Source organism: Neorickettsia sp. 179522, from assembly GCF_001593535.1.
Taxonomy (GTDB): domain Bacteria; phylum Pseudomonadota; class Alphaproteobacteria; order Rickettsiales; family Anaplasmataceae; genus Neorickettsia; species Neorickettsia findlayensis.
In genome coordinates this window covers 813,897-859,205 of sequence record NZ_LNGI01000001.1, presented here as the reverse complement: position 1 = coordinate 859,205, position 45,309 = coordinate 813,897, and the positions used below count along the sequence as shown (strand labels likewise).

47 protein-coding genes (1 of these 47 cut by a window edge) are annotated in these 45,309 nt (G+C 39.6%); 26 read left to right on the top strand and 21 right to left on the bottom strand.

Annotated elements, in window-relative coordinates; genetic code table 11:
* Window positions 1–153: 153 nt before the first annotated feature.
* On the top strand, window positions 154–978 hold the full coding sequence (locus AS219_RS03965; protein WP_067980367.1) for a hypothetical protein: 825 nt from the start codon (window positions 154–156) through the stop codon (window positions 976–978).
* Window positions 979–981: 3 nt separating this feature from the next.
* The gene (coaD, locus tag AS219_RS03960; protein WP_067980364.1) at window positions 982–1,464 is read left to right on the top strand and encodes a pantetheine-phosphate adenylyltransferase; all 483 of its coding nucleotides are present in this window, start codon (window positions 982–984) and stop codon (window positions 1,462–1,464) included.
* A gap of 30 nt (window positions 1,465–1,494) precedes the next feature.
* Here the strand turns inward: coaD and nadA are convergent, their stop codons facing one another.
* The 3 genes from nadA to terL form a co-directional block, all read right to left on the bottom strand.
* Window positions 1,495–2,442, bottom strand: a complete 948-nt coding sequence (gene nadA / locus AS219_RS03955; RefSeq protein WP_067980361.1) for a quinolinate synthase NadA — start codon at window positions 2,440–2,442, stop codon at window positions 1,495–1,497.
* A 49-nt stretch (window positions 2,443–2,491) separates the two neighbouring features.
* Window positions 2,492–3,466, bottom strand: a complete 975-nt coding sequence (hemE, locus tag AS219_RS03950; RefSeq protein WP_067980358.1) for a uroporphyrinogen decarboxylase — start codon at window positions 3,464–3,466, stop codon at window positions 2,492–2,494.
* A gap of 406 nt (window positions 3,467–3,872) precedes the next feature.
* The gene (terL, locus tag AS219_RS03945) at window positions 3,873–5,270 is read right to left on the bottom strand and encodes a phage terminase large subunit (RefSeq protein WP_067980356.1); all 1,398 of its coding nucleotides are present in this window, start codon (window positions 5,268–5,270) and stop codon (window positions 3,873–3,875) included.
* 78 nt (window positions 5,271–5,348) lie between these two features.
* On the opposite strand from terL, the gene AS219_RS03940 reads away from it, so the two are divergent.
* Complete coding sequence (locus AS219_RS03940; protein WP_067980353.1) at window positions 5,349–5,984, top strand: SDR family NAD(P)-dependent oxidoreductase; 636 nt, start codon at window positions 5,349–5,351, stop codon at window positions 5,982–5,984.
* Between the two features lie 77 nt (window positions 5,985–6,061).
* Here AS219_RS03940 and AS219_RS03935 read toward each other — a convergent pair whose 3' ends face one another.
* Window positions 6,062–7,090 carry a 5-(carboxyamino)imidazole ribonucleotide synthase gene (locus AS219_RS03935; protein ID WP_067980350.1) on the bottom strand — a complete coding sequence of 343 codons (1,029 nt, stop codon included), beginning with the start codon at window positions 7,088–7,090 and terminating at the stop codon, window positions 6,062–6,064.
* A 459-nt stretch (window positions 7,091–7,549) separates the two neighbouring features.
* On the opposite strand from AS219_RS03935, the gene dcd reads away from it, so the two are divergent.
* Window positions 7,550–8,107, top strand: coding sequence for a dCTP deaminase (gene dcd / locus AS219_RS03930; protein WP_067980348.1), 558 nt, complete (start codon window positions 7,550–7,552; stop codon window positions 8,105–8,107).
* A 528-nt stretch (window positions 8,108–8,635) separates the two neighbouring features.
* On the opposite strand, the gene AS219_RS03925 is transcribed toward dcd, so the two are convergent.
* Window positions 8,636–9,808 carry a hypothetical protein gene (locus tag AS219_RS03925; protein WP_067980345.1) on the bottom strand — a complete coding sequence of 391 codons (1,173 nt, stop codon included), beginning with the start codon at window positions 9,806–9,808 and terminating at the stop codon, window positions 8,636–8,638.
* Between the two features lie 163 nt (window positions 9,809–9,971).
* On the opposite strand from AS219_RS03925, the gene acpS reads away from it, so the two are divergent.
* The 4 genes from acpS (at window position 9,972) to era (ending at window position 14,124) form a co-directional block, all read left to right on the top strand.
* Window positions 9,972–10,337: a holo-ACP synthase gene (gene acpS / locus AS219_RS03920; protein WP_067980343.1), complete on the top strand. Its 366-nt coding sequence runs from the start codon at window positions 9,972–9,974 to the stop codon at window positions 10,335–10,337.
* 41 nt (window positions 10,338–10,378) lie between these two features.
* Window positions 10,379–12,118, top strand: coding sequence for a DNA primase (dnaG, locus tag AS219_RS03915; protein ID WP_067980340.1), 1,740 nt, complete (start codon window positions 10,379–10,381; stop codon window positions 12,116–12,118).
* A 77-nt stretch (window positions 12,119–12,195) separates the two neighbouring features.
* On the top strand, window positions 12,196–13,131 hold the full coding sequence (gene fabD, locus AS219_RS03910) for an ACP S-malonyltransferase (protein WP_067980335.1): 936 nt from the start codon (window positions 12,196–12,198) through the stop codon (window positions 13,129–13,131).
* A 66-nt stretch (window positions 13,132–13,197) separates the two neighbouring features.
* Complete coding sequence (era, locus tag AS219_RS03905) at window positions 13,198–14,124, top strand: GTPase Era (RefSeq protein WP_067980332.1); 927 nt, start codon at window positions 13,198–13,200, stop codon at window positions 14,122–14,124.
* Between the two features lie 177 nt (window positions 14,125–14,301).
* Here the strand turns inward: era and gyrA are convergent, their stop codons facing one another.
* Window positions 14,302–16,911, bottom strand: coding sequence for a DNA gyrase subunit A (gene gyrA, locus AS219_RS03900; protein ID WP_067980329.1), 2,610 nt, complete (start codon window positions 16,909–16,911; stop codon window positions 14,302–14,304).
* Between the two features lie 293 nt (window positions 16,912–17,204).
* A complete protein-coding gene (dut, locus tag AS219_RS03895) occupies window positions 17,205–17,654 on the bottom strand; it encodes a dUTP diphosphatase (RefSeq protein ID WP_067980327.1) in 450 nt (149 codons plus the stop codon).
* Window positions 17,655–17,911: 257 nt separating this feature from the next.
* Here dut and AS219_RS03890 point away from each other — a divergent pair, with 257 nt between their 5' ends.
* Window positions 17,912–18,859 (top strand): malate dehydrogenase, encoded by a 948-nt coding sequence (locus AS219_RS03890; RefSeq protein ID WP_067980326.1) that lies wholly within the window; start codon window positions 17,912–17,914, stop codon window positions 18,857–18,859.
* Window positions 18,860–18,949: 90 nt separating this feature from the next.
* Window positions 18,950–19,468, top strand: a complete 519-nt coding sequence (locus AS219_RS03885) for a crossover junction endodeoxyribonuclease RuvC (protein WP_067980323.1) — start codon at window positions 18,950–18,952, stop codon at window positions 19,466–19,468.
* On the opposite strand, the gene thiD is transcribed toward AS219_RS03885, so the two are convergent.
* The 3 genes from thiD to ubiE all read right to left on the bottom strand — a co-directional run bounded on the left by thiD (window position 19,465) and on the right by ubiE (window position 22,911).
* Complete coding sequence (thiD, locus tag AS219_RS03880) at window positions 19,465–20,229, bottom strand: bifunctional hydroxymethylpyrimidine kinase/phosphomethylpyrimidine kinase (protein WP_067980320.1); 765 nt, start codon at window positions 20,227–20,229, stop codon at window positions 19,465–19,467. The two genes, AS219_RS03885 and thiD, sit on opposite strands and share 4 nt — an antisense overlap.
* A 204-nt stretch (window positions 20,230–20,433) precedes the next feature.
* Window positions 20,434–21,645 (bottom strand): pyruvate dehydrogenase complex dihydrolipoamide acetyltransferase, encoded by a 1,212-nt coding sequence (locus tag AS219_RS03875; RefSeq protein WP_067980318.1) that lies wholly within the window; start codon window positions 21,643–21,645, stop codon window positions 20,434–20,436.
* Window positions 21,646–22,218: 573 nt separating this feature from the next.
* Window positions 22,219–22,911, bottom strand: a complete 693-nt coding sequence (gene ubiE / locus AS219_RS03870) for a bifunctional demethylmenaquinone methyltransferase/2-methoxy-6-polyprenyl-1,4-benzoquinol methylase UbiE (protein ID WP_067980314.1) — start codon at window positions 22,909–22,911, stop codon at window positions 22,219–22,221.
* Window positions 22,912–23,098: 187 nt separating this feature from the next.
* On the opposite strand from ubiE, the gene rpsB reads away from it, so the two are divergent.
* From rpsB to AS219_RS03840, 6 genes are all read left to right on the top strand, one after another.
* Complete coding sequence (rpsB, locus tag AS219_RS03865) at window positions 23,099–23,995, top strand: 30S ribosomal protein S2 (RefSeq protein ID WP_067980311.1); 897 nt, start codon at window positions 23,099–23,101, stop codon at window positions 23,993–23,995.
* Between the two features lie 23 nt (window positions 23,996–24,018).
* Window positions 24,019–24,891, top strand: a complete 873-nt coding sequence (tsf, locus tag AS219_RS03860) for a translation elongation factor Ts (protein ID WP_067980308.1) — start codon at window positions 24,019–24,021, stop codon at window positions 24,889–24,891.
* A gap of 6 nt (window positions 24,892–24,897) precedes the next feature.
* A complete protein-coding gene (pyrH, locus tag AS219_RS03855; protein ID WP_067980304.1) occupies window positions 24,898–25,599 on the top strand; it encodes a UMP kinase in 702 nt (233 codons plus the stop codon).
* 23 nt (window positions 25,600–25,622) lie between these two features.
* Complete coding sequence (gene frr / locus AS219_RS03850) at window positions 25,623–26,177, top strand: ribosome recycling factor (protein WP_067980301.1); 555 nt, start codon at window positions 25,623–25,625, stop codon at window positions 26,175–26,177.
* A complete protein-coding gene (uppS, locus tag AS219_RS03845; RefSeq protein WP_067980298.1) occupies window positions 26,174–26,866 on the top strand; it encodes a polyprenyl diphosphate synthase in 693 nt (230 codons plus the stop codon). The genes frr and uppS overlap by 4 nt, the downstream gene beginning before the upstream one ends.
* Before the next feature lie 196 nt (window positions 26,867–27,062).
* The gene (locus AS219_RS03840) at window positions 27,063–27,680 is read left to right on the top strand and encodes a phosphatidate cytidylyltransferase (RefSeq protein ID WP_067980295.1); all 618 of its coding nucleotides are present in this window, start codon (window positions 27,063–27,065) and stop codon (window positions 27,678–27,680) included.
* Window positions 27,681–27,756: 76 nt separating this feature from the next.
* Here AS219_RS03840 and AS219_RS03835 read toward each other — a convergent pair whose 3' ends face one another.
* The 3 genes from AS219_RS03835 to AS219_RS03825 all read right to left on the bottom strand — a co-directional run bounded on the left by AS219_RS03835 (window position 27,757) and on the right by AS219_RS03825 (window position 30,767).
* Window positions 27,757–28,005, bottom strand: coding sequence for a succinate dehydrogenase assembly factor 2 (locus AS219_RS03835; protein ID WP_067980292.1), 249 nt, complete (start codon window positions 28,003–28,005; stop codon window positions 27,757–27,759).
* 4 nt (window positions 28,006–28,009) lie between these two features.
* The gene (locus AS219_RS03830) at window positions 28,010–29,140 is read right to left on the bottom strand and encodes an iron-containing alcohol dehydrogenase (protein ID WP_082784610.1); all 1,131 of its coding nucleotides are present in this window, start codon (window positions 29,138–29,140) and stop codon (window positions 28,010–28,012) included.
* 142 nt (window positions 29,141–29,282) lie between these two features.
* On the bottom strand, window positions 29,283–30,767 hold the full coding sequence (locus AS219_RS03825) for an HlyD family type I secretion periplasmic adaptor subunit (RefSeq protein WP_067980288.1): 1,485 nt from the start codon (window positions 30,765–30,767) through the stop codon (window positions 29,283–29,285).
* Window positions 30,768–31,089: 322 nt separating this feature from the next.
* On the opposite strand from AS219_RS03825, the gene AS219_RS03820 reads away from it, so the two are divergent.
* Window positions 31,090–31,392: a DUF2610 domain-containing protein gene (locus AS219_RS03820; RefSeq protein WP_067980285.1), complete on the top strand. Its 303-nt coding sequence runs from the start codon at window positions 31,090–31,092 to the stop codon at window positions 31,390–31,392.
* Window positions 31,393–31,458: 66 nt separating this feature from the next.
* On the opposite strand, the gene AS219_RS03815 is transcribed toward AS219_RS03820, so the two are convergent.
* The 6 genes from AS219_RS03815 to dapA all read right to left on the bottom strand — a co-directional run bounded on the left by AS219_RS03815 (window position 31,459) and on the right by dapA (window position 36,713).
* A complete protein-coding gene (locus AS219_RS03815; RefSeq protein WP_067980283.1) occupies window positions 31,459–32,058 on the bottom strand; it encodes an ABC transporter substrate-binding protein in 600 nt (199 codons plus the stop codon).
* Complete coding sequence (locus AS219_RS03810) at window positions 32,042–32,788, bottom strand: VacJ family lipoprotein (protein WP_231861872.1); 747 nt, start codon at window positions 32,786–32,788, stop codon at window positions 32,042–32,044. Before AS219_RS03810 ends, AS219_RS03815 begins: the two co-directional genes overlap by 17 nt.
* A gap of 10 nt (window positions 32,789–32,798) precedes the next feature.
* Complete coding sequence (locus AS219_RS03805; RefSeq protein WP_231861871.1) at window positions 32,799–33,542, bottom strand: uracil-DNA glycosylase family protein; 744 nt, start codon at window positions 33,540–33,542, stop codon at window positions 32,799–32,801.
* Window positions 33,543–33,636: 94 nt separating this feature from the next.
* Window positions 33,637–34,254, bottom strand: coding sequence for an HAD family hydrolase (locus AS219_RS03800; protein ID WP_231861870.1), 618 nt, complete (start codon window positions 34,252–34,254; stop codon window positions 33,637–33,639).
* Between the two features lie 318 nt (window positions 34,255–34,572).
* Window positions 34,573–35,094 (bottom strand): cytochrome b, encoded by a 522-nt coding sequence (locus AS219_RS03795; protein WP_082784598.1) that lies wholly within the window; start codon window positions 35,092–35,094, stop codon window positions 34,573–34,575.
* 692 nt (window positions 35,095–35,786) lie between these two features.
* On the bottom strand, window positions 35,787–36,713 hold the full coding sequence (dapA, locus tag AS219_RS03790) for a 4-hydroxy-tetrahydrodipicolinate synthase (protein ID WP_067980275.1): 927 nt from the start codon (window positions 36,711–36,713) through the stop codon (window positions 35,787–35,789).
* Between the two features lie 240 nt (window positions 36,714–36,953).
* Here dapA and AS219_RS04010 point away from each other — a divergent pair, with 240 nt between their 5' ends.
* From AS219_RS04010 to AS219_RS03780, 3 genes are read left to right on the top strand one after another with little or no spacing between them, the layout of a single operon-like run.
* The gene (locus AS219_RS04010) at window positions 36,954–37,088 is read left to right on the top strand and encodes a ribosomal protein bL36 (RefSeq protein ID WP_011452297.1); all 135 of its coding nucleotides are present in this window, start codon (window positions 36,954–36,956) and stop codon (window positions 37,086–37,088) included.
* A gap of 48 nt (window positions 37,089–37,136) precedes the next feature.
* On the top strand, window positions 37,137–37,883 hold the full coding sequence (locus tag AS219_RS03785) for a hypothetical protein (RefSeq protein ID WP_067980273.1): 747 nt from the start codon (window positions 37,137–37,139) through the stop codon (window positions 37,881–37,883).
* Between the two features lie 23 nt (window positions 37,884–37,906).
* Entirely contained in the window at window positions 37,907–38,671 is a 765-nt protein-coding gene (locus tag AS219_RS03780) for a hypothetical protein (protein WP_067980271.1), read from the top strand.
* 151 nt (window positions 38,672–38,822) lie between these two features.
* Here the strand turns inward: AS219_RS03780 and purD are convergent, their stop codons facing one another.
* Window positions 38,823–40,112, bottom strand: coding sequence for a phosphoribosylamine--glycine ligase (gene purD / locus AS219_RS03775; RefSeq protein WP_067980268.1), 1,290 nt, complete (start codon window positions 40,110–40,112; stop codon window positions 38,823–38,825).
* A 22-nt stretch (window positions 40,113–40,134) separates the two neighbouring features.
* Here purD and AS219_RS03770 point away from each other — a divergent pair, with 22 nt between their 5' ends.
* The 5 genes from AS219_RS03770 to rnc all read left to right on the top strand — a co-directional run bounded on the left by AS219_RS03770 (window position 40,135) and on the right by rnc (window position 43,954).
* Window positions 40,135–40,818, top strand: a complete 684-nt coding sequence (locus tag AS219_RS03770) for an outer membrane protein assembly factor BamD (protein ID WP_067980265.1) — start codon at window positions 40,135–40,137, stop codon at window positions 40,816–40,818.
* A 92-nt stretch (window positions 40,819–40,910) separates the two neighbouring features.
* Window positions 40,911–41,564 (top strand): tRNA (guanosine(46)-N7)-methyltransferase TrmB, encoded by a 654-nt coding sequence (gene trmB / locus AS219_RS03765; protein WP_067980262.1) that lies wholly within the window; start codon window positions 40,911–40,913, stop codon window positions 41,562–41,564.
* Between the two features lie 130 nt (window positions 41,565–41,694).
* Entirely contained in the window at window positions 41,695–42,585 is an 891-nt protein-coding gene (gene rsmH / locus AS219_RS03760) for a 16S rRNA (cytosine(1402)-N(4))-methyltransferase RsmH (RefSeq protein WP_067980260.1), read from the top strand.
* A gap of 407 nt (window positions 42,586–42,992) precedes the next feature.
* The gene (rsfS, locus tag AS219_RS03755; RefSeq protein WP_160095957.1) at window positions 42,993–43,295 is read left to right on the top strand and encodes a ribosome silencing factor; all 303 of its coding nucleotides are present in this window, start codon (window positions 42,993–42,995) and stop codon (window positions 43,293–43,295) included.
* Entirely contained in the window at window positions 43,286–43,954 is a 669-nt protein-coding gene (gene rnc / locus AS219_RS03750; protein WP_067980254.1) for a ribonuclease III, read from the top strand. The genes rsfS and rnc overlap by 10 nt, the downstream gene beginning before the upstream one ends.
* Before the next feature lie 36 nt (window positions 43,955–43,990).
* Here rnc and AS219_RS03745 read toward each other — a convergent pair whose 3' ends face one another.
* Window positions 43,991–44,680: a hypothetical protein gene (locus AS219_RS03745; RefSeq protein WP_067980252.1), complete on the bottom strand. Its 690-nt coding sequence runs from the start codon at window positions 44,678–44,680 to the stop codon at window positions 43,991–43,993.
* Between the two features lie 283 nt (window positions 44,681–44,963).
* Here AS219_RS03745 and AS219_RS03740 point away from each other — a divergent pair, with 283 nt between their 5' ends.
* Window positions 44,964–45,309, top strand: partial view of a carboxypeptidase gene (locus AS219_RS03740; protein WP_067980248.1) — the beginning only. The gene runs 1,010 nt beyond the window's last position; the window shows 346 of its 1,356 coding nt (coding positions 1–346); its start codon is at window positions 44,964–44,966; the stop codon falls past the right edge of the window.

The following is a 45,309-nucleotide window of genomic DNA, read 5'->3' as shown; positions in this document are numbered from 1 at the left end:
GTTCTATTTATAGAAAAACCTACCCGAGTCATATACAATTATACACGTAGCTCATGCAGATTCTAAAGATATGAACAGTAGTTCTTCTAAATTCGAAGTGGTGTTCTACGTGGAACATAGTAACATCTTCCCCTGTAATCATATGTCAAACAAATGAAAAGATTACTAAAAGTTATACTTTTTTTTCTCTTACTATTCATATCATCGCTTTCTCTGGCTATTTATCTAAAAAACTCAGATAAAGAAAATAAATACGAACTACAGTTAGACAACCGAAATAGTATACTTGTCTCCATTGGTTATTATATTGTTAAACCAATAATAGAACTGTACATAGACTCGAGACTAGATAATTACGGATTGTTCGATGGTATAAGGAGTAGGCTTTTCTATGATCGATTAATTACAAAATCGTTGCTAAAGGCAGGAGAGGGAAATGAAATAAAATGCGGTGATAAAGTCGTAATAAATGCCTATGGAGATACAATAGGAAAGTTAGAAAAACTTGAATATGTTGTAGGAAAAAATCAACTTCCTATATTAAACATGATTCCAATAGGTATGAAAAAAGGAGAGGAAGCACACGTCAGTGTGCCGGGTTTGATAGCAAGTGAAGTTTTCTTAGATAAAAGAAACAAAAGTTTTACCTCATTCAAAGTTGAAATTATAGACGCAGAAAATAAAAATGCCCCAAACTCTGAAATGAATCCCATAATACTAAATGGAAGGATAACAAATAAAAAACCAAAGTTTTGTGGTGATGACGCACACATAAATTATGAAATATACGATATCCGGGGAAATAAAATTATCTCAGAACAGATTGAAATAAAGATTGGTAGTGGATTGTCACCAATTGAGAATTTTGTAATAGATATGCAGCCACTTACCAAAAAAATAGTTATAACAAAGGGTAGTTTTCTAGATAAGAAACTGGACGATGAATTAAAAATCTTAGTAATAGGATTAATTAAATAATATATGAGGATCGGAATATATGCTGGAACATTTGATCCAGTAACACTAGGTCACTTAGATATAATAAAAAAAGCACTACTAGTGGTAGACAAGCTGATAATAGCTATTGCGGAGTGCACATCAAAAACTCCAACGTTCTCAAGTGAAAAAAGAAAAAAATTCATTCAAAATTCTGTAGAAGAAATCCCAGGAGAACTCGAGATAAAAACTTTCAGAGGTCTTTTAGTTGATTTTGTCAGGCAGGAAAAAAGCAATATTATACTACGTGGATTACGTGCCGTATCAGATTTTGAATATGAGTTTCAAATGAGTTGGGTAAATCATAAACTGGACGATAAGATAATAACGATATTTCTTCCCGCGTCACACGAAACACAATTTCTCTCATCGACTTTTGTCAAACAAGTAGCAATCCTTGGTGGAGATCTTTCACAATTTTTACCACGTCAAATAATAGATGATGTAAAATCGCATCTACTCAAGTAACAAGTACGAATCATTTGATTTTTGTATCTTCTATTTATTCAGGTAAAAAAACATATTCTCAACAGCGGACCTTGCATCATGGAAAATTGACTGATCTATTTCTATTGATGGTTCTTCCTTGTCTAAGCAGTGATACAATTTCTCCATTGTGTTCAGTCTCATATAAGGACACTTGCTACACATACTACACGTACCAGATGAATTAACTGATTCCACTGGGAAAAAAATACCAGATGGAAGAATTTTTCTTGCCTGGTGTATTATTCCCGGTTCAGTAAGAACTATGAACTTGAAAAAGCCTGATTTTTTTATATATGAAAGTATTTGCGATGTTGAACCAACAAAGTCTGCATATTTGAGAAGCACACCAGGACATTCCGGGTGGGCAACAACTTTTGCATCTGGATTTTCTAATTTAAGGGAAATAACATGTCTTTCAGAGAAATTTTCGTGCACTACACAAGTTCCTGGCCAAATTTTCATTTCTCTACCGGTCTTTTTTTGTAAATAGTCACCCAAAAACTTGTCCGGAACAAAAACTATATTCTTATCTTTTGGTATATTGTTGACTATTTTCTCAGCGCTAGACGATGTACATATCGAATCTGACATTGCCTTAACATGAACTGAGGAATTTATGTATGCCAAAACAAACGGATTCTCAACAGAACTTACAAATTTTTCTAAATGTTCAGCTTTACAGGAATCCTCCAAAGAACATCCAGCTTTAATATCTGGGACAATAACTTTTTTTCCTGGACTTAGAAGTTTTGCAACTTCACCCATGAACGTAACACCACAGAAAACGATGATCTCAGCATCTGTACTTGAAGCCTTTGTAGACAAATCAAGAGAATCACCAACAAAATCAGCTATATCCTGTAACTCATCATCTTGGTAATAGTGAGCAAGTATTATAGCATTTTTCCTTTTCTTTAGCTCCACAATCTTTCTTTCAAGATTTTCAAGGAACCCCACTTTAAAGACATCATAAAGGACACAGGTATAGTTGTAACAAATTTACTTATTAGTTCCTAGATCTTATAAAATCTAAGACTGCCTCCACTGAAGAAATCGGAGTTTCTTTGTACATACCATGGCCCAAATTGAAGATAAAATTCTTTCCTGAAAAAGCATCTATTATTCTCTCTGTTTGAAGAAGTGCCTCTTTTTTATTAAATGCTAGAAGATAAGGATCCAGATTTCCCTGTATAAAAGCATGAGTTTGAAGATTATCCACTATCCAGTCAAGTGGAAGAGAGTGATCAGTGCTTATTACATCTACTGAAGTTTCTTTTACATATTGAAAATAGGAAACTCCAGCTCCCTTAGGAAATCCTATAACTGGAACATCAAGTGATGAAACTATTCTTCTAGTTGGTTCTATAATGAACTCTTTGAATTCGTTTGATGATGCTGCCCAAGCAAAACTTTCAAAAACTTGTACAAATTCTGCGCCGTGTTTGACTTGTTTTTTCAGGTATTGGATTGTTGCATCAGTCAACATTGATATTATTTCTTTGAATTCATCGTACCTTTCATTAATGAATTTTTTTGTCCTTAAAAAGGTCTTATCCCACCCACCTTCAATTATATAGAGTGCTACTGTCCATGGTCCTCCAGCGAAACCTATTAGGCTCTTATTCTGTGGAAGATATTTTCTTGTGAGAGAAATTGCATCTAGTGTTGGAGAAATTTTCTTCTCAAACACATCATATCTTAATTCACTTGGGTTATTGATTCTTTCTATTATAGGACCGACATCTTTTTTTATATCTATGTTACAACCAAGAGCTCTTGGTAAAACAAGAATATCAGAAAAAATTACTGCGGCGTCAAGATCGAACCTTTTGATTGGCTGTAAAGTTATCTCTGATGCTATTTCAGGTGATTCGCACATCTGAAAGAAGGTCATTTTTTTGGATATTTCGAGATATTCAGGAAGGTATCTTCCTGCTTGTCTCATAAACCATGTGGATATTTTCTTATCTAGCAATGACATAACTACTCAAAAACTTACAGACAACTTACTGCAACGCGAATCCTAATTCTACTACATACTTACTTTATGAATATATGTTTTATTGTTAATGTGGTTTTAGGAAAAAGTGTTTATCAAATCTTTTGCACACTCTTTTGAACAAAATCAAATTTTATTAATTATAGAAAAAACATAAGCTCTAATATTGGGTAGAGTGACATATCTTAGGTATAACAATATGTTAACGGTTCTTGTTAATAGAGGAGATTTCAACTAAAAAAAGACTGAAGCCTTCGGTTACATAGATTTGTTAAAATTATCTTTAAAGTCGTGTGTGATTTTTGAGAAAATCAAATCTATCAAAGATTTCAATAAATAATAAACCTCGTATAAACAGATTTTACACATACTTGTTAACATTACGGTTCTAGAGGAATTTTATATTCAGTTGGGGATAACTCTTCGTAATTTCGTAGTTCAAATACTGCGTAAGGCTGTCTATTTGGTCATCATAAACTGATCCTGGAAAGCTAAAAAGTTCCATCTCAAAATTTTCTAGCCATTCACCGGAATACGGTAAATAGAACTTTCCTGATTCAAATATTGAAACGACACTGTAGAGTCTTTCTATTTTTTTTCTAACTGGAGTAATAGAAATTATTGGTAGAGCTGTTGATCTTCTAAGCTCTTGTACTAGAGCTTGTCCGCTTGATTTGTTCTCAATAAGAATGTAATTTGCTTTCCATTTCTCTGCGTTTTCAACAATTGCTTTTTTTATTTCAGGGTAATCTAATTTTTTTCTGTATACATCTAAAACATAAAATGCCGTTCTGGACCTTGCAAATGTAATACAGACTGTATAATCACTTTGCTGCATACTAAAAGCTGCTGTATCCCAGCTTTGTGATATATATAATATTTCGCTTATTTCTTCTTTTTCTAAGTAACGCTTTATCCACTCTCTCCTGATAATTGAGTTTATATTTGAAAGAGGGTTTTGTTGGTACTGCGAAGCAAAAACATACGTGCCAATCTCTGCTTTCAGTTTTGATATATTTTCGTGTTTGAAATAGTTTCTATTTAAAATTTCACCTTCTTTCCTTTTTAGAAGAGTCTTTTTTGAATTTATGGAAGTAATTTTTTCTTTCCTCTCTGCAATAAGTGGAAGCGATATAATGTGCCACTTGCCGGAAGTTCTTGTTAAATAACCACATATATCATCGTAATGAAGTCTCTGCATAACAATGATTGCTATGCTTTTTTTACTATGATTGAGGCGTGTCATAAATGTATTTAGAAACCAATTCTTTGTTCTTTCTCTAAATGCATTACTATTCGCCTGTAGTGCATTTATTGGATCATCAGCTACTATTATGTCTGCTCCTTCTCCAGTGAGTGTTCCTGAAATTGAGGTCGCAAGTCGGAATCCCAACTTAGTAGTTAAAAATTTATTTTTTGTATTGTGATGCTTTGATATGACTGTGTCCCTGAACTTGTTCCTGTACCACTCAGAAGACATAATGAGTTTTGTTTTGAGTGAATGTTTAGTGCTTAGTAGGCTTGAATAGCTTGCTACTATTATTCCTTTTGAAGGTTCTCTTGAAAGAACAAAAGCTGGAAATGCAACACTGACTAAGGTGGATTTCATGTGTCTAGGAGGAATATTGATTATTAATCTGTTTATTTTTCCATTTAAACAGGCAATCAGTCTGTCTGATATGACATTTATGTATCCACACTTTACGAACTTTTTTGCAGGAAAAAGAGTTTTAAATGAGTCTTTAAAGAACGCTAAAAACTCCTCTGTGGAATATTGTCTTTTCACCTACACGTTTTGTAGAGTATTAGAAAGTAGAAAATTCTATTTGTATTTCGTCTTTTAAAGAAGCAAAATTTACTCGTCTTGAAAGAAAAAGCAGCTTTAATAACAGGTTCAGCAAGAAGATTAGGAGCATTTATTTCTGAAATTCTTGCAAATTATGGATATGATCTGATCCTACACTACAACAGGTCGTATGATGACGTAGTTTTATTAAAAGATAGATTAGAAAAAACATATAAGATACGAACCTATGTGTATCAAAAAGATCTAATCCTTTTAGATCATGTCGAAAAGATAATAGATAAATCATTTGCCATATTTCCGCATCTTAAACTACTTGTAAATAATGCATCGTTTTTCATGCAAGACAGTATAGAGACATCTAGTCGAGCTATTTTTGATAGCTATTATCGGATACATGTTCTTGCACCATTTATTTTGATGCAAAGATTCATTTCTCATAATCCTAAAGGTGGAAAAGTCATCAACATTGTCGATGCACTAGTAAAGAACCGCGGAAGCAAAAAGTATTTTTCCTATTTATTTTCGAAAAAGTGTCTATATGAACTTACACTTATGATCGAGAATTCAATTAAAGATTGTGAGATCAGTTTCCACTCAGTGAACCCAGAAGTCGTAATAAAGGACGATGGAAATTTCGAAAAGGAAAATCTAGCAAAATTTAAAGCCGACATTGAAAATATCTTACAGATGTAGAATGTTTTTATGGGCTATTTTTGCGATTCTTGTTTATTCTACTCCATTTAGGTTAGAACCAATGCCCTGAGGATGTCTTATGGATGCAGAATGTTTACATGACCCATCTTCCTTAGAGGTTTAGGTTGTCTTTTTCCATAGTTATAGAGTTTGACGTTTTTTTGTAGGAATAAATCCTTCCAAGTGTTTATTTCATTACCAAGGATATTCTTCATCGTGCACGGAACTACGAGATTGGGCTTTTTAAGTTTATTGCCTGTAATTGAAAGAACTAATTCTTCAAATTGATCAATATCGCAGCAATCCATGCTCCAGTGACCAGAATTGTGTGGTCTAGGAGCGATTTCGTTTACAACTAACTTGTTATCTTCATCGAGAAAAAATTCTACACACAAGAGACCCTTTATTTCTAATAGATCTGCTATTTGAAATCCTATATTTTCTATTTCAAGTGCGACATGATGAGGAAGTGCAGCTGGAACGCTTGATGTTCTGAGTATTCCATTGACATGAACATTCTCTGCTATCGGAAAACATACATTTCCAGTTTCATTTCTTGAAATTATTATGGAAAATTCCTTATTTATCCTAAATAACTTTTCTCCTATTAGAGGGAATTCGAGGTTTTCAACTTCTCTTTTTAAATGATCATGACTCTCTAGTAAGAATTGCCCTTTTCCGTCATAGCCACCCTCAATTGTTTTTAATACTACTGGAAAATCCAGACTATCAAGATCCTCTTCATTTTGAATGTACCAATACTTGGTTGTTGGTATTCCATTTTTTCTTAAGAATTCTTTTTCCAAGAATCTATTTTGTGCCACCTTAATCGCTTTAGTATTTGGAACATTGAATTTATCGTGAAGTAGATCAAGTGTATCTACCGGTATGTTTTCGGTCTCAAACGTTATAGAGTCTACGTGTTCTGCAAAATGAAGGATCGCTGACTTATCGAGGAAAGGTGCAACAACATAATCCCTTGCCACATCTATAGCTGGGGAGCTCTCTTCTTCCGCTAATACGCAAACTTTAAAACCCAGATTATATGCAGCTATAGCTATCATTTTTCCTAGCTGTCCGCCTCCGACTATTCCAATGCGTTGCATTTTTTTCTACTACAAAGGTACGTCTTTATAGTTACACCAAAACTGACCTAAAAATGAACTACCTTAACGCTAAAGAATGGATACTTGTTTTCAGGTTATTAAAACTTACTAATTCAGAATTTTGATAAACATGTGTGGCAAGGATACTGTTTTTTCGAATACTTGGGTTTCATAAGGTATGTAGGGTGATTTTTTTTGCTGGCATAGCGGAAACATTTTTTGAAAAAAGTCGCAGTCCTAATCTTTTAAAACTGTAAGTTCAACGTTCTGAAGTTATAGGTTCAGTATTTTGTTGTTGAACACGATTTTCCTGCTAGTGCTTGGAGTTGATCTTTATAAAAAGAGAGCTGCCATTGCGTGTGGAATTTGTGTGAGCTACATAAATCCAGTTTTATATAGAGGTTTTACTTATATTGATGTATAAGTGTTAAGTTAGTTCTGGGAGCTTCAAGCCTTAAAATGCCCGTAATGCCTGATCGATGGATAAAGTCCAAGGCCTTAGAATCTAGGATGATAGAACCGTTTGTATCGTCTAAAATCTCCAGCGGTGTAATTTCCTATGGGCTTTCTTCGTATGGATATGACGCAAGAGTATCGAATAAATTCAAGATTTTTACGAATCTTTCAGTTTCGCAAGTTGATCCAAAAAACTTTGATGAATCGGCACTTATAGAAAAAACAGGAGATTTCTGTATCATCCCACCGAACAGTTTTGCACTTGGGTGCACGGTCGAATATTTTAGAATTCCACGTGATGTTATAGTAATCTGTTTGGGGAAGTCTACGTATGCTAGATGCGGAATAATAGTAAATGTAACACCACTTGAACCTGAATGGGAAGGTCATGTTACACTTGAGTTCTCCAATACAACACCATTACCGGCAAAAATTTACTCAAACGAAGGTGTGTGTCAGATGATTTTTCTAAAGGGTAGCGCCGATTGTGACATTTCATATAAAGATGCGAAAGGTAAATATATGGGTCAAGCTGGTATTACTCTTCCAATCGTAAAGTAGTACTCATTCTTTTTGATTCATGTATGTGTTTCTTTTCGAGAGCTAAGAAAGTTCTATAATCTAAGGTCTATAGTTAGATATTCCTCTTATAGAGAGGCGTCAGAATTGGTATTTGCATTGCCTACATGTGTGGGGATGTGATTTCTGTAATCGACTAAGCCTGGAAAGCTGCATTTATACGTTCTCCTATTTGAGGACAGATTTTAAAGTCAACTTTATCTCGATGTAGAAAGATAGTCCCGTTTCTATGCTTGTTTTGGAGTGATTAGGGGTGTAGATAACTCAGCATTGATGCCTTTTATCTTGCTTATGTGTCATAGGGGAAAGTTAAAAGAGATATTTCTGTCCTCGCTATGTTGTCATGATGCTGGTGTAAACCATTCACTGATCACAGTGGGATTTAAAATCTGAGACCGCTAAACCTAGAACAAAAGCATCTAGGATGTTTTTTGATAGTACCACCGGCGCTTTATCTCCAAGTACGAAAGATTTAGTAGACCTATACTCATGTATTTGCTTGAAAAATTGCTAGATATGTATCTGTGCACCTGCTCCCGTAGCCAGGTTGCACTGCGCTGAAGAGAGAATCTCAGCTGGTCCCCCTAGCCTCACAGCAGACGCTGAGTAAGAGAATCGTAATGATTGAGACGTCTCGAGTACAGAACTGCAACAAGGGCATCCACTTCCATGACTGTGGGACTGTTGCTCAAAAATGTGCCTGTGTTTAATGCTATGGTCTTGGTTTAAAAAATTGTCTTGTCTTACGCTACCAGGAGCTGCAGTTGTTTGCATCTGCATGCCAACCACGGTCGTGCCAACAACCTCCGTGCGAAAAATTGCAACTACTCTGTTCTTGACTTCGGATAGGAGATTCCTTAAGGTGGCCGATATATTTATACCTTTTACAAGATCTAGGCTATCTATAAATTGATCAGAGTAAGTACTATTAAATACGTAATACGCAGGAAATAAACTAGGAGGACACTCATTTCTTAGGTCATACGATCTGACTTGGCTTTGAGTAACCGAATGCGAAACTTGTATATCTTTGACAACTTGCGCAGCAAGGAACCTGGCTTGTGAGAAAGCCTGGTTCTGATAGCCCAAAAGTGATTGTATATCCGCTTTTCCAGAACTTTCTCTAACTGCTGCACTGAGGTTTGAAATCAGGCTACTTTGGATAGCCAAAATTCTACTCAGTGGTTCTCTACCTACGCTTCTACTAAGCCTGATTTCTCTTAACAGAGCTGCTATCCTAATCTGCAAAGAAAGTTTTTCCTTGTGTTTCAGAAGAGCAAGAAGAGACTTAATCGTTTTGTTTCCAGTCTTTATTTCTAAAAGGATTTCGTCGACGGATTTTCCACCGAACAAACTCCTCAGACCTGATATGATTTTCGCCCAAGCGGATGGACGAACAGCAAGAGAGAACTTATCAGCAAATATTCTGAAAATTCTCCTCTTTCTAGATACTTCTACTTTTTCTTCAGTCTTTAATTCGTCTTCTTCGCTTACACCAGAGACGGAGTCTTCGTGATATTTGAAGCTATTTACGGACTCAGTCTTCTCTTTGAAACTTTCCTGTAACTTCTTTAACTCTTCTAAATGACTCTGTTGCTGTTCTGTCATCCTTGCCCTATAACGGGCATCAGAAGAACTTCCACCAGTTTCGTCTTCTAGTTTGTCATTTATCAACTTTTTCATGCGTGTTAGTATTTTGGCTAAGTCTAACAGAGAGTACTAAATCTGCAAAATGCCAGAACATTTGTCCTTTTTTTACCAACTATCGGGTTTTTCATTTCCATGTCTTAAGCACAACAGTATGGTTGAAACAAAAAATATTATGGATTCGGGCAATTCTCAATAGATGAAGAAAAAAACTAGCATAGGAGTCGATATTGTAAAACTATCTCGCATCGAGAAAGTGCTAGAACTTTATCAACAAAAATTTCTCTCGAGATTTTTCGACATGAACGAAATAAAAGAAGCCAAAGCCCACTGTGGGAAGGGTATGGTCTCGTATTTGGCAAAACGTTTTGCTGCAAAAGAAGCAATAATAAAAGCCCGGGGGCACGGTATAGGCCTAGCAATTAAACAGATCTCGATAAGGAACAATTGTAAAGGAAAACCGTTCATTTACTTTAAAGACAGGATGCTTCGGAATTCCCAAATTTCTCTTAGTGATGATGGTGACTATGCAATAGCCTTTGTTGTTCTTGGTGATAGAATATGAGGAACTTTCCATTTGTTTCTTAGGTTGCGTGTTTTGTCTCTGTGTTAAAAAAATACATAGAACTAATTAAAGAAAGGATTTCTGTTTCCGAGGTTGTAGGTAGGACAGTTAAGCTCAAAAGGGTTGGATCTAGACTGATTGGAAAATGTCCATTTCATCAGGAAAAGACGCCTTCGTTCTCGGTGAATGATAAAGGTAGATTCTTTTATTGTTTTGGTTGTGGTAAAAGTGGCGACGTTATAGATTTTGTTTCCCTAACAAAGCGATTAGATCTGAATGAAGCTGTTGAAGAGTTGGCTTCCAGCATAGGAATAAAAATAGACAAGAAAAATTCTGGGACGGAAAAATTTATCCAAGTATTTCAATTTCTAGAAGAGTTAAGAGATTGGTTTTGTAATAATTTGAACTCTAAAGTCGGTCAAGAAGCGAGTTATTATATAAGGAACCGTCTAGATGATGGTGTGATTTCTGAATTTAAGTTGGGTTATTGTCCTTCTAATTTGACCTCCTTCATCAACAAAACCAAGAATTTTCCTAGTACTGTGATTAAAAGTTCTGGAGTCCTTGATAAACTGGGTAGATGTTACTTCAGAGATAGACTGGTTTTTCCAATAAACAATGTACAGGGAAAAGTAATTGGATTTGGAAGTAGGGTTATAAAAGAGGGTATTTTACCGAAGTACATAAACTCTTGTGAAACGGACTTTTTCAAAAAGAGTGAAGTGCTTTATAACATTGATAAGATCCCGAAGAATTCTGAAGAACCCATTATACTAGTAGAGGGATATATGGATGTTATATCTCTCTATCAATTTGGGTATAAGAGTGTTTTGGGTATTTTAGGGACGTCTATAACATCACATCATCTTAAACTACTCAACCGATTCAAGAGAAACCTAATATTTTGTTTTGATGGTGACAATGCTGGAATAAAAGCTGCTGGTAGGGTAGTAGAGCTCATTATGGATGAGTTCATAAATTCTCTAGAGATAAAAACTACTTTCTCTTTCTTACCCGTAGGGAAAGACCCAGATGATCTTGTGAGAAGTGATAGAGCTGCATTTCAGCGTGTTTTAGATGGTGCCAGAAGTCTATCTGATACAATATTCTTTTTGGCTAAATATGGGAGGCAATGCAGTTCGCCAGAGGACTTTATAGAGTTGGAAAAAATCTTGGAAAAATATCTGATAAACGTAAAGGACTATAAAATTAGAAAACATTTTCAAGATTTTTTTCAGCAGCAGATCTTTTTACTTAAAAGGAGTCTTCGTCAGCGTAATTTTATTTCCCCATATAGGGATAGCGAAGACGCAACGCGTTTTGTAGATGTTAAAAAACTTTCTTCCTCGGCTAGTACACACGTAGATAAGAAAGTCTTATTGCTGAAGATAGTTATAAAATTTCCAGAAGTTCTCCAGAGCGGTGATCGTGAAGAATATTTTTCTTTGTTAAAACTAAGCGATCCGCAACATGTGAAACTCCAATCTTTCATAGTGCAATTGATCAACACCTCAGGTGATATTAGTGGTGCATCTCTTAAAAGTGCGTTGCTTGCGGACAAAGAGACAGAAGCGTCTTATAAGCTTCTGAGTGATTTAGCTTCACTTCCGGATAACATAGAAAAAGCAATCTTTTTATGGGACAAACTGCAGAAACAATTATGGCGCGACGAGCTCCGAGAAGAGTATCGACGAGTGATTCATTCTCCTGATCTAGATGAAAACAAAATGGAAGAAGCTCAAAGAATCTTGGTAAAGATTCGGGAGGCAGAAAAAGAATGAAGTTCATCTAAATTTGACTGCCATTTCTGGAGGGTATAAGTTTTGGTATTGCAAATCAGATCCTATTTAAAGTCTCTATGAAGATGTTTTTGTTTCCCGGACAAGGTTCTCAGCGTGTCGGTATGGGCAAAAGTTTATATGAGAATTTCTCAGTTGCCCGTGAGGTTTTTTCCGAAGTCGATGAATCTCTGGGTATGAAGTTATCAAAAGTAATGTTTGAGGGACCGGAACATATACTTTCTAATACTGAGAACGCTCAACCCGCTCTTATGGCAACTTCTATTGCGGCACTTAAGGTTCTTCTGTCGGAGTCTGGAAAAAGTGTTTCGGAGTTGTCCAAGTACTTAGCTGGACATTCACTTGGCGAATATACTGCACTGTGTGCGTCTGGTGCCATTACGGTTTCTCAAGTTGCCAAAGTTTTAAAAATTAGAGGAAAGTCGATGCAAGAAGCTGTGCCCATGGGTGAAGGTGGTATGCTTGCTCTGATTAAGGTAACTTTTGAGGAAGCACAGAATCTCATAGTGGAATCAAAAGTAAACTGTGAGATTTCGAATGACAACAGTAATGAGCAGGTTGTTGTTAGCGGTTTGACTACTGAAATAGAAAAGATCGAAGAGTATGCAAAACAAAAAGGTATAAAGCGTGTGGTGCGGTTGAAGGTGAGTGCACCGTTTCACTGTAAGTTGATGCAGTATGCCGTTATGCCAGTAAGAGATGCCCTAGATAATGTAGAAATTGTCACACCTTCTGTTCCAATCGTGTCGAATGTTACAGCGAGTCCAGTAACGGAAGTTCAAAAAATAAAGGAGCTTCTAGTGCAGCAAATCACAAGCTGCGTACGATGGAGGGAGAGCATGCTTTTTTCAATAGAAACAGGTGTAAAAACTTTCATAGAAGTAGGATCAGGCAATGTCTTGAGCAAAATGCTCTCTCGAATGAACCCACATGTGACAACATTGAATCTCGAAGGGGTAGATGATCTAGACAGAATTATTGCTACAATTGGGTGAGGTAGGTCGGATTTCTGCCGGCTTGCATGTATTCTGTTATAGAGGTTCCCTTTTCAAAAATTCCCAATGAGTAGTTCCGAATGTAATAGCAGCGATTGTCCTCAGATGGGAGAAAATTTTCATACTCGCTCTGCTTTTGTCTCTCTCATTGGGAACAGTAATGTTGGTAAGTCCACATTATTGAATGCCCTGGTTGGAAGCAAGATATCTGCGGTTACACATAAGGTACAGACCACAAGAACGAGAATCAGAGGTATATACACAAAAGGTGATGTTCAATTGGTTTTCGTTGATACTCCTGGGATTTTTATTCCGCGATGTCAGCTCGAAAGGGTCATAGTGAAAAACGCCTGGAGAGCATTCGCTGGGACAGATATTTTTTGTTTGATAATCGATCCAAGGCGCGCCGTCTCGGATAGTACAAAGGATATACTCAGGAAAGCTAATGGCAAGTTGGTATTGGTAATGAATAAAATAGATCTTGTGGAAAAACCAAGATTGCTAACGGTTGCACAAGAACTAAACAGCTTGGGCCATTTTGATAAGACATTCATGATTTCTGCTCTCAAAGGTAGTGGAATTGATGATCTCATGGACTACCTTCTTAGATCGGCTCAGCCGGGACCTTGGTATTTTGATGAAGAAGATCAGACCGATATGCCGCTTGAGTTTAATCTTTCTGAAATTCTCCGGGAAAAGTTATTTATCAGACTACATCAAGAACTTCCTTACTCACTGACTGTAGAAACTGAAAATATTGAAATCCTTGATAAAACCGTAAAGATCAAGCAAGTACTCCATGTAATGAGTGAATCACATAAAATGATCGTAATAGGATCTTGCGGGAAGACAATTGGTACTATCAGAGAATCTTCTGAGAGAGAGATGGCTAATCTTTTTCCTGGAAAGAAGGTGCACCTATCAGTATTTGTGAGGGTGAGTCCAAATTGGGGAGAAAAGTCTGATATCCTAAATACAATAAATTACATCTAGTTAGATCTGACCATCGAAAAAAGCTTTCATGTATTTCAGCAATCCCGTGGATCTTTACATTCCGTTTTCTCTACACAGACCTATGAGATAATGGAAGCCCTTCAAGTGTTTCAACAATTTCTATTTATCTTTTGATCCTCAGTTTCCGTACATGGCTGGTGGAATAAGGATTTCATGCTAACTGTCATTTTGACAATTTTCATTTATTTCGGAATCTTCTTCTTCCACCTCTTCTACCTCTGTTACCGAAGCAACTCTTTCCTCAGCCCTTATTGAGAATAGGCGTACACCCTGTGTATTACGCCCAAGAACCGGGATGTTGCTTGCTTCTATTCTTATGACTTGTCCTCTGTTTGTAACGAGCATTATATGGTTACTAAGCGTTACCTTGAAGCTCGAGACCACCTTACCGTTGCGTTCAGAAGTCGATATGTTAATTATCCCGACGCCTCCTCGGTTTGTTATTCTATACTCATAACTTGATGTGATTTTGCCATAACCATTTTCAGTAACTGTAAGAACAAACTGTTCTTCATGATTTTCGGGATTTCGGATTCTCTCGAGGAACTTCGTTTTCATGTACTCAGCTTTGTTTTCTGGTGAAAGAATCCGCTTATTCAGTATTGAGAGGGAGATAGCGTTATCATCTTTTCCCAAAGTTATAGCTTTTACACCTTCGGAACTCCTACTCTTAAGGACTCTCAAATCTTCAACCAAGAACCTTATACATTTTCCGTCCTTGGTAGAAATAAAAATACAATCTTCATTCTGAGCAGTTTTGACAGATATTAATGCGTCGTTATCGTTGAGTTTGATAGCTACCTTTCCATTTGCTGGAACGTAGGCAAAGTCGCTCATAGAATTGCGTTTGACTTTTCCTTGAGCAGTCAAGAATATTAAGTTCTCAGCATCGGAATTTTTCAAAGGAAGAATACTTGTAATAGATTCATCCTCAGCAAGATCAAAAATGTTCACCAAAGCTCTTCCACGCGATTGAGGTTCGCCTATAGGCAACTTGTAAGCCTTTAGCTTATAGACTTTACCTTTGCTGGAGAAGAAGAGTATTTCATCGTGCGTACTGAGAACAAAAATCTGTGCCAACTGATCCTCAGATTTTATGTTTTGTGCGATACGGCCCTTTCCTCCTCTTCTCTGAACTCTGTAATTTGAGATTTGGACACGCTTTATATACCCAGAATATGTTGCTGTAACAACGACTTGCTCGCGTTCAATAAGGTCCTCTTCTGCGTACACGGCATTGACATTTTTTAAAATGACACTCTTCCGTGCTTGCGGGTACTTCGCCTTTATTTCATTCAGTTCCTGCACTATTACATTTGTCAAAACAGCCTCACTTCCCAGTATTGAAGCACATTCTTTGACGATGTTCATTTCAGCATGAATCTCGGCAACCAATTGACCTTTCTCAGTATTGGTTATACGTTGCATTTTCATTTCCAAGATTGCCTTAGACTGCGCTGTGCTGAGTTTGTATTCTCTGTTCAGAAGCTTAATGTTTGAGATAGTTTCTACAAGTAGCTCAAGTTCTTCATCTATAGCCCAGTGTTTAGCGCAAAGTGCTTTTATTGCAGTCTCGTTATCTCCGGAGGATTTTAAAATACGTACGACTTCATCAATGTTGAGAATCGCTACATACAGCGCGACCAGAACGTTAGCTTTTTCTCTAGCCTTAGCTAGTCTAAACTCTGTTCGTCTTGAGATTACTTCCTTCCTGTGAGCAATGAAGGCTGCCAAGATGTCCCTAAGAGACATCAGAGTAGGCTTCATGTTGTCAAGAAGCATCATATTCGTGCTGTACGATGTCTGAAGCTGCGTCATCTGGAAAAGTTGGTTCAGAACCACTTCAAAGGAAGCACCCCTTTTTAGCTCTATTACGACCCGTATCCCTTCCTTGTTTGACTCATCTCTCAGATCACTGATTGAATCAAGTCTCTTTTCCTTCACTAAAAGAGCTATGTTTTCTATTAACTTTGCTTTATTGACCTGGTACGGGAGCTCATCGACGATAATTGCTTTTCTTGTTTCAGTTTCTTCGAAATGTGTCTTGCTCCGTATGATAATGGAGCCTCTACCAGTCTCAAAAGATGCTTTTATTCCTTCCTCGCCGATAATCAATCCGCCTGTAGGGAAGTCAGGGCCTTTTATAACTTTTAGGAGTTCGTCAGTTGTTACGTTATTGTCTTCTAAGTACAACTTACATGCCTCTATTACTTCGGATAGATTGTGAGTTGGTACATTCGTTGCCATTCCGACTGCTACCCCGGCTGTTCCATTGACCAGGATATTCGGGAATTTTGCTGGCAGAACGACAGGTTCCGTTTCTGAATTATCATAGTTTGAACGGAAGTCCACGCTGTTTTCATATAGATCGTCGAGTAGAAACTTGGATATATACTCCAGACGTACCTCTGTGTAGCGCATCGCTGCGGCTGGATCGCCATCTACAGAACCAAAGTTTCCTTGCCCATCTATCAACGGTACGAGTAGGGAAAAGTTCTGTGCCATACGAACCAGAGCATCGTATATGGCGCTATCACCGTGCGGGTGGTATTTACCAATAACCTCACCGATTACCCTAGCCGACTTTCTATATGGCTTGTTCCAATAGAAAGAAAGCTCATTCATAGAATAGAGAATTCTCCTATGTACAGGCTTCAGTCCGTCTCGTACATCGGGAATGGCCCTGTTTATAATTACGCTCATTGCGTAAGAAAGGTAAGAGGATTTCAGTTCCTGCTCTAGATTTACCGGTATTATGGTCGACATACGCACTACTCCGAGGGAAATGATAAGTTAATTCGTCCGATATTTATAGTCACTCCATCTTGGAGTATTTGGGAGATGACATAGCTTTCGCCGAGGTGTTTAACGGGTGGGATCATACAGAAGGGCGCTAAACGATCATAGATGAACGGAATAGAAATATCCATATTACCATCCTTATTTATTCCAGATGAAACCTTCAAATTCGACCAGCCTCTCTTTTTAGTTGCTTACCTAACGACTCTATCTTGCCTTTGAACTAATCCAGACTCAATGTCAGTTTGGCCACCCCGACCTTACTCAGTCCCAGTTGATCCAAAACCCCCGGAAGCCCTTTCTGTTTCCCCGATTTCTCCTGCTTCTATTAGCAATATTTGTTCTACTTTTGCTATTACCATTTGAGCTATCCTATCGCCCCTGTTGATAGTAAATTCATTCTTGGACAGGTTTACTAAACAGACTTTTATTTCTCCCCTATAATCCTGATCTACAGTGCCAGGACTATTAAGAACCGTTATACCAAACTTTGCTGCGAGACCTGAGCGTGGTCTTATCTGCGCTTCTAATCCCTCGGGTAGTTCTATGCAAATGCCTGTAGGGACTAGCTCGAACATTCCAGGTTTCAAGACCATGCTCTCTTCTATAGCTGCACGAAGATCTAATCCTGAACTTCCCTTGCTTGCATATTTTGGTAGTTCTAAATTTTTGCCATGTGGTAACAGAAGTATCTTTGCGTACTTTTGCATGTAGGATCCTTCACTTTGAGGTTTCCTTTACTCTAGCAAGTATGTCACTGAATGTAAATTTTGCAGCGAAATGAACACAATTGAAGTGCTACTGGGAACTCCGTTTATGATAACGCGTAAATATGGCGCCGAGCGCAAGTTTCATTAGGAGGCCGACACAATGAGAATGTCATGAAACAGAGGCTGTATGGGAACTATGTATATTGATGGACTTCTGTTTTAGAATTGGTGCAGTTGGGTGATAGGAGTGGGTTCAAATGAAAGTGAGTTTAATTGGTGCCGGCAATATTGGTGGGACCTTGGCGTATTTGATAGCCTCGAAGAAATTAGCTTCAGAGGTCGAATTAATTGATGTTAACGGAGACCTCGCAAGAGGCAAAGCATTAGATGTTTCACAGGCTCTTCCACTCATTGGCTACACAATGAAGATTAATGGCAGTGCCAATATGGAAAGAATCAAAGGTTCCTCAGTAATTATCATAACTGCTGGTATTCCCCGGAAGCCTGGCATGACACGTGAAGAACTAGTTGATGTAAATGCTGTCGTTATGAAAGAAGTAGGGGAAAAAATAAAAAAGCTTGCCCCGAAGGCGTTTGTAATAGTTGTGACTAACCCACTAGATGTAATGGTTTGGGTCCTTTACAAGGCAGCTGAAATTAATCCTGATAGGATCGTTGGTATGGCTGGCATCCTCGATTCGAGCAGAATGAATTTTTTTCTTGCTCAAGAGCTAGGCGTTTCAGTAGCGGATGTTAAATCACTAGTGTTAGGTAGTCACGGTGATTCTATGGTTCCCCTATTTAGACACTCTACGGTTTCTGGTATGAGTCTACCTGAGTTGGTCAGTGCGGGTTTAATAACAAGGGATAAAGTGGACTCAATTATTGAACGTACTCGTAATGGTGGTGCCGAGATAGTTGCCCTCTTGAAGACTGGTTCAGCCTACTATACTCCCGCTGCGTCCGCGCTGGAAATGGCAGAAGCATATTTGTTGGATCAGAAGAAAACACTCGTGTGCTCTGTAACGATGAAGGGTAGGTATGGAGTAGAGGATGATGTCTTTTCTGGTATACCAGTTATTATAGGATCGAGTGGTGTAGAACGTGTGATCGAGCTTGATTTAGATCCTGATGAGAGAAGGATGTTCGAAAATTCACTTGCTGCAACAAGAAAATTAATCGTGGAAGCGCAAAAATACTTTTAAAAGTTGTCTGTCTTCTTGTTGGCATCAGGTTATTGTATGCGTAGCTCATTGTACGTGTTTTATGGTATTTGAAAAAAATTCTCCTGTTCGATGAGCTATGTAGCATTAGGTGTTGATCCGGGTCTCCTTCGTACGGGTTGGGCTCTAGTAGAGTACGATGGTCCGTGTAATATGCGTTATATTGACTCTGGAGTAGTAGAAACAGCTTCTCATGAGAAGCTTTCTTCCAGGTTGGAAAAGATCCATCATGGTATCAGTGACGTGATTGAGAAAGCGGGTCCATCTATTGCGGTTTTAGAGAAGGTATTTGTTAATAGCAACCCGTATTCTTCACTTAACTTGGCTTATTGTCGAGGTGCTCTGATACTTACGCTAGCCCTGAAGGGTCTCTGTATAATCGAATTCGCTCCCAGTGTTCTCAAAAAGCGTGTGACGGGGAATGGTCGTGCTACTAAAGCTCAGGTTAAGTACATGGTAGAACAACTGCTTAGGTTGGATTCTTGCTTATCAAAATACTCAGATTTGTACGATGCGCTCGCATTGGCAGCTTCGGTGACCAGATACGACATCATGGAGGCAAAAAGCACGCGAGCGAACTCCTCCGATTAAGTATCAGCGCTGTATAAAATCTTCATGCGAGCAATCTCGTTTCTCAAAAGATCTGAAGCAAGATGAATTGATTCTCTTAAGGATTTACCGATTGACATGTAACATGCAATCGCTGAGGACAACCTACACCCCGAGCCGTGAGTTATATTTACCCCTATTACTTCGTTCTGAAATTCCGTGGTAGTTCCCTCCTGTGAAATGAGTAAATCCATGATCTTACCTTTTTTGACGTGAATTCCTTTTACAAGGACGTTTTTTGCCCCTAGTTCAAGGATTTTCGACGCGGCAATTTTTGCGGATTCAGAATCAAAGACTTTACTTCCCGATAGGGCACCGGCTTCAAAGAGATTGGGAGTAACCAAGTATGAGATAGAGAGAAGCTTTTTGAGTAACACCTCGATTGCACCTTCATCAGCGAGCTTGGAATTTGAAGTAGAGATCAAAACAGGATCCAGTACAATTGGGATCCCAGTATCTTTCAAAATATCATAGACGGCCAGTGCTATTTCACTGTTACCCAACATTCCTATTTTTACTGTCTTTGGTTTTCTAGAGAGTGCACAAGCTAATTGCTTTGACACGATTTCCCTAGATAAGTGCTGTATTGCATGGACGCCCTTCAAGTCTTGGGCTGTAATACACGTGACAACATTCGATGCGCTACATCCCAGTAATGCAGCGACTCTAAGGTCTGCCTGTAGTCCGGCCCCACCTATAGAATCTGAACCTGCAATGATGCAGACCTCTGCTATCTTATGCATGTATTCTGTGAAAAATATCGTTTCTATATTCTTTTTCTTTTAGTTCCTTTTCTGATTGCATAAGGGTCACTTGCTACGCACAAATCCCGTGTCTACAGACTAGCACAACGATATCAACCATGTGGACTCTCACTTGATTTTTAAGCAACTGTGTAAATCCTGCTGCAAAGGTTTCACTTGGAATTCTATGGTTACAAGGCGGTATTATAACATTATTACAGGATTCTCTATTGCTTTTTTAATGGACTGCATAAACTTTGCTGCCAGTGCTCCATCGACAACCCTATGATCACAAGATAATGTTAGCGTCACAACATCACTAACTACGATCTCATCACCAAAAACGGTTGGAACCTTTCGTGCTGCACCTACGGCAAGGATTGCTGCCTGAGGTGGGTTAATTATCGCTGTAAACTCATCTATGCCATACATGCCGAGGTTGGAAACAGTGAAAGATCCACCCTGGAATTCCCGCGGTTGGAGCGTACCCATCTTTGCTTTACCTACTAGTTCCTTAACTTTGTCTGAAATAGATGCAAGCGAAAGCTTATCTGCCGAGAAGATTATAGGTGTAATAAGCCCGTCCGGGATGGCAACAGCAACTGATATATCAATAGTTTGATTCTGCCTAATAAAATCCCCTTCCCACGACACATTCATTGCCGGATTCTCATGCAAAGCAAAAGCACATGCCTTTATAACGAAATCGTTTACTGTGACTCTTGTTTCCAAACAGTCGTCGAATTTTTTCTTGGCTGATAGCAGATGCTGCAAATAGCAAGTTACGGAAAGGTAAAAATGAGGAACATTTTGCTTTGATTCCACGAGTCTTTGTGCTATCACACGCCGCATCGGAGAAACAGGTATACTGGTTTCGGTGCAGTGTCCGCGCATTTCAGCTTGTGGCCTATTATCGAGTAACTTGAGCAAGTCGTTTTTTACGATTCTACCGTTAGGGCCGCTCCCGCTTCCGACAAGTGATAAGTCAATACTATTGATGGATGCAATCTTTCTTGCAAGCGGAGTTGCAACTATCCTATCCTGTTGCCTCCCATCTGGCGGACTAGCGAGATTATTTTCTATTTTATCCTCATTTGGTGTTTTTGGTTGATCGTCGGTGACAGTGGGCTTGTCTATTGCGGATAGAAACTCCTCCAGTTCTTTTTCGCCCTCACCGTCGTCGAGCAGAACAGCTATCGGCTCGTTTACCTTTACGCCTGCAGTCTTTGCCGGGATGAGTATTTTGCCTAGAACTCCCTCGTCTACAGCTTCAAACTCCATAGTGGCTTTATCAGTTTCTATTTCTGCTATTACCTGTCCTGCTTCTACTTTTGCACCCTCACTCACTAGCCATTTTGCAAGTGTACCTTCTTTCATTGTTGGCGAGAGCGCCGGCATTAGTATCTTTACTGGCATAAAGACGTGCTTTTGAAAACACCGGGAATTATCTATCCTTTTGCGGAATTTGTCAAAATTTTGGCAAGCTGATGGGGTTTTCAAAGGATCTACGAATGGCGTAACGGTGTACTTCTGCAAGTGTCGGGATGGATCTATACGTTTGCAGGAGTGGGTAGAGTTTTAGTGAATAGATGCGAGCTTTTCTAAGGTTTCTAAAAAATATGTGTTTCTCTGTGTACCGGCGAGAAACCGTTTCCTTGTAGGGTAAAATGCGTAGCTAAAAACTGAAGAAGAGGTTTGTCCATCCTACGGGAGATTTCTGACACGGTTAAGATAACACTCAATCTGTGGATGAATCTGGAAACTCCCCGTGTGAATTAACTAGCTGATGCTGCCTCTGGCAATAATGTATGGACAGATTCAGGAGAAGAAATCAACAAGTAAGTAACTACCTGATTTGTAGTTGTGAACGTTTCTAATTTCAAATAAACAAGACAAGTATTTCCACTGTAGAACAATGTTATCAAATCATTATCAGCATTTGTGTTGATGTCTTCTCCAATTACATACTCAGGAAACTTGCTTAGGACCTTACAGTTTTGTTGCTGTGTGAATTGCTACTACCCCAAACGTTTCTTTCCTGTATTTGATTCTTCCGAATCCCGTACCACGAATAATTTCACTAAAGGCTTCCGCGTCGGGAAATTCTTTAATACTTTCGATCAGGTATGTATAAGCTTGCTTATTTTGCGTTACTTTTTGCCCTATCCATGGAATGAAGGTACGTGAGTAAAAATTGTATAACGAATTCATACACTTGTTCTCTACCTTACTGAACTCTAAACAGGAAAACTTTCCACCTGGCTTTAGGACCCTATAAGCTTCTGCTAGAGATTTCTTAATATCAGAGAAGTTGCGCACACCGAATGCAACAACGTAATGGTCGAAACTGCAATCTTCAAACGGTAACTGCGCTGCGTCCGCTGAGACTACCTCTAAGTTCACATACCCTTCATCAAGTAAGCGGTTCTTTGCTATTTCTAGCATCTCATGATTTTTGTCACACATGACTATTTCGGCAGCAATGTGTGTCTTTAAGAGACGTAGTGTGATATCTCCCGTTCCAGCAGCCATATCGAGTACACGCTGATTCGGGAGTAAGCCAATCGACTTCACGAAGTTGCGTTTCCACTGTCTGTGTATGCCGACGCTCATTATATCATTCATCAGGTCATATCTTTGTGACACTGAAGAGAATATTTCGTTTACAAAATCCTTTTCCATTACGATTTAACTCAGAAAACCTGGGAATGCCAAAACTCAAGTACTCCAAAAAGGACGTTAGAGATTCTTTTTTGCATTTCTTGTTCTATCTAGTGGTTTGTGGGTTCCTTCTCTTGATAAGGGAATTTTTCTATACTAACCTTAACTCCAGGAATAAACTAGTTAGACATTTGAGAACCGGAATAGAATGCAGTCTATATTTGACAAAGTAACGGTAAAAAACCTTTTTGAGGTTGGTGCGCACTTGGGGCATAAGACGCGCTTTTGGAATCCGAAGATGGTTTCCTACATATACGGTACAAGCAATGCCAAGACCCATATAGTGGATTTGCAGAAGACTGTACCAATGTTTAGGGCAGCTCTTAAGGCAATAAGTGATGTCGCTGCGAATTCAGGTAGGGTGCTATTCGTCGGAACAAAAATGCAGGCCTGTGACATAATCAGAGAAGAAGCGACAAGGTGTGGTCAGCATTATGTTAATCTTAGATGGCCTAGTGGGATGTTCACCAATTGGAATACCGTTTCGAAATCCGTAAAAAAGCTTGTTCACTATGAGAAACTGCTTGAACAAGAAGGTGATGTGTTAAGCAAAAAAGAGCGACTCAGCATCAACAGAAAGAGAGAGAGGATAGAAAAGTACCTTGGTGGTGTAAGGAAAATGGGTGGTTTACCTAGTATTGTTTTTGTAATCGACCCGAAAAAAGAACACATAGCAGTCGAAGAAGCTTGGAAACTTGGTATTCCTGTGGTTGCGGTCGTTGACACCAACTGCGATCCGAGCAAGATAACTTACTCGATTCCTGGAAATGATGATTCTTTAAGATGTATAGAATACTACTGCAGCTTAGTTGCTGATGCGGTTCTGGTGGGTATAGAAAGCGAGCTTCAAAGGAAACAAAGTAAGGAGCTAGATGATAAAACAGATGAAAAAGCTGCTAAGGTTTCTCACTCGGATGAGCAGAAAAAAGGAGCTTCCATCCGTGTAGGTGTTGATAAAGGGGCTTTGCATAAACGAAGGGTTTCTACGAAATCAGAGAAACAGGACAGTGTGGATGCATCTAAGCTTTCCGAGAATAAAGGTTGATGTATAGGACGGTGTAATTTCAAATGAGTAAGATAAGCTTGGAAGATCTGAAGAGTTTGTCAAAGGAGACTTCTGCTGGATTGGTTCATTGCAAGCAGGCTCTGACCGAAGCGCAGGGTGATCTTGTTAAAGCAAAAGAAATTCTGAAGGAATTGGGGCATGCGGTTTCTGCGAAGAAGGCCGATAGAGGTGCTCGAGATGGTGTCGTTGGGGCCCTTTCTTCCGGAAAGTTTGGGATAATGCTTGAGATGAATTGCGAGACAGACTTTGTTGCGCGTAATGAGAAATTTCAGCAATTTGCACAGTCAGTGCTTGAAGCTGCGTGCGCTGCTAAAGCCAAGTCTGTTGATGAGTGTCTTGATGTTTTGTTGCCAGGAGGCCAGAAAGTTCGCGACGCAATAGTGGAGCAAATTGCAGTTTTTAGGGAGAATATAATTCTCTCCAGATGTGTTGCTTACGAGGTCCCCCAGAATGGTTTGTTGGGTGTTTATGTTCACAACAAATACGTCGAAAATCTTGGTAAGATAGGTGTCGCAGTTGCGCTGGCATCGGAGGCTGACCCTTCTTTCCTTTCTGCTGTCGCAAAGGATATCGCTATTCAAGTAATGTCCGAGTGCCCACAGGCGATCGATGTTGCTGGTATACCCGCGGAGCTTCTTGAATCTGAAAAGCAAAAATACAACGTCGAGGTCGAGGGAAAGCCCGCTTCGATTGCTGAAAAAATTGTTGCTGGCAAACTGAGTAAGTTCTATAAGAAGGTTGTCCTTCTAGAGCAGCCTCTGTTTTCAGATCCTGAAAGGTCCGTAAAGCAATATATTTCTGACAAAGAAATGGAATCTTCAACTAAGATTAATGTTGTCTGGTATGAAGTGTTTGTTCTTGGAGATGCTGGTTGAGCTTTTATGCGGAGAGTTCTGCTGAAAATCTCAGGGGAGAGATTAGCTGCAAGCGGTCTCTCTGTTCATGATGCTGAGGTCATCGATATGCTTGCTAGAGGCATAAAGAGAGTGCATGAGATGGGCATACAGATATGCCTTGTTGTTGGTGGTGGAAATATTTACAGAGGAAGTAGTGGTATTCCGAATATAGACAGAGCTACTGGTGACTATATGGGAATGCTTGCAACTGTTATTAATGCCCTTGCTTTACAAGGTGCCATAAATAACTTGGGGGTAGTTTCAAGGGTGCAATCTGCTATTCCTATGAGGTCTATATGTGAGCCCTATGTACGTCAGAAAGCAATCAGTCACATGGAGAAAAACCGGATCGTAATATTTGCAGCGGGAACAGGTAATCCATTTTTCACAACCGATACAGCTGCAGTACTCCGTTCCGTCGAAATGGGATGCGAAGTAATGCTTAAAGGTACACTTGTGGATGGAATATATTCTGATGATCCCAAAACAAACACTAATGCGCAGAAAATAACTAATCTTTCCTACACAGATGTGCTTTCTAAAAAGCTCAGGGTATTGGATTCTTCAGCTGTCTCAATTGCGCGAGATAATAACATGCCGGTGGTAATCTTTTCATTGGATAGCGAAATGGCGTTTTATGAGGTGATCAATAAACAGCGTGGCTACAGTACCATAGAAGGTGAATGAGTTAAGATGTTTTTTTGGATGTTATGGAAGATGTAATCAAGGAAACGAATGATAGGCTCCGTTCTTCGCATGAGGTGTTTCTCTCTGATTTGAAAGGTATTAGGTCAGGGTCTCTTAGTGTAAGTATTTTGGATGGCGTGATCGTATCAACCCACATGGGTAAGCTACGCTTGAATCAGGTTGCTGCCCTCTCAGTGGTCAATAATAAGATGCTGTCTGTTCAAGTATGGGACAAATCCATAGTCGGTGCTGTAAAGGATGCAATTTTGGCTTCTAATCTTGGCATGAATCCGATAGTTGAAGGATCAGTCTTGCGTTTACCTGTTCCTGACCTTACGGAGGAACGTCGTAAGGAGCTAGTTAAAGTCCTCAGAAAGTATGGTGATAGAGCTAAGGTAGCCGTTAGAAATATAAGGCGCGATGCTGTTTCCAAGGTGAAAGTTTTGGAAAAAGCGAAAGAGATATCAGAAGATGATATGCATACTCTGCTCAAGAAAATAGATAAAATTATTTCCGAAGAAGATGCCAGGATTGATGAGGCTGTAAGCAAAAAGGAATCCGACATTTTAAAGGTATGATTGGGAAAGGGCTTCCCGTTCACGTTGCAATAATAATGGATGGGAACGCAAGATGGGCAAGAGCCAAAGGTCTGTGTAACTCCGATGGATATAAGATGGGTGTCGAGGCGGCATTCTCAGTTGTGAGAGCGTCTTGTAATCTTGGGATTCCTTACCTTACGCTTTTCCTCTTCTCGACTGAGAATTGGAGTAGAAATCCGAATGATGTGCATCTTGTCTTTAGCATTTTTGAAAGCGCTAGTGTCACCGCGTTGAACGAACTATGTGATGCCAATATAAAAGTGAAAGTCATTGGGGAACGGACAGGTTTGGATCAAAGCGCAAGGCAGGTGATAAAAAACCTGGAGGCCGGAACAGCAAATAATAGTGGTATGCATTTATGTCTTGCCATAAACTATGGTGGCAGATCTGAGATCGTAAGTGCGGCTTCAAGGATGATAAATGATGGCCTAAGGGCTGAGGAAGTGAATATAGAGAAATTTGCGAGCTATTTATATACAGGCGGAATTCCTGATCCAGATTTGATTATCAGGACAGCTGGTGAAAAACGACTTAGCAACTTTCTTTTATGGCAGAGTTCATATTCGGAATTGTACTTCTGTGATACGCTTTGGCCGGATTTTGCGGAAAAAGATTTGGAGATGGCGATAGAAGCCTATCAAGCTAGGTGTCGCAAATATGGGAAATAGATTTTTACATTTTATTCCTCATGATCTAAAGTTGGTGTATCTGCTGCGCGAAACATTTTTCCTATATTTCGGGGGTGTTGTTTTCGCATAGGTGTTCTGTTCTTATAGCTAAACTGGGGTTTCAGAGCTGGGTATGTGTTCCAGGTATTTTTTATGTTAACCTTTGGCTGCGGTTTGCCTATCTAATGGGAATTCTATGAAACATTATTGCGATTTAAAGGTCAGGGTTCTCTCTGCAGCATTACTGCTTCTTTTATGCACCTTAGCAATCTACGGTGGTAGTTATGCTGTATGCTCGGTTGTGTTGCTTTTAGCGGTACTTTCGTATCAGGAATGGCGGGATATGACGGCAGATAGAGGGGTTGTGTTGAGATATCTTGGTTTATTTGTAGCAATTTTGCCTAATGCAGCACTCATAGGTATACATGTTGAAGATGTAGAGATCCTTATTTGGTTAATAGTCTGTGTTGTTAGTAATGACGTGGGTGCCTATTTTATCGGACGCGTTATAGGTGGTGTCAGACTTTGCAAGAGTATCAGTCCAAATAAGACCGTGAGTGGTTTCCTTGGAGGACTTCTGTCCACCTTTGTTTGTGGTTCGACCTTTGCAATAGTTCTTGGACTGAGTATGAATTTTGTTCTTTTGACCATTCCAATTGCTATTCTAGCGACTATAGGTGATCTATTCGAATCGTTTATAAAGCGTATGTGCTCAGTTAAAGACAGTGGAACGCTGCTACCAGGGCACGGAGGTATACTAGATCGTGTTGATGGGTTTATTTTTTCAGCACCTTTCTTGTTTTTTTGTCTTTAAAGTGTGTATAGCTTCTAGTGCCCTTATTTGTACAGGGTAATGCTACGCGTTGTGTTGGTCTGGAACTTCTGTTTTTTTATTTGTCTTCTTCCCGCACCATCTGTTTCAATACAGGAAGTTCTTCAGGTGGTTCTAACTTGTGTTGGTAACAGTCGAAAATAAAAGAATCTGACAATTCTAAGATGCGTTCGACTTGTTCTATTTCTTGTTCGGTTAATCTATTTAGATTTTTCGTTATAAAACTTCCAAGTAAGATATCCATTTCTTTACAGCCGCGATGTGTACTTCTGTATAGGATTCTTTTTTTTCTTAGGTCAACATTCATTTTCTTATAAAGTAATTGTGCGGTAGCCAGCTAAATATGCCATATCAAGGCAGGTGAAATTACGTTTTAAGGATATTGTTTCATGGAGCAGCTCACGTATTTTTGGCAAGTTTATGGCAGTATTGCCAATGTGCTTTCTTAGTTGTGTATGTTCACTAACCATGAAACTCAATACCGGTGATAACGGGTGTAATTTTTGAAAAGCTTCTGCAAAGTCATCAATTTGTAATGGATATAATCCCTTTAACATTACATATTTGTTGAGCACCTGTATATTGAGCTTAATTTTTTGTTCTTTTTTGAAAAGTCTCTCCTGCAACAGCGACGTTGCCAGCATACCCGCAGCTACCATTTCTCCGTGGAAAAAATATTTTCCGGACACTTTTTCTAAAAGATGAGCCAACATGTGTTCTGCCTGGCTTGCGCTTCTACTATCACCATTAAGCCACATTCCAAGGCCAGAAAGATTTAAAGCATGCATGAGCATGTTCACCAGGGTAGTATCACCTTTCATGAGAAGTTTACTGTGTTTTAGTAGGATTTCCTCATATGGAAGCAATTCCTCGAAGATTTCGCCAATGTAAGAATGTTTTAAGGCTACTGACGCGATAAAGTAGTCCACTTTAGCAGTCCTTGAACATACTAAATCATAGAGGCCGCTTAAAATCATTCGTGGTGGGGTACTTTTTAAAATTGTATGGTCTAAGTATAGGTATCTAGGTATTTTTGCTTTTAAGGAGACCTTACGTGTCGTCTTTAGAGCTATAATTGAAGCCGTGGGTGATGTGTACGCATTTACAGAAGGTGCTGATGGGAAAATAACGAGTTCTTTTGTAGTTAAGTGTGCAAGATATTTACATATGTCGGTTATTGTCCCCGAACCCAATGCGACTATTAGTTCACAATTTTTTGCCCGTACAACTAGTTTTCTCACCAGTGCCTCATAAGGCCTCACATTTTTTGGTAGGACTATTAATTTGAAGTTTTTTTCACCCTTTATCCACGGTGGGAAAAAACAAAACGTGTTTTGATCACAGACAACTAGCGCCTCGCGAAATTGTATAAGGTCTTGCAAATTCGTTATAAGGCTATTCCCAGATACGATTTCCTTTATACCAGCAAGTTTATAATTCAAAGGTATCAAACCTAATCAGGTAAGAGGGAATGGTATCACATGTAACCCGCTGTCGCATGCAATTTTTCGAACCAGAGCCCTTGATAAGGAAGTTTCTCTGGAAAGCCTCTACCTTAGCCCACTGAACAAAACTTTTTGTTTTTCAACGTTCTCTAAAGGCTGTATCAAAGGTTCCTATAATGGGTGCCAGTAAATACGAAAGAAAACTTCTAGACTCAGTTGTAATAAAAACAATAGCTGGCATTCCGGGATAAAGCTTGGTTCTGGCATTTATCATAGCTATTTCCGATTTTGGAATCCTTATGTGTGCAAGGTAATAATGCATTCCTGTTCGTGGATCCAAAATTGTGTTTGCGGAAATATATGTCATTACACCTTTTAATATTCCTACTTTCTTCGAGTTAAATGCTGTGATTTTTACTCTCGTCTTTACCCCTATATAACCGTCAACTTCGCTAAGATTTTTCTTGACGAGTCTCGCAGATGCTATTGCCTCAATATTATTCGGGGCGACCCTTGCTTCTATAAACATATCTTCATTTTCAGGGACAATTTCCATTAGCGATATAGCTGGAGGTATCACGCCACCGATACTCAGTGAGCGCAGACCGGTCACAACACCTGATTGTGGAGCCCTTATGATTGTCCTTAGCATTAAATCACGCGCTGTGGTGAGTTTCTGCATATTTTCATGAATAGCATGCGAAACTTCTTTGAGTTGTGCTGCAAGTTCACTATTGAACCTATTTTCCGCCTGAATTTTCTCCAGCTCGGCTTCTGTGACGCGTTGTTCCCCTCTAGCTATGAGAGCTTTATATTCAGCAATTTTGCCGTTCCAGGAGATTCTTTCTCTTTCTAAAGATACGATCTTGGTTTTTTCTATGACATGTTCATCGTAAAGAGATCTCTTTCCTTCAAGTTCTTCTTCGAGAAGCTGGACACTTTTTTCAGCTGATTCCAGTTGTGCCCTCAATGCGAGGACCTCATTTTGTATCTGGCCAATTTTTTTGTCTATGATTCTAACCTGATTAGCAAAAGATTCTTTATTGGATTCAAATAGTAACAGTTGATTTTTGATGGTGTCGTTTTTCTTCTCTTCGGTCACGTACTCCAATTTTTCTATACTAGGGAGCTCCATATTTGTGTTTCTGCCTATATGTGCTAAGAGTCTCTTTTCGGTTGCCAGAAGCGAAATTTGATTCTCCTCGAGTATTGAAAGTTGTGCCTTATTGCCGACGTTTTTGAGGGTCATGAGTATCTGTCCCTCTGTAACATGATCTCCTTCGTGGACAAGGATCTCATCTATTATTCCACCTTCAAGATGTTGAATAGACTTCTTATCAGAGCTGATAACAATTTCCCCCATTGCAAGACTTGCACCGTCAATTGGTGCAAAGGTCGCCCACATTCCAAAGATTCCAAAGAAGCCTATAAGAACGACTGTGCCAGCGATTCGCGCGTTTTTGGTGAGTTCTTTGAGTTTATCGGTTTCCTTGTTTTGAAAGAATGAAATACTATGATCAACAATTTTCACACTTCTGTTAAGTGTTTTCCTGATCCCAGAGGTAAGAAATTCTAACATTTTCAACTTTCCGGACTTTGCAGAATCAGTAATTTTTTTTATCATTCTTCTGATACACAGACGTTGCCCCAGTTGGCTAATCCTATTACACAATCACTCTACTTTGTAGGTCAGTAAGCTTAAATTATTTTAATTTCCTTTTCTTGATATCAAGAATGTAGCTTCTTTAACGTGATCACTACAAAGAGATAATTTTCTAAAATTACTTTTGACCGTATCCAGCCATCCGAGTACACTTTACATTTATGCTTGTATACAGTTTTGTATTGATTTAGCGACCTTAGGTTAATTTGTAGTTGTGAGTCATTCTTATATGGCTTTTTTTTAATATCCGGTGGTACACTCTGTGAGATCATATCCATAAGACATGAAGAAGTTTACAGTGCCTTGCCAGTTTGGCCCTCAGACGGCTCCTTTTACCATATACATTGGTTCTCCCAGGCGGGATACGCATCCCATTTACAATCAGGCTACATGGTTGTCAAAAGAACGTGGTGGAGTTGTCCCTCAGAAGGTCATGGATAGTCTCTCAAAATTAAGAGAACTTGCTGAGGAGAACAACGTTTCCTTTGAGGATTTATGTGTTTATGCACTGAAAGTAGCTGAGCAAGAAGAAACCCAGAATAAGGAGGAAGAATTCTCCTTTAACGATAAACAGTCCGACGAGTAACTCCGCGGGGCCTAATCGCTTCCGAAACAAGGCCAGCGAGGTTTTCAATGGACCTCCACTATGCTCTTAATTGTCTGGTCGCGTTTTTACGATTGCTAAAAGTCCTTTTGGCGTATTGTCTTGGAGAAAGGTGTCTATTTCTTCTCGGTCTGCCATTGCCATACTTATACTTCCGGAAACAATTATGTCGAGAATTTTGTACTTTCTATCTTCCACTGTAACCAGGTAGTCTACTCTTAGCGGTGCACTGCTCTCAAGTTTTTCTTGGAGGACCGTTTGGACTAGATGTCTTTGATTGCCTAAGTCCTCTTCGCGCAGAATTTTATAATATCTAAGCTTTTTAGTCATGAGTTTTGCGTATTTGAGGGAAGTAATCTTCTTATAGCCTTCGGTGAAAGCTTGTAACTCTTCGAGTGATAGCTTACTTATGTTTCTTCCCAGTACGAAGCTCACAACCTTCTGGAAGTCAATGTTTTCCTCAATTAGCTTCATCATATGCTGTAATTTGTCTAGTTCTGAGATATTAGAACTGTTGATAGTTGTCACATTTGTGTATAGAGACGAGATAAACTCACCTGTAGAGTCTTCTGCAAAAGTCTTCGAAGAAGAAAGGAGCGTTACAAACAGCAGCCAGATTAGCCACTTTGTTTTATTCGGACGTAGCATCGTAATTTACTAGGAATGTGCGTGATTTTACATATGGGTCAATGCTGTTTTCAAAAACTATGCTGTAATAATCAATTTCTCTCGCAATTCGGGAATAGTTGTATACTATAAATGATATGAATTTGTGTTGTGTCACGAGATTCAATGGATTTGTAAGAATCTCAAGCAAAGCAGCAATACTGTTCCTTAGTGATGTTGCACCGAACAATGGAAACATTATGAATGGTCCATTTTTCATTCCATATATGGTAAGTGTCTTTCTATAGGAAGTTGCTTTTTTCTCCAGACCTAGAGTTTCCGCTACATCGAATGTCCCGAGTATACCAAGCGTAGAATTAATAAAAAACCGCCAGAATTCTGTTACAGCCTTTTCTGGATTACCTTGTAAAAGATGGTTAATAACATAACTTGGTTCAGAAAGATTATCTACGATGTTAAGAAGTAAATGTTTTGCAGAGTTCATACCTTTCTGTCCTGTCCGAGACTTTCTTGGACTTGTTCCTTGGAAAAGTTTTTTATTAGCAGAAGATTTTAGGTATTTGAAAAGTAGGCTATTCATTTTGAATATCCTCCTATTAAGTTTCTCCATAGGATCGTAGGCTTTTGTTACCGCTGTGCCCGTTTTTTTGGGGTAAGAGAATAGTGTGTCGAGCTCTTCTGTTGTTTTTCCCAGACGCGGTGTAAGAATTAGAAACACGAGTGCAAAAAAAGTAAGAAAGAACCTATTCATCCTACCGAATTTAAAGACCATGGGCATCGATATATGAACGAATGAGTTTTAAATCTTCCCAGGCTAATTTTTTCTGAGCAGGCTGTCTCAAGAGATACGATGGGTGGAACATTACGGTCGTAGTAATCCCTTCGTGAATGAACTGGTTTTTATATTCGTAAAATTTATTTCTCAACATAGAAATTCTGTCTTGGCTTTCTAAAACCGAAGAAGCAGCTGTAGAACCAAGTAGCACGATCAACTTGGGTGATACAAGTCGTATATGGTGTTCTAAGAATGGTTTACAAATCTGTATCTCCTCGGGTGTCGGTCGTCTATTTCCAGGTGGTCTCCAAAAAACTGCGTTTGTTATATATACTTTGGTTCGATCCAGTCCTATAGCTTGAAGCATTTTGTCCAGCAAGTTACCGCTCCTGCCACAAAAAGGAATCCCAAGCTTATCCTCTTGTTCTCCAGGTGCCTCGCCAATCAGCATGATTTTTGCTTCCGGATTGCCATCACAGAAAACCGTGTTTTTAGCACCCTTTTTAAGCTGACAGCCTTCAAAACTGGAGAGAAGTGTCCTGAGTTCGTCGAGGCTCGTTACGCATGTCAGATCTCTTTCCAGAGTTTGGTACTTACAGGCTGTGTTTTCAGCAAACTCTTTCGTATCAACGTGCATTGCGCCAACTTGTGTGATAGATGCTTGGTTAGACAAAGGAATATCAGTAGTCGTAGTCTCTATTCTGAGTCTATCGTAGAATTTAAGGATCATAAGATGACTCGACTTGATATACATGCAGATAAGATAAAACTAGTGCCATTTGATTACATTAAAGTAGTCTTTGTCAATAGGAGCGGGTATATCCTTAGAATATTAAAGTCCTTGCTTGGTCGTAATGCCGTATTATTGGTATATTCTCGAATCCTGCTATTGGGGTTGCTCGATATGCAATACCACGTACGGCCGCATTTCTCGCGCATTCCATGTCTGTTGCGCTGTTACCGATAAAAAGAACAGTTTCTTTCGAGGGAATAATATTGCCTCTCGAGAGAGCGTACAGCAGCGGTGTTGCAGAAGGTTTATCCTGATCTGTATCACCCGAGCCAACCACGACATCGAATCGATCCGTTAATCCAAGAGAATCTACCTCTTTTCTAGGTAATTCATTATATTTATTGCTGACTACACCCGTGAATATACCCTTTTCAGCTATTAAATCTAAAAACGATGTGAATCCTGGGAATATCCGTAAAGGTCCTGGATTCTCAGATTTAAGGTGATCCCTAAATATTGAATAAGCGAAGATCCACTCTTCTCCGAAAATCTGTTTGAAGAAATCCATTCTTTCTGGTGCATTCATGTCCCTATCGAGCACTGGTTTGCCAAAGTAACTCAGCGTTTTGTTCACTGCATTCAGGATCATGAGTCGTGTATCGACAATAGTATCATCCCAATCAAATAATATTGCCTTAGGAGTTACCATTGCTTTGGAGTTCGATTTTTCATTCATTACACTGGGTGCGACTGTTGATACTATGTGCTGTCACATGATTTCTTGCTAACATTTCATCACAACTTATTAAAGTTTTGGCTACGCTATTTGTCACAGCGACACAGATATATTTGTGACACTCATTTAATGTCACACGCTGGTCTAGCAGGACTCCGGAGTACAGATGCGAAGGAAGAAATGTGACCTGGGAAAAGACCTCCGCCTTGATACCCTACGAAAAACAGACCAATCGACAAAAAGCCTAGCACACAAAAAGTCTCATAGTATGCATAAGACCCCGGACCCATGCTAAAATATTCGTTTGAGAATGTTCTTCCTATCAATAATTAGATGCTTTAGGGTTGCTAGGATATGAAGTGCAATCAGGCAAGCGAGCAAATATATGATGACCTGATGTGCGTCATGTGCTGTTTTTGCGATATCTGGATTTTGTGGAAACAACAATGGGAATTCGAAGATCCCAAACCAGGAAACAGCTTTACCTCCACTGCAAGACATTAAGTACCCTGAGAAAGCAGCTCCAATAGTCAAAACATAAAGTAAAGAATGTACAGCACGCAACAAGATAGTCTCTAGTCTGGAAAACTGGCTTTTTGGGGCGCCAAAAAACATGCGAATTACCAGCCTTATGAGCATCAAAGCACCGATCGTCATGCCAATCGCCTTGTGCTTTCCGTAAACAACGAACTTCAAAGGTGGAACCAGATAACTGGTCATAACGAAGCCGCTTATAAGTGCGCCAACTACTGCAAACGCTAAAACCCAATGTAGGATCCTCAGGGCTAAATTATACTTTTCAGGATTATGCATATTCAGCAAACTCAGAATGAACTAGTGCCATGGTAAAGTAATCCTATGTTGTTGTCTACTGAGCATTGAGTTGTACTCTGCTATTTTGTTCCTGAGACTCTTGCACTGCGGATACTTCGCTGTTTTCACAGATATTTCTTACACTATCTGCTTCGAAGTTGCTTATGTCAAAAGAATAAATATGAGTTTCCGGTCTGTTTAGACTGTTTTATCATGTCTCGTGATACTGTTAATTTTATTCTGTTTTGGGAAAACCGTATTCCTATTAATCCACCAAGTTATATGTACAGTCTAATCTAGCATTGATTTCTCTATACAGACTTTTAAATACCAGCGTGTTCAGTTCTGTTGAAGAAGTACTCCTTAATTAGATTCCTGTGTTGCAGTCGATTGCCCTTTTACGATTGAGTCTAGTTCGTTATGGCTTTGTTTTCTTTTCCTAGCAATCAGATACGATGTGACAATTCTGGTTATTGTATGTGGTCATTTCAATTGTCCGTGTATTTGGAAAGCTAAACGATGAATTGAAATACTCACCAAAACGACTTCGTCCTGGTAAGTGCAGGATAAACAGACTCTTCTGAGCAAAATTACCAGATAGAGGAAGATACCTGGCTGGGAAAGCGCATAGATGCGAAGATCTTGTCCGGAGAGTATTTCAGTATTCGTCGGAATCAAATTGTTTTATCTAATCAAGTTTGTGTTACGGATAAAATTCCGTGTTCTTGCTTTTCCCTTTCAAACTTCCTGAGAAGAGTATGTATCAACTGCTTAGTTGACGTAGTTGCATCCATCAGTGGGAGCCTAACATTTGGTGTGATGTATTTGTAGATGCAACTGATGGCGTATTTTAGAGGTACTGGGTTAGTTTCGCAGGACATAGATTTGGCAAGTGGGAAAATGAGTTTATGTAACTTTTTAGTATTGTTATAGTCACCTTCACAGATTGCTCTTTCTAACGCGACCATTTCTTTTGGAATCAGGTTACTCAGTGTAGATACCATTCCATCTCCTCCATTGAGTCTGTGGGCTGCATATGTTGTATCATTCCCTGTGAGTATAGGTACGTTGTCATTTCCGTCACGCAGTATTGTTGGATGTTCAAGATCTCCTGATAAATCAACAACCGCTGATATACCGGGTAGATCCATAATTCTGAGTGTTGTTGCGGTTTCTATATTGATAGAGCACCTATGTGGTATGTTGCACATGACAATGTTTGCCTTTGTTTTGTTTGTAATCTGCCTATAATGCTCAAAGATTCCTTCTTGTTGTGGGCGCAGGTAATATGGTGCTGCAACAAGGAATGCTTCAATTGCTTTGTTTTTTAGACGAGTTATTACATCGATAACCTGTGTTGTAGAACAATGTGGCACACTTACAACCAGAGGTATCCTATTTTTAAGCACGGCTGCTACATTTTTTACCAGGGCGTAATATTCTGATTGAGATAATGAGTGTCCTTCTCCAGTTGAGTCCGCTATTACAATGCCATTTACGGCACTCACTATTTGAACCTCGATTAATCGTTCTAGACTTTCTATGTCTATTGCGTTGCGTTTAAAAGGCGTGATTATTGCTGTAAAAATTCCTTTTATGGTTGATCTGGCTCCCTGCATTCCTGAGATGAATTCGCAACTAAATTATTACTATCATCTTGTTTGAAAAAATAAAATTTTAACTTTCATTGATGAAAAGGGGATACGTTCCAGAATATTGAATTAAGTCTTGGTGCTAGTTGTAGGGAGACTTGTACTTACTTTATATATGTTTACCAGTTGAGGTTGTTCAGAGATTTTTTTTAATGTACAATATCCTGCCTGAGGTTGTAGACCATTTGCGGGCTAAGTGGGTGTTTTATGAAAGTAATAGGTTCTTTGAAGTCAGCGAAAAAACGTGATGCTCGCAATTCGTATGTTGCCAAAAGGGGTAAGCGTATATACGTGTACAACAGAAAAAATCCGCGTTGTAATGTGAGACAAGGGTCCAAGTAGCTCCGTTTGAGTTCGCTGTAGCCTTTAGTTGGTCTCTGGCATTAGCCTATGTTGCTGTCTTTCTTTTTGGTTCCCCTTGTATATGCGTCTTTTGCAGCTGTTGTTGCATTCGCTATTGCACCGTTGCAGTACTTGAAAATCATTCGGCAGGAGACGGCTTCTTCTTACTCTTCCATTTTTTTTTGTGCATTTGAAAAGGGCGGAGCAGCGATAGGGATTTTTTTCGGGGGTGCGATTCCCTACGTTACGATGAACTTTCTTGCTAATCTTTCATTTGGTTTTAGTGACAGGATTTCCGAGATCGTGCTTCCAGTTCAGTACGGTATTCTGGTTGGCATCTTCGTTAGAGCATTCCTCGGAGGAGCAATAGAGACTTTGTTTACCATATATCCTGAGGTACGTGAAATTGTCAGAAACAAAGGTGATCTTGCTGTTGGTAAAGGTCGGGTATTGAGTATACTTTTCCCAGCTTTCTTGAGGAACTCAGTTGCGTGGTTAGGTGCGACTTCGTCCTATGAAATTTCGACCAGGCTGTTTCTGAGCCTGGATAAGTCCCTCTTTTTATCAGTTGTTCTAGGCCTTGTTTTCGGCGTTATTTCTATTCCGTTAGATGTGTTGGTAACACAGAATTGTGCTGCCAGAGAAGAATTGCCGTTGCTAAGACGTGTCCTTCTAGTGGCAACCGATTCTAGCAGTAAATTTTTTTTGGGCAGTACGATCAGGATATTACAAATTAGTATCTATACTGCTGTGACCGTTTCGACGACGTTTATTCTAAGATATTTTGGTATTTAATTTGGACGCATTCGAAATAGTATATGTTCCTGCAACTTTATGATGTTATTTTAGGGGGAGTATTTTTCGGTTCATTTGCTGCAGTTGCAGCTGTGCTGATGTCTCCGTTGCAGTTCCTAAAAATAATGAGGCAACAGACAAGATCTTCGTATCGGAAGATAGCTTTAGATACTTTATCTGATGGTGGTGTGGCTCCCTTTTTTAGAGGTGCGCTTCCGTATGCAGTAATGAATTTTCTGAGTTCCATGTCTTTTGGGATTTCGGAGGCTATATCGGGTATTGCACTGAAAGCATTTTTTCATCCTACTATATTTTTCGTTGTGCTTTTTCGTTCCATGCTTGGAGGGCTTTTGGAAACACTATTTTCTATATGGGCGGAAGTATGTGAAATCAGCAGAAACAAGGGGAAACTAATGGAAAATAAAGCAACTCTTAAAGGTGTCGCGTTACCAATACTTGTGCGCAATATGATCTTCTGGTCTGCTTCTGTGATCTCGTATGAGATTTCAATTGCATATCGCATGAGCCTTTTGAGTGGAACAGCTGTTGGTCTTATTTTTGGGATATTTGCTGCATTACTTTCTATACCTCTTGACGTGGTAGCAACTAGGAATTGTGGTGCTCGTGTGAGGCATGGAATCTTAGCCTGTGTTTGTGCGGTGTTTCTTGGTAAAGAGGATGCGAAACATCTTCTGTACGGTACTGTAATAAGGGTGATCCAAATAGCAATGTTCACGCTTGTGACACTCCTTACAATGTTTGCATTCGAAGCTGTTTTTCACTCTTAAGGTGATGGTTTGCTCGACAAAGCAACTAGGTTAGCAGGCTCCCTTATTGCTGGAATTTCTGATTGCGTCGGTGGGGAAACGACCGCGACCTTGCCAATTTCGTAGACAGCATGCTGTCAAGGTTTTGTTGCCGCGGGAAAACAGTCCAGGTTTACCCTAAGACTAACTCATCCAAGTAGACTCCTTCTTTCCAGTCTATTAATTCCAAACCACGTCTGATTTTGTGTTTGCACTCTGATAACGTCGGGGCACTCACCACTAAATTGAGGACCCGACCACCGTTGGAAATCATCTGTCCTTCTGCATCGTACCTTACGGCAGCGTTGAGAATCTGTAGCCCTTCAACGTTTTGTAGTGCCTTCTCTACATTATCTATCCGGTATCCGGTTTCATAAGAGACTGGATAACCGCGGGTGGCAAGGACGACAGACAGACATACTTCTTTCTTGAAAGAAATCGTAGCTCTATCAAGGTCTCCATTTAATGTTTTGAGCATAAGATCAAGGAGATCAGCGTTTAGGCGTGGCAGTATTGCTTGGGTTTCTGGATCACCAAATCGGACGTTATATTCCAATAGCTTAGGTCCGGAGTTGGTTAGCATGAGTCCCGCAAAAAGGATCCCCTTGTACTGAACGTTAATTGCTGACAACGCATTGATAGTTGGATATATAATCTTCCCGAGTATTTCTTGTTCAGTTTTTTTGTGGAGCAGAACGGGCGAGTAAGCACCCATACCACCGGTATTGTACCTTTTTCCGTCATATGAAATCTGTTTGTGGTCCCTTGCATGGCCAATTGGAAGAATTGTCTGCCCATCAACGAGGACAAAATAACTTAATTCCTGTCCATATAAGAACTCTTCTATTATTATATTTCTGCCTGCTTCGCCAAACGAACCATTCAGCATTGCCTCACCTGCCTCTAGTGCTTCTCCCATGGTTTTGCACACTACGACACCTTTTCCAGATGCAAGTCCATCAGCCTTAATAACTAAAGGGAAGCTTCCAATGTTTTCAATTTGCTTTTTTAAGTTGTTGATAGATGAACAAAAACTGTACTTCGCCACAGGCACACCATTCATTTCTGCTATTTCTTTGGCAAAAAACTTTGATGATTCCAATTTTGCTGCATTTTTTGTGGGTCCAAAAACAGAAATGCTTTCAGCCATAAGAGCATCCGTTACACCCCTTGCCAAATGTTCTTCTGGCCCTATAACTACCAGATCTATTCCTTCTGACTTACAAGTCGACGACATGTACAAGTAGTTTGCCAAGTTGATATCAAGGTATTCTGCGAACTGACTAAAGTTCGGGTTTGTAGTGTAAATCTTGCCAAGCATTGGCGATTCCTTAATTTTAGTGATCAAAGCGTGCTCTCTAGCGCCGTTTCCGACGACAAGAACTTTTTTTAATTGCATTGTCAGATTATAATCAACGGTCATATTGTAGTTTGTTATCGCCCGAATGAGAAGAAAGCTGTATAACTTTTTGCTTATCTGTTTTCTTTGTATTTTTTCTAGCTGTGATATTGGGCAATCAAAAAAAGTTTTGAGCAGTAAAATGCGAGAAAATGAACTGTCAATGTATAACAGCGCGGTTCTGGCACTTAAGAAAAAAAACTACAAGGTTGCAAAGGAGCTTTTCGAAAAGGTAGCTGATATTGCGCCTTTTTCTTCCATAGGGGAAGAAGCAAAGGCGTCCTATACTAAGATACTTTACGATGAGGGGAAGTTTGCTGCGGCTGCAGGTAGTGCCGAAGGATATCTTTTACACTATCCAAGTGGTGCTAGGATGGATCAAATTCTCAGCATAAAGGGGAATGCTTACTTCCAGATGTCAAAGGGTCGTACTAATAGTGGTGAGTTCGCGGATAAAGCTAGAGATGCTTTTACGGTTTTAGTGGATACATTTCCTACCTCTGAGTACGTTACTGACGCACAGCAGAAACTACTCGAGATAAATGAAATCATGGCAGAAAAAATCTTTTCTATAGGGTCCTTCTATTTCAGAGAAATGAGTTACCATGCTGCCATAGCTAGATTCGATGAGTTGGTTCGTGATTATTCTGGGACAAAACTCTATGCTTCAGCTCTCTCAAAGAGAGCTGAAGCATACAAAATGCTCGGCATAGATGTCTCCTCATCGTAGGAGATTTGGGACGGAGTAATGATAAATTGTATGGATGTTCCACTTCTTTTCGGATGTTGACCTTTCGTTTTTTGGCTGATCTTTGAGTTGATGTGTTTGAGCACAATATACTAAACCTAGGGCTGGAAAAAAAACAGTTTCTCAGATCTTATGGGAGGCGTCGTGGTCGAAATTTTAGCGAGAATAAGCTCATCGACTTAGAAAGATTTCTTGCGTCTAGTGAGAAACTTGAAAATCTCAAGAGTGAGATCGTGTTGGAGGTTGGCTTTGGTTTTGGTGAACACATGCTAAAAAAGGCTATAGATCACCCGGATAAAGTATTTGTCGGCGCTGAAGTGTACGTAAATGGTATAGCAAAGCTCCTGGAGCAAGTGAAGCTTCATGAACTATCAAATGTTCTAATTTGGAATAACGATGTTCGTCTTCTTCTGGAAAAGTTGCGTTGTAAAGTTTTTCGTGAGGTATACATACTCTTTCCTGATCCCTGGCCTAAAAAAAAGCACCATAAACGTAGAATTGTAGATGTATCGTTTTTGCAGCTCCTAGGTCGTAGTTTGCATACATTAGCTGAGGTTGTTATTGCGACTGACGATCAAGATTATGCTCAGCAAATATATCAATCTGCCTTGAAAGTCTTTTCTAAAGTTGAAGATACTGAGATACCAAAGAGCGCCACACGCTTCGCCTCGAAAGCAAGTAACAGAATATTCGGTTACAGGATGGTATATAATGCAACTGATGCATGAGTTTTTTCGTTTAGCTCTGTTTTCTGATCTGTGAGTAGAACGCGCACTGGTTATATTTCGGAGCTAGAGGAGCGTTTCCCAAGACTTTTTGCTGCATCATCAACTGGATAGAGCATCCTTAAATGGTTAAATGAGTGTTACTGATAGCTTGAAAGATGAGATATTACACAAGCCGGTGCTTTTGAGCGAAGCTATAAAATTTCTTGCTCCAAAGAATGGTGGTTTTTATGTAGATGCAACATTTGGTGCAGGGGGCTACACTAGGGCTATTTTGAGTAGTGTCGACTGTTTCGTGTATGCTATCGATCGTGATGAGACAGTAAAACGATTCTTCCAGGTCGTAGAGAATGATTTTGCCGGACGTACGAACTTTATAAATGGTAATTTCGTGAATATTGAGGCTCTACTGGGCGAAGTGAAGGTGGACGGGATTGTGTTTGACTTAGGTGTCTCAACAATGCAATTGAAGGTTGCTGAGAGAGGGTTCTCTTTTCTTCACGAGGGTCCTTTAGACATGCGTATGGATAGAAGTACTCTACTAACAGCTGAGACAGTTGTTAACAGTTATACCGAAGTGAAAATTGCCTCCATTATCTACCAGTTTGGTGAGGAGAGAATGTCGAGAAAGATAGCTCATGCAATTGTTAATGCAAGACGCAAAAAGAGAATTACCACGACCAACGGTCTAGCAGAAATCGTGCGATCTTGTTTTCCAAGAAGGCACTATAAGATAGACCCAGCAACAAAGACTTTCCAGGCTCTAAGAATTTTCATAAATGATGAATTGGGTGCTCTCGAATGCGGACTGAGAGCAGCGCTGACAATGCTGAAGGTTGGAGGTAGGATAGTTGTTGTTAGCTTCCATTCTCTCGAAGATAGAATAGTCAAACATTTGTTTAAAAGTGTTCATGGACACGGGTTTAATCTGCTCACGAAGAAGATTGTTGTTCCAAGTAGGGAAGAAGTAAGAGAGAATCCAAGCTCCCGTTCTGCAAGAATGAGAGTGATAGAAAAGGTATAAAAGAGCTCACATTGTGCTCATGAAGTACAATTTCAGATCTTGTGTGCGTATTAAAATTGTTTTTGTACTGGCTCTTGGTTTTAAGTATTGTAAATCGCGCATAAATTGAACAGAACGGTGTTATGCGTGGTACGTTAACACTGACAGCGTAATTCAATTTATACACAGAAACTTGTACAGGGACCCCTAATTTACTTACTCAATTCTCGGTAGTGGAAGTTATCTCCTCGACGGCGAACAGATGCATGGATCAGCGGAATATGTTCCACGATCGTCCAATTATCAATACTTTTATGTTACCAGGAATCTCACCAGTCAGAATTGCTCCTGAATGAATAAGTTTTCCAGGGTTTCGCATTGTGACAGCTTTCTGTAAAATGATTAGTACCCTCTCTACGTATACAAGAATGGAATCCCAAATAGTGTCTTTAATCCTGGAAAGTTTGTCTGTCCATAAGGGGAGAGATATTAAGATTTATGGTGGAAGAGGTATAACAGGTTGCATGGTTGTTGCTTCTTCTGATTCACACAAGCACGTAAAAACTCTGGCTGACTTTGTCGTGAAGCTAAGCAAAGAAAAAGGAATATCTGTGAAGACCGAAGGCTACGACTTAGGTAACTGGGTGCTTATCGACATGGGTGAAGTGATAGTACATATCTTCAAGGATGATGTCAGGGAATATTATGAAGTAGACGCTCTATGGAACTAGAAGAACTGCAATCTTCAATTGGAGTACATTTTAGAAATAAAGAGTTACTTATCGAGGCTTTAACGCATCCAAGTGTTGAAAAATGTCCATCTTACGAGAGATTAGAATTTCTTGGAGATGCAGTGCTGAATTTGGTTGTTGCTTCGATGCTCTATTCTCTTTTCCCCGGTGATCCTGAAGGTAGACTCTCTCACAGACAGAGTGCACTTGTTTGTAAGAGCACTCTCGCGATGCTCGCTCGCCAGATGAATTTGGGTAGTTATATTTACCTTTCAAATTCCGAGGAAGCCTGTGGTGGACGTGAGAAGATAAGCAATCTAGAGAATGTTTTAGAAGCGCTTATAGGCGCCATTTTCCTGGAGGCGGGTTTTGAAACAGTTGCCTGCTTCATTGAGAAACATTGGTACGGTCTAGCTGTCCAATCGGATTCCATTAAGGCAAACCCAAAAAGTGCGCTTCAGGAGCTGCTTCAAGCAAAAGGAATGAAGCCACCAACGTACAGTATCATCAATAAATTGGGACCAGCACACTCACCCATTTTTGAAGTAGAAATCTGCGCAGGCGGAAAAAGAAATAGGGCCACTGGCACAAGCAAAAAAGCAGCTGAGGAAAACGCTGCGAAGCAAATGCTTGAGGATCTGACAGCGGAAACCCGGTAGGAACAAAATGTTCCAAACCGAGTTTCCATATTATCCTCACGCGAGGAATGTACCAAAGGTAGTTGAAACACCAACTTTAAATGCATGCGCAAAAAGAGCCGAAGCATTCACTTCTACTTTTTCTGATTTTCCCTTGTCACCAGTTTCTTCAAATGAAACCTTACCAAGTGGAGAATATTGCAATGAGTACCCAATGGTACCGTAGACAGATTCAGTAAGCGCGATAGAGAGCGATAGATCACCAACAGCAGCAAGGCTCAACTTAGAAGAGAGCTCCCTTTTTTCAAAAGGTTTTTTATCCGTGCTTGTTGGCGTATCAAATACAACATATGTAGGGCCCAAGCCGATTCCACCAATCAACCCAAGACCATCTGCCAAGGCAACTCTTTTCTGTAATTTCAAGATTCCGGAATATAAAGTTGGGGAAGCGAGCATATCAGCTTCTGTTTTCTCACGATCCAAAAAAAGATCTTTTGGGTTTAATACGTCAACTTCTACACCTATATCTGCAAGTCCGGGTACTGGGTAGTAAATCCCTAGGCTCCCACCGTGATTAAAGGTGCTATACTTGCTTAGAGAATCGTGGTTTCCTGCAATAGCTGACTTATAAGATAAGGTGACAAAAGTATCGGAAAGATCATTGGAGAGACCATCCGACTCATCAGCATAGGATGGCTGAACAAACATTTGCAACAACAGGATTGACGCGATAAACGATTTCTTCATATGACACTCAAGAGAACAATAAAAAACAAAACTCAACGGAGAAGTACTGGCAGTTGGTATACTTCCAGTTTAGAAGTTCGCATGCCATGACTATGTAAGCAACTATAATGCTTAGTGTGGTAAAATCAATAAGTTGATCACTTTTTTGTAAAGCTCGTTAAGCCATAGTGAATATTTTGTACAATTGGGGTGGAAATGGTGCTACCGTATCGTATACAATTGCCGGGGTGGCTTGGTCTGCCGGCGTGATGTGCCGTAACCAAGGAGAGAGGCTCACAAAACAATGGAAGAGTATGAAAAATTAGAAAAAATATTTGCAAGAATTGACAGCCTGCAAAAGACTTTGTGTTTTCTTGATTTCGATGTAAGGCTCCACAGTGAATCTGCGAATGAGAAGTTAACCCAAGTAATCACGCTGAAGGAGATTATTCACGATGTTGCGACAAGTGACGAGCTGTATTTCCTGATTGAGCAGGCAAAGCTTAAGGCCAAGGACTTGAACGATTGGCAGAGAGTCAATTTTGGGTTTATGCAGGATTTCTGTGCAAGGAGAAGGGGAATACCATTCGACGTTGTAGAAAGTTTCACAGAGGCTTCGTTTGCTTGTAGGGCGGCTTATGCAGCAGCGA

Bases quoted from the DNA above. Each gene is read 5' to 3' on its own strand.
- AS219_RS03965 (WP_067980367.1), top strand. From the start codon at position 154: ATGAAAAGATTACTAAAAGTTATACTTTTTTTTCTCTTACTATTCATA.
- coaD (WP_067980364.1), top strand. From the start codon at position 982: ATGAGGATCGGAATATATGCTGGAACATTTGATCCAGTAACACTAGGT.
- hemE (WP_067980358.1), bottom strand. From the start codon at position 3,466: ATGTCATTGCTAGATAAGAAAATATCCACATGGTTTATGAGACAAGCA.
- AS219_RS03935 (WP_067980350.1), bottom strand. From the start codon at position 7,090: ATGCAACGCATTGGAATAGTCGGAGGCGGACAGCTAGGAAAAATGATA.
- dcd (WP_067980348.1), top strand. From the start codon at position 7,550: ATGCCCGTAATGCCTGATCGATGGATAAAGTCCAAGGCCTTAGAATCT.
- AS219_RS03925 (WP_067980345.1), bottom strand. From the start codon at position 9,808: ATGAAAAAGTTGATAAATGACAAACTAGAAGACGAAACTGGTGGAAGT.
- acpS (WP_067980343.1), top strand. From the start codon at position 9,972: ATGAAGAAAAAAACTAGCATAGGAGTCGATATTGTAAAACTATCTCGC.
- fabD (WP_067980335.1), top strand. From the start codon at position 12,196: ATGAAGATGTTTTTGTTTCCCGGACAAGGTTCTCAGCGTGTCGGTATG.
- era (WP_067980332.1), top strand. From the start codon at position 13,198: ATGAGTAGTTCCGAATGTAATAGCAGCGATTGTCCTCAGATGGGAGAA.
- gyrA (WP_067980329.1), bottom strand. From the start codon at position 16,911: ATGTCGACCATAATACCGGTAAATCTAGAGCAGGAACTGAAATCCTCT.
- dut (WP_067980327.1), bottom strand. From the start codon at position 17,654: ATGCAAAAGTACGCAAAGATACTTCTGTTACCACATGGCAAAAATTTA.
- AS219_RS03890 (WP_067980326.1), top strand. From the start codon at position 17,912: ATGAAAGTGAGTTTAATTGGTGCCGGCAATATTGGTGGGACCTTGGCG.
- AS219_RS03885 (WP_067980323.1), top strand. From the start codon at position 18,950: ATGAGCTATGTAGCATTAGGTGTTGATCCGGGTCTCCTTCGTACGGGT.
- thiD (WP_067980320.1), bottom strand. From the start codon at position 20,229: ATGCATAAGATAGCAGAGGTCTGCATCATTGCAGGTTCAGATTCTATA.
- AS219_RS03875 (WP_067980318.1), bottom strand. From the start codon at position 21,645: ATGCCAGTAAAGATACTAATGCCGGCGCTCTCGCCAACAATGAAAGAA.
- ubiE (WP_067980314.1), bottom strand. From the start codon at position 22,911: ATGGAAAAGGATTTTGTAAACGAAATATTCTCTTCAGTGTCACAAAGA.
- rpsB (WP_067980311.1), top strand. From the start codon at position 23,099: ATGCAGTCTATATTTGACAAAGTAACGGTAAAAAACCTTTTTGAGGTT.
- tsf (WP_067980308.1), top strand. From the start codon at position 24,019: ATGAGTAAGATAAGCTTGGAAGATCTGAAGAGTTTGTCAAAGGAGACT.
- pyrH (WP_067980304.1), top strand. From the start codon at position 24,898: ATGCGGAGAGTTCTGCTGAAAATCTCAGGGGAGAGATTAGCTGCAAGC.
- frr (WP_067980301.1), top strand. From the start codon at position 25,623: ATGGAAGATGTAATCAAGGAAACGAATGATAGGCTCCGTTCTTCGCAT.
- uppS (WP_067980298.1), top strand. From the start codon at position 26,174: ATGATTGGGAAAGGGCTTCCCGTTCACGTTGCAATAATAATGGATGGG.
- AS219_RS03840 (WP_067980295.1), top strand. From the start codon at position 27,063: ATGAAACATTATTGCGATTTAAAGGTCAGGGTTCTCTCTGCAGCATTA.
- AS219_RS03835 (WP_067980292.1), bottom strand. From the start codon at position 28,005: ATGAATGTTGACCTAAGAAAAAAAAGAATCCTATACAGAAGTACACAT.
- AS219_RS03825 (WP_067980288.1), bottom strand. From the start codon at position 30,767: ATGATAAAAAAAATTACTGATTCTGCAAAGTCCGGAAAGTTGAAAATG.
- AS219_RS03820 (WP_067980285.1), top strand. From the start codon at position 31,090: ATGAAGAAGTTTACAGTGCCTTGCCAGTTTGGCCCTCAGACGGCTCCT.
- AS219_RS03815 (WP_067980283.1), bottom strand. From the start codon at position 32,058: ATGCTACGTCCGAATAAAACAAAGTGGCTAATCTGGCTGCTGTTTGTA.
- AS219_RS03810 (WP_231861872.1), bottom strand. From the start codon at position 32,788: ATGAATAGGTTCTTTCTTACTTTTTTTGCACTCGTGTTTCTAATTCTT.
- AS219_RS03805 (WP_231861871.1), bottom strand. From the start codon at position 33,542: ATGATCCTTAAATTCTACGATAGACTCAGAATAGAGACTACGACTACT.
- AS219_RS03800 (WP_231861870.1), bottom strand. From the start codon at position 34,254: ATGGTAACTCCTAAGGCAATATTATTTGATTGGGATGATACTATTGTC.
- AS219_RS03795 (WP_082784598.1), bottom strand. From the start codon at position 35,094: ATGCATAATCCTGAAAAGTATAATTTAGCCCTGAGGATCCTACATTGG.
- dapA (WP_067980275.1), bottom strand. From the start codon at position 36,713: ATGCAGGGAGCCAGATCAACCATAAAAGGAATTTTTACAGCAATAATC.
- AS219_RS04010 (WP_011452297.1), top strand. From the start codon at position 36,954: ATGAAAGTAATAGGTTCTTTGAAGTCAGCGAAAAAACGTGATGCTCGC.
- AS219_RS03785 (WP_067980273.1), top strand. From the start codon at position 37,137: ATGTTGCTGTCTTTCTTTTTGGTTCCCCTTGTATATGCGTCTTTTGCA.
- AS219_RS03780 (WP_067980271.1), top strand. From the start codon at position 37,907: ATGTTCCTGCAACTTTATGATGTTATTTTAGGGGGAGTATTTTTCGGT.
- purD (WP_067980268.1), bottom strand. From the start codon at position 40,112: ATGACCGTTGATTATAATCTGACAATGCAATTAAAAAAAGTTCTTGTC.
- AS219_RS03770 (WP_067980265.1), top strand. From the start codon at position 40,135: ATGAGAAGAAAGCTGTATAACTTTTTGCTTATCTGTTTTCTTTGTATT.
- rsmH (WP_067980260.1), top strand. From the start codon at position 41,695: ATGAGTGTTACTGATAGCTTGAAAGATGAGATATTACACAAGCCGGTG.
- rsfS (WP_160095957.1), top strand. From the start codon at position 42,993: ATGGAATCCCAAATAGTGTCTTTAATCCTGGAAAGTTTGTCTGTCCAT.
- rnc (WP_067980254.1), top strand. From the start codon at position 43,286: ATGGAACTAGAAGAACTGCAATCTTCAATTGGAGTACATTTTAGAAAT.
- AS219_RS03745 (WP_067980252.1), bottom strand. From the start codon at position 44,680: ATGAAGAAATCGTTTATCGCGTCAATCCTGTTGTTGCAAATGTTTGTT.